Below are 49,878 nucleotides of genomic sequence, written 5' to 3' on the forward strand. Positions count from 1 at the left end.
CAGGGCAGCGACGATCCGGAGCAGGCCCTGCGTGAGGTCGCCGCCGGCATCCCGCTGCGCCGGATCGGTGAGCCGGCCGAGTTCGGGCGGGTCGCCTGCTTCCTGCTCTCCCCGGCGGCGAGTTATGTCAGCGGGACGGTGATTCCGGTCGACGGCGCCGTCCTGCCCACCCCCTGACCCGGTCGAGCTGCTGACGTGCTGGCCGAGGTCGCCGAGCTGCTGCGGTGCCCGCACTGCGAGTCGGCGTGCGAGCTCACCGACCGGGTGCTGTCCTGTGCCCGGGGGCACCGGTTCGATCTGGCCCGGCAGGGCTACGTCAACCTCCTCACCCGGGCCGCGCCGCGCCACGCGGACACCGCCGAGATGGTCGCGGAACGCGCGGATTTCCTGTCCGGCAGGCACTTCGACCCGCTGATCGACCTGCTCGGCACGCGGGCCCGGGGCAGCCGACTGCTCGAGGTGGGGGCCGGGACCGGGCACTACCTGGCCGGGGTGCGCTCCGGCCTCGGCGAGAACGCCCGGGGCCTCGCAACTGACCTGTCGGCGTACGCCTGCCGACGCGCTGCCAGGCTGCCGCGGGTGGGAGCGGTGGTGGCCGACACCTGGGCCGGGCTGCCGGTCCTGGATGGGGTGATCGACACCCTGCTCTGCGTCTTCGCCCCGCGCAATCCGGCCGAGTTCGCCCGGGTGCTGGCACCCCAGGGGCGGGTGCTGGTGCTCACCCCGACCGAGCATCACCTGGCCGAACTGCGGAGCACCCTCGGGCTGCTGGAGGTCGAGCGCGGCAAGCGGCAACGACTGCACCAGACGATGGGAGAGCAGCTGACGCTGCTGGACGAGCAGGAACTCGCATATCACCTGGACCTGACCGCGACCGATCTGCGCCGGCTGGTGGCGATGGGCCCGAACGCCTTCCACCACAGCGATCCCGCCGTTCCGGAGCGGGCCGAGGTGACCGTGTCGGTGCGGCTGTCGACCTTCGGCCACCGCTGACCCGCGCTCGGCGAGGGCCCGCCCCGGTCAGGCGAACTGGGTCCGGTGCAACTCGGCGTACACCCCGTCGGCGGCGAGCAGTTCGGTGTGTCGGCCGCGTTCGACGATTCGGCCCTTCGCCAGCACCAGGATCTGGTCGGCCTCGCGGACGGTGGAGAGGCGGTGCGCGATCACGATCGAGGTGCGCCCCACCATCGCCGTGTCCAGGGCGCGCTGCACCGCCGCCTCGGACTCGGAGTCGAGGTGGGCGGTGGCCTCGTCGAGGATCACCACCGGCGGCGCCTTGAGCAGCAGCCGGGCGATCGCCAGCCGCTGCCGCTCCCCACCGGACAGCCGATAGCCGCGCTCCCCCACCACCGTGTCCAGCCCGTCGGCCAGGCTGTGCACCAACCGGTCGATCTGCGCGGCGGCCAGCGCCTGCCACATCTGCTCCTCGCTGGCCTCCGGTTTGGCGTACGCCAGGTTGGCGCGGATCGTGTCGTGGAACATGTGGGCGTCCTGGGTGACGTAGCCGATCGCCGCCTGCAGTGAGGCCAGTTGCAGCTGACGCACATCGTCCCCGCCCACCCGGACGGCACCGCCGGTCACGTCATAGAGCCGGGCGATCAGGTGGGTCAGCGTGGTCTTTCCCCCGCCCGAGGGACCCACCAGGGCGACGGTCTGACCCTGCTCGGCGCGGAAGCTGACCTCGTTCAGCACCAGCGCGCCGTCGGCGTCCTCGCTGCGGGCCACGCTCTCCAACGACGCCAGCGAGGCCTGGCTGGCGTCGGGATAGCGGAAGTCGACCCGGTCGAACTCCACCGACCCCGACGGTCCGACCGGGCGAGCGTCCGGGGCATCGGCGATCGCCGGCTCGAGGTCGAGCACCTCGAACACCCGCTCGAAGCTGACCAGGGCGCTCATCACGTCCACCCGCAGGTTCGTCAGCTGGGTCAGCGGGCCATAGAGCCGCGCCAGCAGACCGGCCAGTGCGGTCAGGGTGCCGACGGTGAGTGATCCGCGGATGGCCAGCCAGCCGCCGACGCCATAGACCAGCGCGGTGGCCAGGGCCGCGACCAGGGTCATCGACACCATGAAGAAGCGGGTGTTCATCGCGATCCGGATCGACACCCGCCGGATCGCGTCCGCCTTGTCGGCGAAGGTCTGGTGCTCGTGCTCGGGGCGGCCGAACAGCTTCACCAGCAGGGCACCGGAGACGCTGAACCGTTCGGTCATGGTGGCCGACAGGTCGGCGTTGTGGGTCATCTGCTCCCGGGTCATCCCGGCCAGCCGCGCGCCCATGATCCGGGCCGGGATCAGGAAGATCGGCAGCAGCACCAGGGCGGCCAGGGTGAGTTGCCAGGACAGCACGATCATCGCGCCGAGGACCAGTGCCAGGGAGATGATGTTGGACACCGAGGTGGACAGGATGGAGGTGAACGCCTGCTGGGCGCCGATCACGTCGGTGTTCAACCGGGACACGAGTTTCCCGGTCTGGGTCCGGGTGAAGAAGGAGATCGGCATCGACTGCACGTGGTCGAACACCTGGGTGCGCAGGTCAAGGATCAGGCCCTCACCGATGCGGGCGGAGCACCAGCGCTGGACCAGGGAGAGCAGGGCGTCGGCCACCGCGATCCCCGCCACGATCAGGGCCAGCCGGACGACCAGCTGCAGATTGCCGGCGAGTACGCCGTCGTCGATGATCTCGCGGAACAGCAGCGGCGGCAGCACGCCGAGCACCGCCGCGAAAACGATCAACACAAGGAACAGCGCGATCAGACCGCGATAGGCCGCGGCATAACCGAGGACGCGGCGGACCACCCCTTGACCGAGCCGGTGATGCACCACCGAGCGGTCGCGGCGCATCCCGCTGAGCGGTCCCATCCCGCCGCCCCCGCCGCCGCCGGGACTGCTCATCTAGTTCTTCTTGCCCTTCTTGTCCTTCTTGGACTTGCCGGACTTCTTGGCCTTGCCCGACTTCTCGGCCTTGGCCGGTTTCACGTTCTTGGCCGGTTTCGCATCCGTCGCGGTGGCGGTGACCCTGTCGGACTTCTTGGCCTTCTTCGCCTTCTTGTCCGGGGCGGCCTTCTTGCCGGACTCATGCTTCGGTTCGGTCGCGGTGACGGGGGTGCCGTTGGAGAGTTCCGCGCGGACCTGCTGCACCGCCGCCAAGGTGGCCTCGCGCCGGGCCACGGCCTCGGCACCGCGGGTCGCTCCGCCGCGGCTGCGCAGGGTGACCCCGGCCTCCTTGAGCAGTCCCTGGACGAACCCGTAGGAGCGTCCCAGATCGTCGGCCATCGACCGGATCGATTCTCCGGCCTCATAGCGGCGGCGCAGATCTGACGCCAGATCGATACGCGCACCGCCCACGATGCGTGCGCCGCGACCGGGGGAAACCGACGAGTTGACTGCCATCCGGAAACCTCCTCGTGAACGGGTGGGTGGATCGTCCCCGGTACCCGCGCACTCTATCGGATGCGACCCCCTGCCCACGCTTATCTCCTCGCATTCACGCTCCCCCAATTGGGGACGCGTGAATGCGAGGAGATAAGCGTGGGCAGGGGGTGTCAGAACATGGTGTTGCACCAGGGGCGGCCGAAGCCGGTGAACAGCTGCCGCAGGCGGGTCAGTGCCTCCTCATCCCCCGACAATCGTCCGGCCACCGCCAGGGTGCCCGGATCGACCCCGCCGAGATAGAGCGACCCCAACTCCTCCACATCGAGGCGCACCTCACCCGGCCCCGTGGTGGGGGTGACGCTCGCCTGGCCGTCGCGTACGCCGATCCGGAAGGTCCCCGCGGCCAGGCCCATCCGGTCGCTGACCTCGAGAACCAGGTCCAGGTCCTCACAGGCGTACGCCCGACCCTCCAACGCGGCGACCGGGTCGAGGATGCGCAGCCACAGCCGGTCGTCGACCGCGTTCACCCGATAACAGCGCTGGTCGGCGAGCGCCCACTTCAACGGGTCCTCGGTGGGCGCCTCCTTCCAGTCCACCCGTTCGACCAGGTCGATCGCGCCGAGGAACTCCCACAGCGCGAGCTGGGCCGCCCCGTCGACGGCGCACAGGTCGAGCACCGTGATCGTCACCGGGCGGGTGTCGAAGCCGGAGACGCTGTAGCAGACGAACCCGTCCGGGCGTCCGTCGGCGCCGAAGTGCAGCGCGTTGCGCACCTTTCGGTTGCGCTTCTGGGCGTCCAGGTCGAACACCCCGGCCCGCTCCTCGGCGTACAGGAACTCCCGCCCGATCGAGCCGAAGATCCGCTCGTGCACCCGCTGATAGACCTGCGGGGCGACCCGACCCATGGTTTCCTGGTCGGTCAGCTCGACCCGGCCCGTGGTGGGGTGGCGCAGCTGGAAGCGGGCGTCGGTGGTGACACTGATCCGCTGGCAGAAGCTGGCCGGGCCGAACCCGAACCGGCCATAGATGGTCGCCTCGGTGGCGGTCAGCGCAGCGATCGCCAGGCCGTCGTCGCGGGCGGCGGTGAGGTCGTCGGTCATCATCCGACGCAGAATCCCCTGTCGGCGGTGGGTCGGGCGGACCGTCACCTGGGAGACCAGATGGGCGGGCAGCAGCCGGCCGGCGCCCACGTTGAGCGTCTTCTCGAAGGAGACGAAGGTGCCGATCGGGTGCACCTTAGACAGCGCCTCGGGCGGCAGATCGTTGTCGTACGCCCCGCGCAGCTGCCAGTTGTCGGCGACGCTCTGGCGCAGGGTCCACTCGATCGTCTGGTTCTCGGCCAGCCCCTCGTGGAAGCCGAGGTGCACCGCCTGCCACCACCCCTGGAACTCCGGGTTGTCCTCGATCCGGTCGGAGGTGGTGCGGAAGGTGCGGTGCTCAAGCTCCATTTCCCAGACCCTAGCGCGCTGGTCAGGCCAGCTCGATCAGCTCCGCATATTCGGCGCTCCAGTGGTCCTCCACCCCGTCGGGCAGCAGCAGCACCCGGTCGGGGTCGAGCGCCTCGGCCGCCCCGTCGTCGTGGGTGACCAGCACCACCGCGCCCTCGTAGGTGCGGATCGCCTCGAGCACCTCCGCCCGGGAGGCCGGGTCGAGGTTGTTGGTCGGCTCATCGAGCAGCAGCACGTTGGCGCCGGAGACGACCAGCATCGCCAGCGACAGCCGCGTCTTCTCTCCACCGGACAGCACCCGGGCCGGCTTCTCCACGTCGTCACCGGTGAACAGGAAGGAGCCGAGGATCTTGCGCACCTCGGTCTCGTTGAGATCCGGGGAGGAGGACACCATGTTCTGCAGCACCGTGCGGTCGGTGTCGATGGTGTCGTGCTCCTGGGCGAAATAGCCGATCCGCAGCCCGTGGCCGGGGATCACCTCTCCGGTGTCCGCCTGCTCCACCCCGGCCAGAATCCTCAGCAGGGTCGTCTTTCCGGCGCCGTTCAGTCCGATCACCACGACCTTGTTGCCACGGTCGATGGCCAGGTCGACGGCGGTGAACACCTCCAGCGAGCCATATCCCTTGGACAGGTCGGCCGCGGTCAGCGGGGTCTTGCCGCAGGCGGCGGGCTTCGGGAAACGGATCCGTGCCACGCGGTCCTGGGTACGCTCCCCCTCGACCCCGGCGAGCAGCTTCTCGGCGCGGCGGGCCATGTTGTGCGCCGCGGTCGCCTTGGTCGCCTTGGCGCCCATTTTTGCTGCCTGGGTGAGCAATTGATCGGCCTTGCGCTCGGCGTTCAACCGCTCCCGGCGGCGGCGTTTCTCGTCGGTCTCGCGCTGGCTGAGGTAGCGCTTCCAGTTCATCGAATAGATGTCCAGCTCGGAGCGGTTGGCGTCCAGGTGGAACACCTTGGTCACGGTGGCGTCGAGCAGGGCGGTGTCGTGGGAGATCATCATCACCGCACCGGGATAGCCCTGCAGGAACCCGCGCAGCCAGGTGATCGAGTCGGCATCGAGGTGGTTGGTCGGCTCGTCCAGGAGCAGGGAATCGGCGTCGGAGAAGAGAATCCGGGCCAGTTCCACCCGGCGCCGCTGTCCGCCGGAGAGGGTTTCCAGGGGTTGGCCGAGCACCCGGTCGGGCAGGCCGAGGTTGGCCGCGATCCGCGCCGCCTCGGCCTCTGCGGCGTACCCACCGGCCGCGGTCAGCTCCGCCTCGGCCCGGGCATAGGACGCCATCGCCCTGTCGTGCAGGTCGGGGTCGGCCATCTGCTCGGAATAGGTGTCCAGCCGGCGCAGGATGCCGTCGAGTCCGCGGGCGGAGAGGATCCGGTCGCGGGCCAGCACCGAGAGGTCTCCGGTCTTCGGGTCCTGCGGCAGATAGCCGATCTTGCCGGTACGCGTCACCTGGCCGCTGGCTGGTTGGGCCTCGCCGGCGAGGATCTTGGTCATCGTCGTCTTGCCGGCTCCGTTGCGCCCGACCAGCCCGATCTTGTCGCCCGGGGTCACCTGGAACGAGACCGCGGACAGCAACAGCCGCGCCCCTGCGCGTACCTCGAGATCCCTGACACTCAACACTCGCCCCATGATCCCGTACGCCGCAGCGGCGGACCAAATCAGCAGATTTGCAGTTTCCCAAGAAACTCTTTGCATTGGCAATCACGTCGGAGGTTCATGAGCACCCCCACAGACGACCCAGTCAGCACCGCGCAAGGCACCGCCACCGACGGAATCGTGACGGCCACCCTCACTGGGGCAGCGCTCACCTCGGTCGGGTTCCCGGAACCCTGGTGGAGGGCCTGCTGGAAGCCCTGGTGAGAAAGGTGATGGCCGAGGCCGTGTTCGTCGGGCCGCTCCTTCCGATCGGCATCGCGCTGGCGATCAAGGAGGCCTGGGACCTGGTCTCGCAGGCGAAGCAGCTGCTGGAGGAGTTCACGGCCCTGCTCAGCGCCATCAAGGAGGCGATCAACGCGGCCGACCGGCTGTTCCAGCAGGCGTGCGCAACCCTGCGCGGGTTGGTCGTCAGGCTGCAGGCCGGACCTCATCCGTCCGCGCCGGCGGCCGGTGCTTCGACCAGCGGTCCCGCCGGGCTGGACGAGGGGGCCCGTCGCGCGATCACCCGCAAGGAGGACGCCGAGGCGGCGGCCCGGCGTACCGCGAAGGAACGCCACCTGCCGCGCCAGGAGCTGCGCAATCCCAGCGACGTGTCGACCGCTCACGAACGCCAGCTCAACGACTCCGGCAGCCGGTTCTCGCTGGATGACCACGCGGCGACCGCCAACTACTGGACCAGACTCATCAGCGACAACTCGGGCTATCAGTACCCGATGCGGCCGGCTCCGGAACCGTTGCGGCCCGAGCTCAGCCAGGACGGACGCCCGGCCGAGCAGAAGTCGCGGCGAAGGAAGTGATCCGCTCCCCCAAACGGCGCAGTTCCTCGGCCAGCTCCGGGGATTCGACCACCTCGAGGTCGGCGTCGAGGTCGATGGCGGCCCAGGCCAGGTGCAGCGCCAGCTCGGTGAGCTCGTCGGCCCCGCAGACGGCCCGGGTCCGGTCCGGCCCGACCGCGGTGCAGGTGCCGTAGCGCTGCGGAATTCGCCTCTGCACCTGCTCCAGCGGGGCACCCAGCAGCACCGTCACGGTGTGCCGCCAGGACGAGCGCGACCACGCACGCTGTACGTGCTCGACCGGGTCGGGGGTGGGTCGCGGCCGGAACCGGAACGTGGTCACGTGCAGCCCGGACATCCGGTCCAGCCGGAAAGTGCGCCAGTCCTCCCGGTCGAGGTCGAAGCAGAACAGATACCAGATCCTTCCGGTGGTGACGAGCCGATAGGGCTCGACGTGTCGCTCGGTGGCGGTCCCGTCGCGGGCGGTGTAGTCAAAACGCACCCGTACGGTTTCCTGCGCTGCCTGGGCGAGCCGGGTGAGCAGGTCGGTGTCCATGCGTACGCCGCGGGTGCCGGGCAGCGCGGTGGTCGCGTCGTCCACCGCGTGCACCTTGGCACTGAGCCGCGCGGGCAGCACCTGATCCAGCTTGGTCAGGGCGCGCAGGGCGCTCTCCTCCACCCCGACCAGCACCCCGGCGGCCCCCAGCCGCAGGCACAGGGTGACCGCGACGGCCTCCTCGTCGTCGAGCACCAACGGCGGCAGACGCCGGCCGCGACCGAGCCGATAACCGCCTTCGCTGCCCTGCTCACCGTGCACCGGATAGCCGAGCGCCCGCAGCCGCTCGACGTCCCGGCGTACCGTCCGCGTGGTCACGCCGAGCTGCGCGGCCAGGTCCGGCCCGCTCCTGGTGGGCCGGCTCTCCAGCAGGCTGAGCAGGGTCAGCACCCGATAGGTCGTTTCCGTCATGGCACCAGCCTGTCACCCCCAGCGGACAGCTCCTGTCCTGTTGGTCCCGCAGGCTGGTGTAAACCGATGAGGAGGACCCATGCGACATCGCACCCTTGACGCGGCGCTGTTCCAGCTCGACTGGCACTGGGACAACCAGCTGCGGCCCCGGCTCGACGGGCTGACCGACGACGAATACTTCTGGCGACCCACCCCGGGGGCCTGGAGCGTACGCCCGGCCGGCACCGGAGCGACCCCGATGGCCTCCGGCACCGGCAGCCACGAGATCGACTGGACGTACCCAGAACCCGAACCGTCGAGGGTCACCACGATCGCCTGGCGGCTCGGTCACGTGATCGTCGGCGTGCTGGCGGTGCGCAACGCCGCGCACTTCGGCGGCCCACCGGCGGACTACCCGAGCTGGGCGTACGCCGGCACCGCGGCCGAGGCGCTCGGGCAGCTCGACCGGGCGTACGCCGACTGGCACGCCGGAGTGGAGGCCCTGGGCGAGGACGGTCTGGATCGGCCCTGTGGTCGGGCCGAGGGTGAGTACGCCGAACGACCGATGGTGGACCTGGTGCTGCACATCAACCGCGAGCTGATCCACCACGGCGCCGAGATCGCGCTGCTCCGCGATCTCTACGCACACCGCTGAAACCAACTGGAGAAGGAGAAATCATGTATCCCGCACTTCTTGACGAGTCCCAGGCCATCACCGGCTACATCGACGAGATGCTCGACGGCATCCGCAACTCCGCGCACGGGTTGACCGAGGAGCAGGGGCGTTCGCGACCCTGCCGCTCCGGGCTGTCCATCACCGGAATCATCAAGCACGCCACCTGGGTGATGCGCCAGCAGCTGCCCGCCGACCAGGACGAGGGCTCGGACGCCGAACCGGGTTTCGCGGCCCGGGCGGCCGAGTTCATGGGCAGCTTCACCCCGGCCGAGAACGAGACCCTGGCCCGCCTCCTCGCGGCGTTCGACCAGATACGCCCGGGCTATCTGACCGCGATCCGGGCGATGGACCCGGCCGCCGAGGTCACCGTCGGCCCGAAGCCGTGGGACGACCAGCCCGAACCGGTGCAGGCGACCCAGCGGATGCTGCTGGTGCACCATGTCGACGAGTTCGCCAGGCACGCCGGCCACGCCGACATCATCCGCGAGCAGATCGACGGGGCGCAGGCGATGCCGCTGCTGTTCGCCGTCCAGGGACGGGCGGGCAACGCGTTCATCAAGCCGTGGACGCCGGAGCAGGCCCAGGCCGACTGACCTGCGGGCGCGAACCGGCTGCCGGTCAGCCGATCAGCAGCCGTACGCCGAGCCCCAGCATCACCAGCGCGATGGCGCCGTCGAGCACCCGCCACGCCATCGGCCGGGCGAACACCCGTCCGAGCAGTCGCGCCCCGAAGCCGAGCCCGGAGAACCAGAGCACGCTGCCGATGCTGGCCCCGGTCGCGAACGCCCACTGGTGTGGCCGGTGGGTGTTCGCGACCGAGCCGAGCAGCACCACCGTGTCCAGATAGACGTGCGGGTTGAGCCACGTCAGGGCGGCCGCGGTGGCCACCGCCTGCCCCAGGCCGAGCCCGGGGCCGGTCGTTTCCGCGGTGAGGGCGTCGGGGCGCAGCGCCCGCCGGGCAGCGAGCACGGCGTACCCGATCAGGAACGCCGCCCCGCCGAAGCGGATCACCAACAGCAGAATGGGCATCCGTTGTATCGCCGCGCCCATTCCCCCGACCCCGGCCAGGATCAGCACGAGGTCGGAGAGTGCGCAGAGGGCCACGATCGGGCCGACGTGTTCCTGTCGCAATCCCTGCCTGAGCACGAAAGCGTTCTGCGCGCCGATGGCGATGATCAGCGACAGTCCGAAGCCGAGTCCGGCCAGCGCCGGCGGAAGCAGGGTGAGATCCACGCGGCCAACGCTAGGCAGTCTGTCCGGATCAGTCCAACTAAAGATTCTTCACCTGCTTTAGCATTGCTTCATGGAATCAGAGCAGCTGCGCACCCTGCTGGCGGTGGTCGACGAGGGATCGTTCGAGGACGCGGCGTACGCCCTGGGAATCAGCCCGTCGGCGGTCAGTCAGCGGATCAAGGCGCTGGAGACCCAGCTCGGCCGGACGGTGCTGATTCGGGCCCGGCCAGCGCTACCGACCGAGTCGGGGGCGGTGTTGATGCGGTTGGCCCGGCAGCAGGAGCTGCTGCGCGCCGACGCGCTGAGCGAGCTGGGCGCCAGCGACGGCCCGAACCCCTCGCTCACGCTGGTGGTGAACGCCGACTCGCTGGCCACCTGGGCGCTGCCGCCGCTGGCGCGGGTGGCGAGCGAGCACGGCGTGCGGGTCGAGGTCACCCGGGAGGACCAGGACCACTCCACCCGCGGCCTGCGCAGCGGTGCGGCGATGGCGGCGGTCACCTCGGTTGCGGATCCGGTCCCGGGCTGCAGCGTACGCCGACTCGGCGCCATGCCGTATCGGCCGATGGCGACCCGGGATTTCTGCCAGCGTTGGTTTCCCGATGGCGCGACCGTGGCCGCCCTGGCCGAGGCCCCGGTGGTGGTGTTCGACCGCGACGACGACCTGCAGCACCGGTGGCTGCGCCGGCGCAGCCGCCGGCTCGACCCGCCACGGCACTTGGTGCCGGAGTCGACCAGCTATGCGTGGGCGGTCCGGCTCGGCATGGGCTGGGGGATGATCCCCGACCTGCAGCGCACACCCGACCTGGTCGAGCTGGAACCGGGTGGCGTGGTGCGGGTCGCCCTGTATTGGCAGCAGTGGAAACTCCGCTCCCCCGTGCTCGACGCCCTGGCCGAGGCGATGATCGAGGCCGCCGCGGACAGCCTGACCGCACCCCCTGCCCGGGTGTGAACGGGGTGGGCATACTGGGGGACAACGTGCACGCCGTCAGTCAGGAGGACGCGATGACCGAACCACAGCAACCACCGGTACCCGACGAGCAGCGTGAGGTCGCGTTGACCGAGGAGGAGATCATCCTGCCCGACGACGAGTCCGGCGAAGAAGAGTACGCCGACTCGGCCGGGGTCATCGGCGATTCGGGCGAGGAATCCTCCAGCGGCAACCTCGGCAGCTGGTGAGCGATGACCACCTCGCGACGCGGCGTACTCACCGCAACCCTCGGGCTCTCCGCATTGGCCGTGGGCGGCCTGACGGCCTGCTCGAGCGGCGCCGGATCCCAGAACACGCGGACCACTGCCCCCGCCGGCGGCGCTGCAACCCCGGCAAGCCAGGCCCCCACCGGCGGCGGAACCTCCGCCACACCGACCGGCGGCGGGACGACCCCCTCGAGCCCGGTCGCCGGCGCCCTGGCCAAGACCGCCGACGTCCCGGTGGGCGGCGGCAAGATCCTCACCGCCGAGCGGATGGTCCTCACCCAGCCGAGCGCCGGTCAGTTCGTCGGCCTGTCCGGCATCTGCCCGCACCAGGGGTGCATGGTGTCCTCGTTGCGCGGGGCGAGCATCGTCTGCGGCTGCCACGGATCCCAGTTCGGCCTCGACGGAGCCGTCCAGCGGGGCCCGTCCAACAAGCCGCTGGAGAAGGTGAACGTCAAGGTCGACGGCGACAGCATCGTCAAGGCCTGACCTCCGTTCTCCTCAGCCCTCGGCGCTGGTGGTGTGATAGTCGCTGTCGCGGGTCTCGTGCGCCAACGCCAGCCCGACCATGGTGGTGATCGCCGCCGCCACCACATAGAACCCGACATAGACGATCCTGCCGCCGTTCAGCTGCCAGAGCGCGACCAGCGCGAAGGGTGCCGGTCCGGCGCCGACCACCGAGGCCAGGTTGTAGGAGACCGCCGAGCCGGTGTAGCGGACATTGGCCGGGAACAGTTCGGGCAGGTACGCCGCCATCGGGCCGTAGGTCAGCCCCATCAGGGTGAACCCGATGATCAGCCCGAGCAGTGCGCCATATCTGCCGGCGTTGAAGATGGGGTGCAGCGCGAGCCCGTACGCCGCGATCAGCACGGTGACCCCCATCAGCATCCGCTTGCGGCCCAGCCGCTCGGCCAGCGGCCCGGAGACCACGGTGAAGATGCCGAAGAACACCACCGCGATGATCAGGTAGGTCAGGAACTCGGTCCGGGCGAAACCCAGTCCCGGGGTGAAACCAGCTGCGTTGAAAGGCTTTCCTGCCTTCGCGGCGGCCGCTGCGGCCTTCTCCACGGTGTCGGCCGTGGTGCCGTAGGTCAGCGTGAACGCGGTCATCATGTAGAAGATGACGTAGGTCGCGACCATCACGATGGTGCCCAGGATCAGCGGCTTCCACGAGCTCTTCAGCACGGTCGCCAGCGGCAGGCGTACCACCTGGTTCTCGTCGAGCACCTTCTGGAAGGAGGGTGTCTCGATCAGCTGGAACCGCACGTAGAGACCGACCGCGACCAGCAGGGCCGAGACCAGGAACGGGATCCGCCAGCCCCAGGCGCTGAACGCCTCCGCACTCAGGTTCTGGTTCAGCAGCAGGAAGAGCAGGTTGGAGGTGAGGAAACCGATCGGCGCACCGAGCTGGGGAAAGGTTCCATAGATGGCGCGCTTTCCGGGCGGCGCGTTCTCGGTCGCCAGCAGCGCGGCGCCGGACCACTCACCACCGAGTCCGATGCCCTGGCAGAAGCGCAGCACCACCAGGAACAGCGGAGCCAAGATGGCCCAGCCGGGAGTGTGCGCGGTGGGCAGGCAGCCGATCAGGAAGGTGCCGATGCCCATCACCAGCAGGCTCGCCACCAGCGTCTTCTTGCGACCGACCCGGTCGCCGAAGTGCCCGAAGATCAGCGACCCGAGCGGACGGGCGAGGAAGGCGACACCGAACACGGCGAAGGAGGCCAGCAGTTCGGTGGTCGGGTTCTTCGACGGGAAGAACAGGCTGGGAAAGACCAGGGAGGCGGCCGTCCCGTAGGCATAGAAGTCGAAGAACTCGATCGTCGTTCCGACCAGGCTGGCGGTCAGCACCCGGCCGGGCCGGTTGGGGTTGTGTCCGCGGCTCAGGTGCGGGGGCAGCTCGGCGGTGTCGGTCATCGTCGTCCTTCGGTCGGGGGCGGGATGACCCTAGGCCCCACCGACCGAAACGCGGACACCCCGTCCCACCATGTGGGCCCTTCGACAGGCTCAGGGACCCTTCGACAGGCTCAGGAGCGTGGGAGGGGCTCAGACGTTGAAGCCGAGCATCCGCAGCTGGTCGCGGCCGTCGTCGGAGATCTTCTCCGGCGTCCACGGCGGCATCCAGACCCAGTTGATCGCGGTGCGCGAGGCGAGGTCCTGCAGCGCGGTGTTGGTCTGGTCCTCGATCACATCGGTCAGCGGACAGGCCGCCGAGGTCAGCGTCATGTCCACGGTGACGGCGGAATCGTCGTCCACGTGCAGCCCATAGACAAGGCCGAGGTCGACGACGTTGATCCCCAGCTCGGGGTCGACCACGTCCTTGAGCGCCTCGTAGAGGTCGTCCTCGGACGGCTTCTCCCCCACGACACCAGGCTGCTCGACCTGATCCGGCAGGGTGTCGCGGACCCGGTCGGAGGGGCGTTCGGTGGCCTGCTCGGTGCTCTGCTCACTCATCGGATTTCCTTTCGCCGTTCACTTGTCCGCGTGCTGGTCACTGGCGCCGGCCTGCAGCGCGGCGTCCCGGAAGGCCTCCCAGCCGAGCAGGGCGCACTTGATCCGGGCCGGAAACTTCGCCACCCCGACGAACGCGATCGCGTCCTCGAACCGGTCCTCGTCGGGGTCGTAGTCGCCCCGGGAGTCCATCATCACCTTGAACTCCCGGTGCAGGTCGAACGCGTCGTCGACCTTCTTGCCGATCACCAGGTCGGTCATCACCGAGGTGGACGCCTGGGAGATCGAGCAACCCTCGGCGTCATAGGAGATGTCGGCGACGGTGTCCCCGTCCAGGTGCACCCGCAGCGTCAGCTCGTCGCCGCAGCTCGGGTTCACGTGGTGCACCTCGGCCTCGTGCGGATCGCGCAGACCGCTGTGGTGCTTGGCCTTGTAGTGATCCAGGATGATCTCCTGGTACAACTCCTCGACGTTCATCTCAACCCCTGAAGAACTTGATCGTGTACGCCAGCGCGTCGACCAGGGTGTCGATCTCGGCCTGGCTCGTGTAGAGGTAGAACGACGCCCGCGTCGACGACTGCACGCCCAGCCGATCGTGCAGCGGTCGCGCACAGTGGTGCCCGCCGCGGACGGCGACCAGCCGGCTGTCCAGCAGCTGAGCGACATCGTGCGGGTGGATGTCGTCGAGGGTGAACGAGATCGCACCCCCGCGGTCCACCGGCTCGCTCGGTCCGAGGATCTTCAACCCGGGCAGGGTTTTCAGCCCTTCCAGGGCGTACGCCGTGATCTCCCGTTCGTGCCGGGAGACCGATCCCATGCCGATCCCGGACAGATAGTCCACCGCTGCGCCGAGGCCGGCCGCCTGGGCGATCGGGGGCGTACCCGCCTCGAACCGGTGCGGGGGCGGCGCGAAGGTCGACCCGGACATCCGTACGATCTCGATCATCTCTCCCCCGCCGAGGAACGGCGGCAACTCGGCGAGCAGGTCATAGCGACCCCAGAGCACGCCGATGCCGGTCGGGCCGACCATCTTGTGCCCGGTGAACGCCATCAGGTCCGCACCCAGCTCGGACACCCGCGTCTGCAACTGCGGTACGCCCTGGGAGGCGTCGACCACCATCACCGCGCCCACGGCGTGCGCCTGATCGGCGATCCGGCGGATCGGGTTGACGGTGCCGAGCACGTTGGACACCCAGGTCACCGAGACCACCTTGGTGCGCTCGTTGATCAGCCCGTCCCGTTCGGCGGCGGCCAGGTCGAGGCGACCCTCCTCGGTGATGTCGAACCAGCGCAGGGTGGCGCCGGTCCGCTCGGCCAGCAGCTGCCACGGCACGATGTTGGAGTGGTGCTCCATCACCGACACCACGATCTCGTCACCTGGGCCGAGCCGACTGCCGAGCGTGTGGGCACACAGATTCAGCGCCTCGGAGGCGTTCTTGGTGAACACCACCTCCTCGCTGCGCGCGGCCCCGATGAACGCCGCCACCTTGGCCCGGCCACCCTCGAACGCCTCGGTCGCCTCGGCACCCAGCAGGTGCATCGCCCGCGCCACGTTGGCGTTGTGGTCACGGTAGTGCTCGGCGATCGTGTCGATCACCACCTGCGGCTTCTGCGAGGTGTTCGCGGAGTCGAGGTAGGTGATCGGCCGACCGCCGGATTCCCTGCTGAGGATGGGAAAGTCGCGGCGTACCGCGTCGATGTCGATCCCGTGCGGCAGCGGCAACCTGGCTCCGCTGAGCGGGGCCGGGTCGGGGATCTCCTCGTTGGTGTGGGTCTGGGTCATCGCTCTCCTGGTGGCTTCGACAGGCTCAGCCAGCGTGGGTCAGGCGCAGCCAGCGTCGGGTCAGGCGCGGGCGGCGCGCAGGTACTTGTCGTAGCCCTCGGCCTCGAGCTGGGCGGCGAGCTCCGGGCCGCCCTGCTCCACGAAGTGGCCGTCGATGAACACGTGCACGTGATCGGGCTTGATGTAGTTGAGGATGCGCGTGTAGTGGGTGATCAGCAGCACGCCGCGATCGCCCTGTCCGGCGTACCGGTTCACGCCCTCAGAGGCGATCCGCAGCGCATCGATGTCGAGACCGGAGTCGGTCTCGTCGAGAACGGCGAACTTCGGGTTCAGCAGCTCCAACTGGGCGATCTCGTGACGCTTCTTCTCACCACCGGAGAACCCCTCGTTGACCGAGCGCTGGGCGAAACTCTTGTCCAGGTTGACCCGATCGAGCACGCCGTTGACGTCCTTGACGAACTGACGCAACTTCGGCGCCTCACCGTCGATGGCGGTCTTGGCGGTGCGCAGGAAGTTCGACACCGACACCCCGGGCACCTCGACCGGGTACTGCATGGCCAGGAACAACCCGGCCCGCGCCCGCTCGTCGACCGACAGCGCCAGCAGGTCCTCCCCGTCCAGGGTGACCGTGCCGGAGGTGACCTGATACTTCGGGTGGCCGGCGATGGCATACGCCAGGGTGGACTTGCCCGAACCGTTCGGGCCCATGATCGCGTGCACCTCACCGGAGTTCACCGTGAGATCGACCCCCTTGAGGATCTCCTTGGCACCGCTCTCGGTGTCGACGCTGACGTGCAGGTCCTTGATCTCGAGCTTCGACATTTCAGGCTTCCTCACCTTCGGTGGCGGATTCGTTGGTCAGTGTGGGCGAGCCGACGGTGCTGGCCAGCTCTGCCTCGATGGCGGTGAGCAGGTGCTGCTCCACCTCCGGTACGCCGATCCGGCGGATGATGTCGGCGAAGAAGCCGTGCACCACCAGGCGACGCGCCTCGACCTCGTCGATCCCGCGGCTGCGCAGATAGAACAGCTGCTGGTCATCGAACCGGCCGGTGGTGGAGGCGTGGCCCGCCCCCTCGATCTCGCCGGTCTCGATCTCCAGGTTGGGCACCGAGTCGGCCTTGCACCCGTCGGTCAGCAGCAGGTTCTTGTTGGACTCATAGGTTTCGATCCCCTCGGCCATCTTGCGGATCAGCACATCGCCGACCCACACGCTGTGCGCCCGCTTTCCCTGCAGGGCGCCGCGATAGTCGACGTTGGAGCGGGTACGCGGGGCGTTGTGGTCAACCAGCAGCCGGTGCTCGATGTGCTGGCCGGCATCCACGAAATAGAGCCCGTACTGGTCCGCCGACCCGCCGGGGCCGGCGTATTCCACGGTCTCGGCGAGCCGGACCAGGTCGCCGCCGAGGGACACCGCGACGCTGCGCAGCTGGGCGTCCCGGCCCACGGTGAAGGAGGTCTGGCCGGTGTGCACGGCGTCATCGGCCCAGTCGGCGATCTGGACGAAGGTGACGTCGGCGCCGTCGCCCACCAGCACCTGGGTCAGCGCGCTGTAGGTGGCCGAGCCGCGGTGGCGTACCGCGATGGTGGCGCGCGCGTGGTGGCCGACGGTGACCACCACATGCCCGTGCACCACGTCCTCGGCCGAGCCGCCGGTCAGGTCGATCACCACCGGTTCGGTGAGCTCGACGTTGGCCGGGATGTCGACCCGAGTGGCGCCGCCGGCGTACTCGGCGGCCAGCGCGGCGAGCCGGTTGCTCGGGGCGCGCCCGCCGAGCGCCCGCGCGTCGGCACTGCTGATCGCCTCGATCGTCACCTGGGCGGGGGTTGCGGTCTGCCAGTCGAGTCGCGCACCGGTACCGGTGGCCTCCATCAGCCCGCGCAGCCGACGCAGCGGGGTGAACCGCCAGATCTCCTCGCGGCCCTGGGGGACGGGGTGGTCGGCCAGGTCATAGGAGGGTCGCGCGTGCAGGTGCGAGGCGACCTTCGACTCGACCGCCCCCTGCACGTTCGGGGTGTGCTTGGTGTCCACTGACAACGTCGCGGTTCTCTTTCTGGGTTGGAATTGGCTTCGACAGGCTCAGCCGGCGTTGGGCTTCGACAGGCTCAGCCGGCGTCAGCCGACCGCGCCCTCCATCTGCAGCTCGATCAGCCGGTTGAGCTCCAGGGCATATTCCATCGGCAGCTCCTTGGCGATCGGCTCGATGAAGCCGCGCACGATCATCGCCATCGCCTCGTCCTCCTCGATGCCGCGCGACATCAGATAGAACAGCTGATCGTCCGACACCTTGGAGACCGTCGCCTCGTGCGCCATCGACACCTCGTCCTCGCGGACGTCCACATAGGGGTAGGTGTCGGAGCGGGAGATCTGGTCCACCAGCAGCGCGTCGCATTTCACGGTGGAGGCCGAGTGGTGCGCGCCGGGCTGCACCTGGACCAGGCCGCGATAGGAGGAGCGACCGCCGGCCCGGGCGACCGACTTGGAGACGATCGAGCTCGACGTGTTCGGCGCCATGTGCACCATCTTCGAGCCGGCGTCCTGGTGCTGCCCCTCGCCGGCGAACGCGATCGACAGGGTCTCACCGCGGGCGTGCTCACCCATCAGATAGACGGCCGGATATTTCATCGTCACCTTGGAGCCGAGGTTGCCGTCGATCCACTCCATGGTCGCGCCCTCGGCGCAGGTGGCCCGCTTGGTGACCAGGTTGTACACGTTGGTGGACCAGTTCTGGATGGTGGTGTAGCGGCAGCGGGCGCCCTTCTTCACGATGATCTCCACCACCGCGGAGTGCAGCGAGTCCGACTTGTAGATCGGTGCGGTGCAGCCCTCGACGTAGTGCACGTAGGCGTCCTCGTCGACGATGATCAGCGTCCGCTCGAACTGGCCCATGTTCTCGGTGTTGATCCGGAAGTAGGCCTGCAGCGGGATCTCCACGTGCACACCCTTCGGCACATAGATGAACGAGCCGCCGGACCACACCGCGGTGTTCAGTGCGGAGAACTTGTTGTCACCGGCCGGGATCACGCTGGCGAAGTGCTCGCGGAACAGCTCCGGGTGCTCCTTCAGCGCGGTGTCGGTGTCGAGGAAGATGACGCCCTGGCGCTCGAGCTCCTCGTTGATCTTGTGATAGACGACCTCGGACTCATACTGGGCCGCGACGCCGGCGACCAGCCGCGCCTTCTCCGCCTCGGGGATGCCCAGCTTGTCGTAGGTGTTCTTGATGTCGGCGGGCAGGTCGTCCCACGTCTGCGCCTGCTTCTCGGTGGAGCGGACGAAGTACTTGATGTTGTCGAAGTCGATGTCGCCGAGGTCGGCACCCCAGGTCGGCATCGGCTTCTTGTCGAACAGCCGCAGGCCCTTCAGCCGCAGCTCGGTCATCCACTCCGGCTCGTCCTTCAGCCGGGAGATGTCACGCACCACCGCCTCGTCCACGCCGCGGCGGGCGGAGGCCCCCGCGACATCGGGGTCGTGCCAGCCGTATTCGTAGCTGCCGAGCGCCTCCAGGGTGTCGTCCTGGGTCATGATCCGCTGTTCCAGGTCAGTCATGTCGATTCTCCCTCGCTCGTGGATCTGGCAGGTGCTTCTTCGGCGACGACCCGGCGGCCGTCGAGATGTGGGTGGTGCAGACCCCGTCGCCCTGGGCGATCGTGGCCAAGCGCTGCACGGGTACGCCGAGCAGCTCCCCGAACAGCTTCGTCTCCGCCTCGCACAGCTGCGGGAATTCGGCGGCCACGTGGGCGACCGGGCAGTGGTGCTGGCAGAGCTGCTCCCCGGCCCGGGCCGGGCGTGCCGAGGCGACGTAACCGTCGGCGGACAGGGCGCGGGCCATCGCGTCCACCGGGCTGGCCGTGGGGTCGCAGTCCCGGATCTCGTGGTAGTGCCGCTCCACCTGGGCGATCCGCACCCGGGCGAGCTGATCCAGCGCGTCCGGACCGGCGGCCCGGACCAGTTGGGTCAGCGCGACCCGGGCCAGCTCGTCGTACGCCTGGTGGAACCCCTGCCGACCGGCGTCGGTGAGCGCGAACACCTTGGCCGGACGCCCGCGGCCCCGCGCGCCGTAGACCCGCTGCTCGCGGGCGACCAGGTCGCCGCGGTCGATCAGCACCTGCAGGTGCCGGCGGATGGCGGCGGGGGTGAGCTCGAGCCGCTCGGCGAGCTCGGCCGCCGTGGACGGCCCGTGCTGCATGATCGAGTGCTGCACCCGCTGCCGGGTGGAGGCGTCGTGATCCGCGCCCTCCACCTCGGACGGGTGGGTGACACCCGGAGCCTCGGCGAGGGTCACGGGGTCGTCCCGGTCCACTCGCATATTTTTCACAACGCCATTCTTGCGTTATTTCTTCCCGACACAAGCAAGGGTCACCTAACTCCCCCGCCCCGGGGCTCCGTGACCCCTGACCTGCAGTCTCCTGGATCGGCTCGACCGAAACCCAGTCCCACTGGGTTTGATCATGAACGGTTTCGGAGACTGCAGGTCAGAGCTCACGGCTCCAACCGCGCAGGGGGACGTGAACGCCCCGCCGTGCCGCACACCACAGCCTCGGCGGGCACCGATCCCGATCCGCCGCCGTAGACTGTCGGGGTGCCAGCCGCCCTCGAGATCGCCGACGTGCGGCTCGCCCGTGGCGGAAACCGGATCCTGGACGGGCTCTCGCTGACCGCCCCCGAGGGGCAGATCACCGCCCTGCTCGGCCCGAACGGGGCCGGCAAGACCAGCACCATCCGCTGCTGCACCACCCTGCTCACCCCCGACTCCGGGACCGTCCAGCTGTTCGGCCAGCGACCCGATCAGGCGGTGGCCGCCGGGCTGGTCGGCGTGATGCCCCAGTCGGTCGGAGCCTGGTCGGGGATCCGGCCGCTGGAGCTGCTGTCCTATCTGGCCGGGCTCGCCGCGCACCCGCTGCCGGTGGGCGCGTTGGCCACCGAGCTCGGCATCGACCGCTTCTCCGGTACGCCCTATCGCCGGCTCTCCGGGGGGCAGCAGCAACTGGTCAACCTGGCCGGCGCGCTGATCGGCCGGCCGGCGCTGGTGCTGCTCGACGAGCCCACCGCCGGGCTCGACCCGCACGTCCGTCGTCAGGTGTGGTCGCTGCTGGAGCGGCTCAGGTCGGCCGGGGTGTCGATGCTGCTCACCACCCACGCGATGGACGAGGCGCAGGCGCTGGCCGATGGCGTACACATCATCGATGCCGGCCGCGTGGTGCTCAGCGGGCCGGTCGCCGAACTGACCGCCGAGCGATCCCTGGAAGACGTGTTCCTCACCGCCACGAGACCGGAGGGGCGATGACCACCCTCGATCTCTCCCCCGCCCCCGGGGCCGCACCGGCCGGCCGCCGGATCTGGCGGCACGGGCTGACCGAGGCCCGGCTGCTGGCCCGCAACGGCGAGCAACTGCTGCTGACGTTGGTGATTCCGGTCGGCGCCCTGATCCTCGGCCGGCTGTTCGGGGTCCGGTTCGGCCTCGGCACCGAACTGCTCGTGCCGTCGGTGCTGGCGATGGCCGTGTGGTCCTCGGCGTTCACCTCGCTGGCGATCAGCACCGGCTTCGAGCGCCGCTACGGGGTGCTCGAGCGACTCGCCGCCACCCCGCTGACCCGCACGGGCCTGCTGCTGGGCAAAGCGATCGGGCTGCTGGTGACGCTGCTCGGACAGCTGCTGGTGCTGACGCTGGTCGCGCTGCTGCTGGGCTGGCGGCTGGTGCTGGGCCCGGCGCCGGTGCTGGTCGGGGTGCTGGCGGTGCTGCTCGGCACGATCGCCTTCGCCGCCCTCGGACTGCTGCTGGCCGGGACCCTGCGCGCCGAGCTCACCCTCGGTCTGGCCAACCTGATCCATCTGGTGCTGCTGGGGGCCGGCGGCATCCTGGTGCCGCTGGCGAGCTATCCCGAACCGGTCCGTGCCGTGGTCGCGCTGCTGCCGACGGCTGCGCTCGGCGAGGCCCTGCGCGGGGCCGGTACCGGGCAGACCCACTGGTGGACGCTGCCGGCGCTGCTGGTCTGGGCCGTGGCCACGATTGTGTTGACGAGAAAGGTGTTCCGATGGATGTCGTGACCGAGGAGCCGGTGGGCGTCGACTCGGGTTGGAAGACCCTGCGGGCCTGGTCGCTCGGTTCGCTGATCGGCAACATGGGCCTGATCCTGACCGGGGCGCTGGTCCGGCTGACCAAGTCGGGGCTGGGCTGCCCGACCTGGCCCAAGTGCACCAACGAGTCGCTGATCCCGCAAGGGATGGGGCTGCACGGCGCGATCGAGTTCGGCAACCGGCTGCTCACCTTCGTGCTGGTGGCGCTGGCGATCGGCACCTTCTATGCCGCGCTGCGGGTACGCGACCGGGGCGCCCCGCGGCGCGACCTGCGCCGGCTGGCGTTCTGGTCCGCGCTCGGCATCCCGGCCCAGGCGATCATCGGCGGGATCACCGTGCTGACGAAGCTGAACCCCTACGTGGTGGCCTCGCACCTGCTGGTGTCGGTGGCGCTGATCGTGGTGCTGGTGCTGCTGGTACGCCGGGCGTACCGGGTCCCGCCCGACCCGACCGACGCGCGCGGCCAGGCGCTGGCCCGGGTCACCTTCTGGTTGGTGATGCTGTCGGTGGTGCTGGGCACCCTGGTCACCGGCTCGGCCCCGCACAGCGGTGACGCCGACGCCGCGCGCACCGGGTTCACCCTGGAGATCGTCGCCAAGGCGCATGCCTGGAGCGTGTGGGCGGTGATCATCGCGATGGTCGCCTGCTGGCTGGTCACGCGCTCGCGCAGCCTGCTCTGGCTGGGGGTGGCCGTGCTGTTCCAGGGTCTGGTCGGCTATCTGCAGTATTTCAACGGGCTGCCGATCTGGATCGTCGCCCTGCACATGGTCGGCGTGGCCGTGGTCACCGCCCTCGCCGCGAACGTCCTCTGGGGCGTACGCCGGGTCACGACGCGCTGAGGAAACCCTGGGACTGCAGCCAGTCCCAGGCGACGTCGACCGCGTCCTCGCCGTCGACGTCGATCCGGGCGTTCAGATCCAACAGGGTCTGGTTGTCCAGCTTGGCCTGGACCGGGGCGAGCAGCTGTTCCAGCTGCGGCGCCTTTTCGTTGAGCTCGGTGGTGATCACCGGGGCGACGTTGTAGTTGGGAAAGTACTTCTTGTCGTCCTCGAGCACGGTCAGGTTGAGCGCCTTGATCCGACCGTCGGTGGTGAACACCTCACCGAAGTTGCACAGTCCCTGCGCGGTCGCCTCGTAGATGGCGCCGGTGTCCAGGGTCTTGATGTTCTGCGGCGGCAGGTCGGGCAGGCCGTAGGTTTTCAACCAGGGCTGGAATCCGTCGTTTCGGTTGGCGAACTCGGATTCGAGGCAGAAGGTGAGCTGGTCGACCGGCACCTTCTGCAGCTCCGACATGGTGCGGATGTTGAGCTTCTGCTTCGTCTTGTCGGTCATCGCGAACGAGTAGGTGTTGTTCATCGGGGCCGGCTTGAGCCAGACCAGACCGTTCTTCGCGTCGGCGTCCTTGACCGCCTGCCACTGACCCTGCTCATCGGGGATCGCCTTTTCCTGCTTGAGATAGGAGACCCAGGCGGTGCCGGTGTATTCCCACTGGAAGTTGGTCTGCTTCTGCAGCATCGCCTGACGGGCGCTCTGCGAACCCGGGATATTGGTCAGGTCCTGCACGTTGGCGCCGGCGGACTGGAACAGGATCACCGCCATCTTGCCCAGCAGCAGCTGCTCGGAGAAGTTCTTCGAACCCACCTTGATGCTCACCCCGTCCAGGCGCGGGGCACCGGCCAACGCGCCAGCGAGCTTGCCGGTCGGTGCGAAGCCTCCGGCGGTGCCGAGTCCGCAGCCGGCCAGCAGCACGGTGAGCAGCAGCAGCGGGGTGAACAGTCGGATCGCGCGGCTGTACATCACAGTCCCTTCGGCTTGACGAGCATCTCGAGTACCCGCCCGATCCAGTCGACGATCAGGGCGAGCAGGGCGACCAGCAGGGCGCCGCTGACCAGCACCTTGAACCGGAACAGGGTGATCCCGGTCTGGATCAGCGCGCCGAGGCCGCCGGCGTTGATGAAGGTGGCGAAGGTGGCGGTGCCGACGACCAGCACCAGGGCGGTGCGTACGCCGGCCATGATCACCGGGATCGCCATCGGCAGTTCGAGCCGCAACAGCACGGCCAGTGCCGACATGCCCATCCCCCGACCGGCCTCGACCAGGCTCGGGTCCACCGCCTGCAGGCCGGTGATGGTGTTGCGCAGCACCGGCAGGAAGGCATACAACGACAGCGCCAGCACCGCGGTGCCGAGCCCAAAGCCGATCCAGATCGCCAGCAGCACCAGCAGGCCGATGGCCGGGGCGGCCTGTCCGGCGTTGGCGACCGCCTCCACCACGGGGGCGATCCGGCGTACGCCCGGGCGGGTCAGCGCGATCCCGATCGGGATCGCGGTGCACACCACCACCAACGTGCAGATCACGGTGATCACGATGTGCTCGCGGGTCAGCTGGCCGATCGTGGCCCAGGCCAGCTGACGCGACTCGATCGAGTCCAGCTCGGCGGTGGAACGCCAGATCAGCCAGCCGCCGAAGACCACCAGCACCATGATCGGCAGGCCGACCAACAGGCCGATCTGCTCTCTGGTGAGCCGATCCCGCATCACCGTTCCCCCGCCTCGACCGGCTGCTTGGGGTCCTGTCGCTGACGCTCGGCCGCGGCCTGGTCGATCTCGCGGATCCGTTCGGTGATCGCACGGAAGGAGACCACGCCCTGATATTCGTCGCGGACACCGGTGACAACGGCGCCGCCGTGGCCGGAAGCGAGCATCGTGTCCAGGGCGTCGGCGAGCGTGGAACGGTGGTCCACGGTGCTGAAGGCGGGGTGCTGGTGACCCTCGATGAGCTCGCCGCGGAGATTGCGCGTCCACACCCAGCCCTTGGGACGGTTGCGCTCGTCGAGCACGATCACCGCCTCGTCACCGTTGCGTTCGGCCGTCTTGATGGCGTCCTTCACCCGGCTGCCGACGCGCGCGGTGGTCGGGTGGCTGAGTTCGATCTCCGAGACGCGCTGCAGGCTGAGCTGCTTGAGCGTGGACCCGCTGCCGACGAAATCGGCCACGTAGTCGTCGGCCGGCGCACCCAGCAGCACCTCCGGCGTGTCGTACTGGGCGATGTGCGCGCCCTCGCGCAGCAGCAGGATCCGATCGCCCAGCTTGACCGCCTCGTCGATGTCGTGGGTGACGCAGACGATCGTCTTGCGCAGTTCTTCCTGGATGCTCATCAGCTCGTCCTGCAACCGGGCCCGGGTGATCGGGTCCACCGCACCGAACGGCTCGTCCATCAGCACCACCGGCGGGTCGGCGGCCAGCCCACGGGCCACTCCGACGCGCTGCTGCTGACCGCCGGAGAGTTCCCGGGGGAAGCGGTCGCGATAGCGCGCCGGGTCCAGGCCCACCATGTCCAGGAGTTCATCGACCCGGTTCCGGGTGCGTTGCTTGTCCCACTTGAGCAGGCCCGGCACCATGCCCACGTTCTGCGCCACGGTGAGGTGCGGGAACAGGCTGCCGCCCTGGATCACATAGCCGATATTGCGGCGCAGCTCGTCGGGGTCGCTGTCGTTGATGTCCTTGCCGTTGATCCGGATGGTGCCCGAGGAGGGTTCGATCAGCCGGTTGATCATCTTGAGCGAGGTGGTCTTGCCGCAGCCGGAGGGGCCGATGAACATCACGATCTCCCCGGCCGGGATGGTCAGCGACAGCGAGTCGACCGCCGGTTTGGCCTGGCCGGCGTACTTCTTGGTGACGTCGATCAGCTCGATCTCGACACCGGACTGGTTGTCGCTCATGCGCGGATTCCCTTCGAGGTGGTGAAACGACCGATCAGCAGCAGCCCCCAGTCGAGGATGACGGCGAGGATGACCACACCGACGGTGCCGACCAGCGCATAACTGAGCGCGTTCTTGCCGCCGATCTGGGTCAGTCCGGTGAAGATGTAGGTGCCCAGGCCGGGGCCGAGGGCGTACGCCGCGATCGCGGCCACCCCCATCGACATCTGGGTGGACACCCGCAGCCCGGCCATGATCACCGGCCAGGCCAGCGGCAGGCGTACCTTCCAGAAGGTGACCAGGGGGTTCATCCCCATCCCCTTGGCGGACTCCAGCAGGTTGCGGTCCACCCCGGCGAGGCCGACGATCGCGTTGCGCAGGATCGGCAGCACCCCATAGAACGCGACCGCGATCACCGCGGGGAGCGCACCGATGCCGACCAGCGGCAGCAGCAGGCCCAGCAGCGCGAAGGACGGGATGGTCAGGCCGACGGCGGAGATGCCGTTGGCCAGCGCCTCGAGGCGGGACCGCCCGACCACGAGGACGGCGAGGGCGATCGCGATGATGGTCGCCAGGATCATGGCCTGGACCACCAGGCTGACGTGCTGATAGGACCGGAAGGCGATGTCCGCCCACCGCTCAGCGATGAAATCGGCCACGGGGTTCGGCCTCTCTGTCGGCAGTAGCGTCCGACGCTAGCCAGTCACGGTGCCATGGACCACTTCGCTGACGACAACCCCGACTTCGTCACCAAATCGAGACCGTCCCGTTCCAGGGTGCGGCTCAGAACAGCAGTGGGTCGACGGCCGCGGCCAGGAAGATCAGCGCCAGATAGCTGTTCGACCAGTGGAACAGCCGCATCGGCTTCAGCTCGACGTCGTCGGCCCCGGCGTTGGCCCGGCGCAGCAGCTGCACGGACTCCCACAGGAACACGACACCGCCGACGGCGGCCACCGCCGGGTACAACCAGCCGGTCCCGGCGATCGGCCACAGCGCCAGCGAGGTGAGCACCATCAGCACCGAATAGACCAGGATCCGCTTCGCCACCCGCGGTGCCGACATCACCACCGGCAGCATCGGCACCTCCGCGGCGGCATAGTCCGCGCGATAGCGGAACGCCAGCGCCCAGGTGTGCGGCGGGGTCCAGAAGAACACGATCGCGAACAGCACGAAGGGGGCCAGGGCGACCGAGTTGGTCACCGCGGTCCAGCCGATCAGCGGCGGGAAGCAGCCGGCGATGCCGCCCCAGACGATGTTCTGCGACATCGTGCGCTTCAGCCACATCGTGTAGACGAGGACATAGAACGCGTTCGCCGCCAGCGCCAGGGCCGCCGACAGCCAGTTCACGAACAGTCCGAACAACAGCGTGGCGAGGACGCCGAGCACGATCCCGAAGACGGTCCCCTGGATCGGCTCGACCTGGTGCCGCGGCATCGGGCGGCGCCGGGTGCGGCGCATCTTCTCATCGATGTCGCGGTCGAGCACGCAGTTGAAGGTGTTCGCGCTGGCCGCGGCGAGCGCGCCGGCGACCAGGGTCCAGAACACCAGCACGAGATTGGGTACGCCGTGCGCGGCGAGGAACATCGCCGGGGCGGTGGTGACCAGCAACAACTCGACGACCCGTGGTTTGGTCAGCGCGACGTAGGCCTTGACGACATCGCGCCAGGTCTTGGCCGACACACCGGCCGTCGCCACCACGGGGTGGGCATCGGTGTGGGTCACAGAAATGTTCTCCAGCTCTCTTCGTGCGCGTCGTCGCCCGGTTCGCGGGTCCCCCGAAGTGTACGACCGAACTCGCGAGGGGCGAAAACCGAACCACCGGGAGGGGGCTGCCCCAGCGCTGGTCCCACGCAGTAGTGTCGGTCGTGACCATTCCGTGACCGTCACCGTGCCAAGATGGACGGCCGTTGGCCGAATGCCGCAGAACCTGTGAAAGGAACCCTCCGTGACGAATGCCTCCCACCACCCCGAAGGCTGGACCGAACTGGACTCCCGGGCCGTGGACACTGCGCGCGCGTTGGCCGCCGATGCGGTGCAGAAGGTGGGCAACGGGCACCCGGGGACGGCGATGAGCCTGGCCCCTGCGGCCTACCTGCTGTTCCAGAAGGTGATGCGGCACAACCCGGCCGATGTGCACTGGCCCGGCCGCGACCGGTTCGTGCTGTCCTGCGGGCACTCCTCGCTGACCCTCTATTGCCAGCTCTATCTGGGCGGCTTCGGGCTCGAGCTGGACGACCTGAAGTCGTTGCGCACGTGGGGTTCCAAGACCCCGGGCCACCCCGAGTACGGCCACACGCTCGGCGTCGAGACGACCACCGGTCCGCTCGGTCAGGGCGTCGCCAACGCGGTCGGGATGGCGATGGCGGCCCGCCGCGAGCGCGGCCTGTTCGATCCCGACGCGAAGCCGGGCGAGTCGGTGTTCGACCACCACATCTACTGCCTGGCCTCCGATGGTGACCTGCAGGAGGGCGTGTCGGCCGAGGCGTCCTCGCTGGCCGGCACCCAGCAGCTGGGCGCGCTGACGCTGATCTGGGACGACAACCGGATCTCGATCGAGGACGACACGAACATCGCGTTCTCCGAGGACGTCGCCGAGCGCTACCGGGCGTACGGCTGGCACGTGCAGACCGTCGAATGGGTACGCGACCGCGACGGCCAGGACACCCCCGACGGCGGTGGCAGCTATGTCGAGGACCTGGTCGCGCTGAAGCACGCGCTCGAGGCCGCCCGCAAGGTGACCGACAAGCCCTCGTTCATCCAGCTGCGCACCATCATCGGCTGGCCGGCGCCGAAGCTGCAGGGCACCGGCAAGGCGCACGGCGCCGCCCTCGGCGAGGAGGAGGTGGCCGCCACCAAGAAGATCCTCGGTCTCGACCCCGAGCAGGACTTCCAGGTCGCCGACGAGGTGATCGCGCACACCCGCAAGCTCGCCGAGCGCGGTGAGCAGGCCCAGGCCGAGTGGAACAAGCAGTTCGACGCCTGGAAGTCCGCCAACGCCGACAACGCGAAGCTGTTCGAGCGGCTGCAGGCGCGCGAGCTGCCCGAGGGCTGGGACGCCGACCTGCCGAGCTATGACGCCGACGAGAAGGGGGTCGCCACCCGCGCCGCCTCCGGTGAGTTTCTCAGCGCCGCCGCGCCGAAGCTGCCCGAGCTGTGGGGCGGCTCGGCCGACCTGGCCGGATCGAACAACACCACCCCCAAGGGTGAGCCGAGCTTCCTGCCCGCCGAGCGGCAGAGCAAGATGTTCTCCGGCTCCGAATATGGCCGGGTGCTGCACTTCGGCATCCGCGAGCACGCGATGGGCGCGATCATGAACGGCGTCGCCCAGCACGGCCCGACCCGCATCTATGGCGGCACGTTCATGGTGTTCTCCGACTACATGCGTCCTCCGGTACGCCTGGCCGCGCTGATGAAGCTGCCGGTCACCTACGTGTGGACCCACGACTCGATCGGCGTCGGCGAGGACGGCCCGACCCACCAGCCGGTGGAGCAGCTCACCGCGCTGCGCGCCATCCCCGGCCTGGACGTCATCCGCCCGGCCGACGGCAACGAGACGATCGCCTGCTGGAAGGCCGTGCTCGGCCACCTCGACCGGCCCTCGGCGCTGGCACTGACCCGCCAGAACGTGCCCACCTTCCCGCGCGGCACCGACGGCTTCGCCGACGGTTCCGAGGTCTCCCGCGGCGGCTATGTGCTGAAGGACTTCGGCGACGCGCAGACCCCCGAGGTGATCCTGATCGCCACCGGCTCCGAGGTGCAGTACGCCGTCGGTGCGGCCGAGCAGCTGGCCGGCGAGGGCGTGTCCGCCCGGGTCGTGTCGATGCCGTGCCGCGAGTGGTTCGACGAGCAGGACGACGCCTATCGCGAGTCGGTCATCCCGCTCGAGGTGCGGGCCCGGGTGTCGGTCGAGGCCGGTATCTCGATGAGCTGGCTCGACCTGATCGGTGACGCCGGTCGCGCCGTCAGCCTGGAGCACTTCGGCGCCTCGGCCGCCGGCACCCTGCTGTTCGAGAAGCTCGACTTCACCGCCGAGCACGTGGTCGCCGCGGCCAGGGAGAGCATCCAGGCCGCCAAGGACCCGCGCGCCGCGCTCCCCCGCCGGGCGCACGGACCGGTCGGCACCGCCGACGCGATGATCGCCCAGAAGCAGTGACCCGCACGTCCGAGAACCAAGGAGAAGACATGTCCGATCGACTGAAGAAGCTCTCCGACGCCGGCGTCTCGATCTGGCTGGACGACCTGTCCCGGCAGCGGATCAGCTCCGGTGACCTGGCCCGGCTGGTGGCCGAGTCCTCCGTCACGGGAGTGACCACCAACCCGACCATCTTCGCCGGTGCGCTGGCCGACGGGGAGTCCTATGAGTCCCAGGTGCGGATCCTGCGCGACCGCGGGGTGAGCGTCGAGGACGCGATCAAGCAGATCACCACCGACGACGTGCGCGCCGCCTGCGACGTGATGTCGGCGACCAACCGCGCCACCGACGGGGTCGACGGCCGGGTGTCGATCGAGGTCGAGCCCGGGCTGGCCCGCGACACCGCCGGCACCATCGCCCAGGCCCGTGAGCTGGCCGAGATGGTGGGCCGGGACAATGTGCTGATCAAGATCCCGGCCACCCTCGAGGGGCTGGAGGCGATCACCGAGGTGATCGGGCACGGGATCTCGGTCAACGTGACGCTGATCTTCTCCCTGGAGCGCTATCAGGGGGTGATGGACGCCTATCTGGCCGGGCTGGAGAAGGCCGCCGAACAGGGCCGTGACCTGTCCCGGCTGCACTCGGTGGCCTCCTTCTTCGTCTCCCGGGTCGACTCCGAGGTGGACAAGCGGCTGGACAAGCTGGGCGGGGAGCAGGCCAGCGGGCTGAAGGGGAAGGCGGCGGTCGCGAACGCCCGACTCGCGTACGAGTTGTACCAGCAGGTGTTCGAGTCCGGGGAGCGGTTCGCCGCGCTCAAGGCCAAGGGAGCCAACGCCCAGCGTCCGCTCTGGGCGTCCACCGGGGTCAAGGACCCGGCCTATCCCGACACCCTCTATGTCGCCGACCTGATCGTCCCCGGCACCGTGAACACCATGCCGGAGAAGACGATGGACGCGTTCGCCGACCACGGTGAGGTGGTGGCCGATGCGGTCACCCCACACCTGGACGACGCCCGCGCCACCATGAAGGCGCTGGAGGAGGCCGGGATCGACCTCGATGACGTGGTCAAGGTGCTGGAGGACGAGGGCGTCGAGAAGTTCGACAAGTCCTGGTCCGAGCTGGTGGAGACGGTCAAGACCGCCCTGCAGAAGCGCTGAGGCGTACGGCTGAGGCGTACCAAACCCTGACGAACAAGGAGTTGAGCGTGGCAGACGCGATCCGGCACAACCCGAAGGATCTCGCGGCGGCCCTGGGGCAGGTGAACCCGCTCCGCGACCCGCAGGACCGTCGGCTGCCGCAGATCGCCGGCCCCTGCGTCCTGGTCATCTTCGGTGTCACCGGCGACCTGTCCCGCAAGAAGCTGATGCCGGCCGTCTATGACCTCGCCAACCGGGGACTGCTGCCGCCCGGTTTCGGACTGGTCGGCTTCGCCCGGCGCGACTGGGCGGATCAGGACTTCGAGAAGATCGTGCACGACTCGGTACGCCAGCACGCGCGCACACCGTTTCGTGAAGAGGTGTGGAAGCAACTGGTCGAAGGGATCCGGTTCGTGCCGGGCGACCTGACCGACGACAACGCGTTCGCCTCCCTGAAGCAGACCATCACGGAGCTGGACCAGATCCGCGGCACCGGCGGCAACCACGCGTTCTATCTGTCGCTGCCACCGGGGCTGTTCGACACGGTGGTCGGCAAGCTGCGCAAGCACGGGCTGGCCGAGAGCCGCAACGGTTCCTGGAGCCGGGTGGTGATCGAGAAGCCGTTCGGGCACGACCTCGAGTCGGCGCGTGAGCTGGATCGGACCGTGTCCTCGGTGTTCCCGCCCCATTCGGTCTTCCGGATCGATCACTACCTGGGCAAGGAAACCGTGCAGAACATGCTGGCGCTGCGCTTCGCCAACCAGCTGTTCGAGCCGATCTGGAACAACAACTACATCGACCACGTGCAGATCACGATGGCCGAGGACATCGGGATCGGCGGCCGGGCTGGCTACTACGACGGCATCGGCGCGGCCCGCGACGTGATCCAGAACCACCTGCTGCAGCTGCTCGCGCTTACCGCGATGGAGGAGCCCAACTCGTTCGAGGCCAGCCAACTGCGCACCGAGAAGCAGAAGGTGCTGGCCGCGACCCGGCCGCCGCAGGACCTGGCCGCGCACACCGCGCGCGGCCGGTACGCCGCCGGCTGGCAAGGCGGTGAGAAGGTGCGCGGCTATGTCCAGGAGGAGGGCATCGACCGGTCCTCGACCACCGAGACGTTCGCCGCGATCCGGGTCGACATCGACAACCGTCGCTGGGCCGGAGTGCCGTTCTATCTGCGCACCGGCAAGCGGTTGGCGCGGCGGGTCACCGAGGTCGCGCTGGGGTTCAAGAAGGCCCCGCACCTGCCGTTCACCGACACCGACACCGAGGAACTCGGGCACAACGCGCTGGTGATGCGGATCCAGCCCGATGAGGGGATCACCCTGCAGTTCGGCGCCAAGGTGCCGGGCACCCAGATGGAGATCCGTCAGGTGAACATGGACTTCGCCTACGGCGGCTCGTTCACCGAGACCAGCCCTGAGGCGTACGAACGGTTGATCCTGGACGTGCTGCTGGGCGAACCACCGCTGTTCCCGCAGCGGGAGGAGGTCGAGCTGTCCTGGATGATCCTGGACCCGATTCTCGACCACTGGGCGAGCCTGGGTACGCCTCCGGAGGACTACCAGGCGGGTTCCTGGGGTCCCTCCAGCGCCCACGAGATGCTCGCCCGCGACGGCCGCGCCTGGCGCCGGCCCTGATCGGAGACTCCCATGATCATCGAGCTGAACGACACCACCTCCGCCAAGATCTCCTCGGCCATCGTGAAGGCGCGCCGTTCGATCGGTTCGCCGGCCTCGGGCATGGTGCTGACGCTGATCGTCCCGGTCGAGGAGCGGAACTTCGACGACGCACTCCAGGCCTGCCTGGCCGCCGGCCGGGAACACCCGTCGCGGATCCTGATCGTGGTCACCGGGCGGGGCCGCCGGCACCGACTGGATGCCGAGGTGCGGATCGGTGAACTGCCCGGGGAGATCATCGTGGTCCGGGTGGCCGGCGACATCGCGCGGCACGCCGACTCGGTGGTGCTGCCGCTGCTGCTGCCCGACACGCCGGTCGTGGTCTGGTGGCCCGGCAACTCTCCGGAGGATCCCGGACGCGACCCGCTGGGCGCGCTCGGCGACCGTCGGATCACCGACGCGATGGGGGCGGTCCGACCGCTCAAGGCGCTCGAGGTGCGGGCGCGGCACCATGCGCCGGGTGACACCGACCTGACCTGGACCCGGATCACGCCGTGGCGGGTGCTGCTGGCGGCCTCCCTGGACCAGTATCCGGCGCCGATCAGCGCGGTCAGCATCGAGGCGGCCCGCGACAACGCTCCGGCCAACCTGCTCGCCGCCTGGCTGGAGTGCCGGCTCAAGGTCGACGTGCAGCGGGTCGACTCCCGCGGTCCGGGGATCACCGCCGTGCGGATGACCACCCCGGCCGGTGACATCGCGATCACCCGCGAGGACGGCCTGCTGGCCTCCTATCTGGTGCCCGGCCAGCCGAAGCGGCTCGTGGCGCTGCGGCGCCGCGAGGTGAACCAGCTGCTCGCCGAGGAGCTGCGCCGGATGGACCACGACGACATCTTCGAGGCCGCCAGCCAGATGCTGGTGACGCGGTTGGAGCGGGCGACCCGGCGTACCGCGGCCAAGAAGGCGGCGCGGAAGTCCGCCCCTGCGAAGAAGACGGCGGCGGCGAAGAAGGCCGCACCGGCGAAGAAGTCGACCAGCGCCGCGAAGAAGACGACCAGCGCCGCGAAGAAGACGACCGCGGCCAGGAAGACGGCGCCGGCGAAGGCAGCATCCGCGAAGAAGACGCCTGCCAGGTCCACCAGGAAGGCGAGCGGAAGGACCAACGGATGACCGTCGTGAGCTGCACCGACGCCGACGATCTGGCCGCGACCGTGGCCCATCAGCTGCGCCGTTCCCTCAGCCAGCTGCAGGGCGACCAGGACCGGGTGGTCCAGGTGTGTCTCACCGGGGGCCGGATCGCCAACCGGATGTACCAGCAGTTGGCCGATGGCCAGGGCGACAACACCGTCGACTGGAAGCGGGTGGAGTTCTGGTGGGGGGACGAGCGCTTCGTGGCCACCGAGAGCCCCGACCGCAATGCCGGCCAGACGCTGGCCCTGCTCGCCGCCACCATCCCCCTCGACCCGGCCAAGGTGCACCCGATGCCGGCGGAGGGTGGTCTGGCCGATCTGAATCAGGCCGCGGTGCAGTATGCGACCGAGCTCGGCGACACCCGCTTCGACATCTGCCTGCTGGGGATGGGGCCCGACGGCCACGTGGCGTCGGTGTTCCCCGACCACCCCTCCAGCGCGGCCTCCGGCTCGGTGATCGGCGTGACCGACTCCCCCAAGCCGCCGCCGGAGCGGCTCAGCCTGACCCTGTCGGTGATCAACAAGTCCGCCGAGGTATGGCTGATCGTGGCCGGGGACGAGAAGGCGCCAGCCGCCGCCCGCGCGATCGCGGGCGACCGGGACCTCCCCGCCGGGCGCGTCAAGGGCCGCCTGCGTACCGTCTGGTTCGTCGACCAGGCCGCCGTCCCCTCCCGCTGACCCGCCCCTCCTGCCGCCCGACCGCCCACCCCCTCCGCTCACGCTTATCGGTCAATTGTCCCGCGACCCCAATTGGGGGCGCGTGAGCGGTGAGCGATAAGCGTGAGCGGAGGGGGCGAGGAGTCAGGCGGCGTCGCGGAGCGTGCGGGCGCAGCGGGCCGCGTCGCGGAAACCCTCCCGGAAGCGGTTCAGGTCACGCAATTCGGCGTCGATCCAGCGTACGCACCAGAGGCCGGCGTTCCGGATCCTGGCCTCGCGCAGCCGTTCGTCGCGGATCGCGTCGTTGGAGCTCTGTCCGGGTTTCAGCAGCCGGCCATATTTGGTGAGCCCGTCGAACTCCCCCACCAGACCCAGATCCGGCCAGGCGAAGTCGCACCGGGCGATCTCCCGCCCCCAGGTGTCGGCCACCACGAACTGGCACACCGGCCGCGGGATCCCGGCCAGGGCCATCGTCGCCCTGCACCGGGACTCACCCGGCGACTCGGAAGCCTCATCCCCCAGCTCCAGCAGCTGGCGGGCCTGCGGGTTGCCGATCGCCCGGCGCTTCAGGCGTACGCCCAATTCGGCGGCCGTCACCCCGCGGGCCAGTCCCACGTCGAGCACCGCCAGGGCGTCCCGGAACGGCAACGTGCGGATCAGGTCGGCCACCGTCCGGGCCAGTCCGGTGACCGGCAACCCCTCGATGACGGTCCGATCGTCGGTCGGCAGTGGTGCCCGCCGGTGGTGCGCGGTCGGCGTACGCCTGGCTCCGTCCACGCCGTCCCGCAGCAGGTCGACCCGACGCAGCAGCCCGGGCGGCAACGGCAACCCGTGCAGCACCGCGGCGCTGCGGTGACTGAGCACTGTGTCGTCGGAGATCACGGCCCCGGCGGCCTGGATCAGGCAGCGGTGTCGCAGCTGATAGTCCTCCGGCGTCCAGTCCTGCCGCTCGAACTCGTCGGCCGGCGTACCCGGTCGATAGAACCCGTTCCGGATCCGCACGAACTCCCCGCCGCGCACCGCGGAACGGATCTTCTCCGTGTTCCAGCCCATCTCGGTGAGCTGCTCGGTCGTGAACACCCATTCGTCCATGACCCCGATCAAACAGGCTCCGCAACCCCGATGGGCGTTCTCCACAGGAGCAGTTTCCGCCGACGAATTCTGTCCACAGATTTCCCTCTGCGGTGACAGCGCACCCCTCGGCGCCGACCTTGGTTCACGCTCACCAGACAACAGTCCCGCGCACCCAGTTGGGTGCGCGGGACAATTGACCGATAAGCGTGAGCGAGAAGGGGGTCAGTAGATGACTTCGCCGGCGGCGCGGCGGGCGCGCAGCGCGGAGAGCGCCTCGTCCAGGATCGCGGCGGCCTCGGAGTCGCTGCGACGCTCCTTCACGTAGGCCAGGTGCGTCTTGTAGGGCGTCGTCTTGGGCGGCGGCGGCGGGTTCTCCGCGTCCAGGTTGGCGGGCAGGCCGCACCGCGGACAGTCCCAGTTCTCCGGGACCTGGGCGTCGGCGGCGAAGGCCGGGCGGGTCTCATGTGAGTTGGCGCAGAAGTACGACACGTACAGCCGCGGCGCGGCGTCGCCCCGCTCCGCCTCACCCATCGGTCCGGCGCCGACCCGGCTACCCCTGATGGCACTGCCACCTACCACGTGCATGTCTCCTTCGTCATGGCTTGAGGCCTGATTGACCCGCGAACGGGGGGTTGAACATTTGTGCTGGGAGGAGGCCGCGTGCCTCAGGACAGGAACTTGTACAGGGCCAGCAGACCCAGAATGCAGGCGAACCAGATGGTGCCGATGATGATGGTGATCCGGTCCAGGTTGCGCTCGGCGATCGAGGTGCCGCCGAGCGAGGTGGACATGCCCCCGCCGAACAGGTCGGACATCCCGCCGCCGCGGCTCTTGTGCATGAGCACCATCAGCGCGAGGATCACGCTCGTCAGGCCCAGCAGGATGGTCACCACCAGGATGGGCCACTTCATGGCCAGAGGCAGCAGAATCACGGGCGCAACTCTAACTCCGACCGGCCGATTCGCCCAAACGGCGACAGCAACGGCCCCGTCGCGGGATCAACCAAGGCCCGGCAGCGTGCTGAGAAAGGCCAGATGGGCCGCGGCGGACTGGATGGACAGATGCTCGGTGGTGCGGGCCGCATCCCCCGCCAGCGGCAGGGCTTGGTTGAAGGCGTACACCTGATCGTGGGCGACCGGCCCGTACGCCGCCAGCGCCGCCTTGATGCCGAGGAGTCGTCGGCCAGCCGCATGTCCATACCACGGTCGATGCTGGAGAAGGCCGCGGCCACGCTGCGGTCGCCCAGCGACATCACGTCGGACCGGTCCATGCCGCCGCCGCGAGGGTCAGGGTTGTGCAGCGCCGCCCGGGAATCCTTCATCTCCTTGGCCTCGGCCTCGGTCAGCTCGCCACAATCGACGCGCTTCTGGACCATGTTGTCGAACCGATCCCGCATCTCGCTCTGGGCCTTGCCGGTGCGGGTGTAGCCGCGCAGGAAGTCCTCGACCGACATCGAGTGCAGACCCTTCTCCTGGAGCCTGACCTGGCGTTCGTACTCGCGGCGGAGCCAGGGGTCGGCGTCCAGCTTCTTCTGCAGTTCTGGTCCGGGCTTGGCCGTGCACCTGTTGTGCTTCAGCAGATCGCCACCGACCTGCTTGCCGAGCTTTCCCGCCAGCTCGTCATGTTTCTGGTGGCGACCCTGTCCAGCTGCCGCAGCAGATCGTCCAGGAGGTCGCGGACGAATCCCTTGAGGACGACCGTTCCCTTCGACATCGCCCGGGACTGCTCAGCCGATGCTGGGCAGGTCGTAGAACCGGGCGATCGCGGCGAACTCGTCGGCCTGCAGGCTCGCCCCGCCGACCAGGCAGCCGTCGACGTCCGGCTGGGCCATGATCTCGGCGACGTTGCCCGACTTCACCGAACCGCCGTACTGGATCCGCACCTTGTCAGCCAGCTCGATGTGCCGCTCCTCGGCCAGGAATCGCCGGATCGCGCCACACACCTCCTGCGCGTCCTCGGGGGTGGCGACCTCGCCGGTGCCGATCGCCCACACCGGTTCGTAGGCGATCACGCAGGTGGCCAGCGCGTCGTCACCGATCCCGGCGATCGAGCCGGCCACCTGCTCCAGGGTGTACGCCACCTGGTCGCCCGCCTTGCGCACGTCCAGTCCTTCGCCGACGCAGATGATCGGGATCATGTCCCGCTCCAGCACCTTGACCGCCTTGGCCGCGACCACGTCGTCGGTCTCGGCGTGATACTGCCGCCGCTCGGAGTGCCCGACCACCACATAGCGGCAGCCCAGCTTGGCCAGCATCTCGGCCGACACCTCACCGGTGTAGGCGCCCGAGTCGTGCACCGACACGTCCTGGGCCCCGTAGCCGATCTCCAGCCGATCACCCTCGATCAGGGTCTGCACGGTGCGCAGGTCGGTGAACGGCGGCAGCACGACCACCTCCGACTTCGCCGGGTCCCAGCGATGGTCCTTCAGCGTCCACGCCAGTTTCTGCACCAGCCCGTTGGCCTCGACGTGGTTCAGGTTCATCTTCCAGTTGCCCGCCATCAGCGGCGTACGCTCGCTCATCGGTCGCCCTCCTCCAGCACGGTGAGACCCGGCAATTCCTTGCCCTCAAGGTATTCCAGCGACGCCCCACCACCGGTGGAGATGTGTCCGAACTGGTCGTCGGAGAAGCCGAGGTGGCGTACGGCGGAGGCGGAGTCGCCGCCACCGACCACCGACAGCCCGTGCACCTTGGTCAACGCCTCGGCGACCTCCCTCGAGCCGGCGGCGAACGCGTCCATCTCGAACACCCCCATCGGGCCGTTCCAGAACACCGTCCTTGCCGAACGGATCACGTTGCCGAACGCCTGGGCCGACTCGGGGCCGATGTCCAGGCCGAGCTGATCGGCCGGCATCGCGTCGGCGGCGACCACCGTGGGCGGGGCGTCGGCCTTGAACTCCGGTGCGACGACGATGTCGGTCGGCAGCAGGATCTGCTTGCCCTCGGCCTCGGCGCGATCGAGGTATTCCTGGCAGGTCTGCACCTGGTCGCCCTCGAGCAGCGACTTGCCGACCTCGTAACCCTTGGCCTTCAGGAAGGTGAACACCATGCCGCCACCGATGACGAGGGTGTCGGACTTGGCGAGCAGGTTGTCGATCACCTTCAGCTTGTCGGACACCTTGGCACCGCCGAGCACCACGACGTAGGGCTCCTGGGTGTCGGTGGTGAGCCGCTGCAGCACCTCGACCTCGTTCTGCACCAGCAGACCGGCGGCGTTCGGCAGCAGCTTGGCCACGTCATAGACAGACGCCTGCTTGCGGTGCACCACGCCGAACCCGTCGGAGACGAACACTCCGTCCGGGCCGACCAGGGCGGCGTACGCCTTGGCCAGCTCTCCGCGCTCGGTCTCGTCCTTGGACTCCTCGGCCGGCTCGTAGCGAACGTTCTCGCAGAGCATGATCTCACCGTCGCCGAGGGCGTCGGCGAGCTGCTGGGCGGACTCCCCGACCACGTCGTCGGCCAGCTTCACCTCGCGGCCGAGCAGCTCACCGAGCCGTTTGGCGGCCGGGGCAAGCGAAAACTCGGGCTTGACCTGACCCTTGGGCCGGCCGAGGTGGGCGAGCACGATCACCCGGGCGCCGACATCGAGCAGCTGGGTCAGGGTGGGCAACGACGCCTTGATCCGGCCGTCGTCGGTGATCCGGTCACCGTCGAGCGGGACGTTCAGGTCGCAGCGGATCAGGACCTTCTTGCCGCGGAGGTCGCCGAGGTCGGCGATGGACTTCATGGGTGTTCCTTTCGGGTACGCGGGTGCGTGCGGTGGGTGGCTTCGACAGGCTCAGCCAACATCGGCGGGCGGGAAGCAGAACGGGGCCGCAGCGCTCGGCGTACGGCCCCGTTCGGCATCAGATTCTCTTGCTGGGCAGCAGAATCGGGTGGGTCAGAGCTTCTCGCCGACCAGCTTGACCAGGTCGACCAGACGGTTGGAGTAACCCCACTCGTTGTCGTACCAGCCGAGCACCTTCACCTGGTTGCCGATCACCTTGGTCAGGCCGGCGTCGAAGATGCAGGAGGCCGGGTCGGTCTCGATGTCCTTGGACACGATCGGGTCCTCGGTATAGACGAGATAGCCCTTCATCGGCCCCTCGGCCGCCTTCTTCACCGCGGCGTTGACCTCGTCGACGGTGACCTCGCGGGAGGCCTCGAAGGTGAGGTCGGTGGCCGAACCGGTCGGGGTCGGCACGCGCATGGCATACCCGTCCAGCTTGCCCTTCAGCTCGGGCAGCACCAGGGCGACGGCCTTGGCCGCGCCGGTGGTGGTCGGCACCATGTTCAGCGCGGCGGCGCGGGAGCGGCGCAGGTCCTTGTGCGGGCCGTCCTGCAGGTTCTGGTCCTGGGTGTAGGCGTGGATGGTGGTCATCAGACCCTTGACGATGCCGATCTCGTCGTTGAGGGCCTTGGCCATCGGCGCCAGGCAGTTGGTGGTGCAGGACGCGTTGGAGATGATGTTGTGCGCCGACGGGTCATACTTGTCGTCGTTGACGCCCATCACCACGGTGATGTCCTCGTTCTTCGCCGGGGCGGAGATGATCACCTTCTTGGCGCCGGCGTCGAGGTGCGCCTTGGCCTTGGTGGCGTCGGTGAAGAAACCGGTGGACTCGATCACGATGTCGGCACCCAGCTCGCCCCACGGCAGGTTCGCCGGGTCCTTCTCGGCGTACGCCTTGAAGGTCTGGCCGCCGGCGGTGATCGATTCGTCGTCGAAGCTCACATCGCCGGGGAACCGGCCCAGAATCGAGTCGTACTTGAGCAGGTGGGCCAGGGTCTTGTTGTCGGTCAGGTCGTTGACGCCAACGACCTCGATGTCCGCACCCGAGGCCACCAGGGCGCGGTAGAAGTTGCGGCCGATACGGCCGAAGCCGTTGATTCCAACCTTCACGGTCATGCTGGGTTGCTCCTTCGGAGGCGTGTCGCGGGCCTCTCCGGCCCGACTTGTCGGACACCAATCACCCTAGCGGTCGCCGTTCGGCCGCCTGACATGGGACCGGTTGCCAACTGGTACGCCTGAGGGTGCGTTGCCCTCGCCGCCTCAGTCCTCGAGCATGTCCGGGCTGAGGCTGGCCTCGGTGTTCGGGATGCCGAGGTCGGCGGCGCGCTTGTCGGCCATCGCCAGCAGCCGGCGGATCCGGCCGGCCACCGCGTCCTTGGTCAGCGGCGGGGTGTGCAGCTGGCCGAGTTCCTCCAGCGACGCCTGCTTGTTCTGCACGCGCAGCACGCCGGCGGCGCGCAGGTGCTCGGGCACGTCCTCGCCGAGGATCTCCAGGGCACGCTCGACCCTGGCTCCGGCGGCGACGGCGGCCCGGGCGGAGCGGCGCAGGTTGGCGTCGTCGAAGTTGGCCAGGCGGTTCGCCGAGGCCCGCACCTCGCGGCGCATCCGGCGTTCCTCCCACACCAGGAGGCACTGGTGCGCGCCCATCCGGGTCAGCATGGCGGCGATCGCGTCACCGTCGCGGATGACCACGCGGTCCACATTGCGCACCTCACGGGCCTTGCTGGAGATGTTGAGTCGTCGGGCGGCGCCGACCAGCGCCAGCGCGGTCTCCGGGCCGGGGCAGGTCACCTCGAGCGACATCGACCGGCCGGGTTCGGTGAGCGAACCGTGCGCCAGGAAGGCGCCACGCCAGGCGGCCACGCAGTCGCACGCTCCTCCGCTGACCACCTGCGGCGGCAGCCCCCGGGCCGGACGGCCACGGGAGTCGATCAGCCCGGTCTGCCGGGCCAGCGCCTCGCCGTCCCTGATCACTCGCACCACATAGCGGGTGCCCCGCCGGATCCCGGACCCGGTGACCACCACCAGATCCGATTCGTGCCCGAACACCTCGGTGATCGCGGTCCGCAGCCGCCGGGCCGCCGCCCCCGTGTCCAGTTCGGCCTCGATCACGATCCGGCCCCCGGCCAGGTGCAGTCCCCCGGCGAACCGAAGGGTTGCGGCGACCTCGGCCCGGCGGCAGCAGGGCTTGGTCACGGGCACCGTGGCCAGCTCGGCCTTCACCTGATGCGTCAGAGCCATCGCCGGTTCCGGTTCCCTTCGTTGGCGGGCAAGATGCCCATTGATATCAGACCCCCATCAGTTCAGCGAAGATCGAGGCCAACCGCAATGGGTCATGGCGGGCGGAGCCGTCCCGCATGGCCAGATCGGCCACCACCAGGTCCGCCCCCAGGGAGGCGGCGTAGTTCGCCAGGTGTCGATCGTCGCGGGCGAAACTCTCGTCGGCGATCACCGCGTCCAGCCGGAGCCGCGGTGCGTGGTCGGCCAGGATCTCCAGGTGCTGGCTGGCCGAATAGCCGTCGGTCTCTTCGGCGGGCCGCAGGTTGAGCACCAGGAAGCGTTGGGCGGAGGTCTCGGTCAGCGCCTCGGCCAGGTCGGGGACCAGCAGGTGCGGGATCACCGAGGTGAACCACGACCCGGGCCCGAGCACGACATAGTCGGTCTCCCGGACCACCTCGATCACCTCCGGCCGCGCCGGCGGATCGTGCGGCTCCAGGCGTACCGAGTGCACCTCGCCGGGGTTCTTGGCCACCTGCGCCTGCCCGCGTACCTCGGAGATCTCGTCGGGCCGCAGCGGGTCGACCCCGATCACCTCGGCCACGATCTCCAGCGGCACCGACGACATCGGCAGCACCCGGCCCTTGGCGCCGAGCAGCTCGGCCACCATGTCCAGCCCGGCCACCGGGTCCCCGAACTTCTCCCACAGGCCGAGGATCAGCAGGTTCCCGACGGCGTGGCCGCCGAGCGACCCCTCGCCGCCGAACCGGGACTGCAGCACATCGGCCCAGGTACGCCCCCAGTGGTCGTCTCCGCAGAGCGCGGCCAGCGCCATCCGCAGGTCGCCGGGCGGCAGACAGTCGAACTCGGCGCGCAATCGCCCCGACGACCCGCCGTCGTCGGCGACCGTCACCACGGCGGTCAGCCGGTCGGTGACCCGGCGCAGGGCCGACAGCGAGGCATACAGTCCGTGGCCACCGCCGAACGCGGTCACCGAGGGCAGCCGGTCGAAGGCCAGATCGAAACGACGTACGCTCATTCGCGCCCCAGGTCCCGGTGCAGCACCTTGGTCGGCATGCCGATCTCGCGCAGCCGGCTGCCGAGTTCCTCGGCCATCGCCGTGGAGCGGTGCTTGCCGCCGGTACATCCGATGCCCACTGTGGCGAACCGCTTGCCCTCGTTGAGATAGCCGGCGGCGACGGTGATCATCAGCGCCTGCAGCTGCTGCAGGAACGGGCCGGCGGCCGGCTGCCGCAGCACATATTCCGAGACGGGTCGGTTCAGCCCGCTCTGCGGCCGCAGCTCGGGCACCCAGTGCGGGTTGGGCAGGAACCGCACGTCGATCACCATGTCGGCGTCGATCGGGATGCCGTTCTTGAACCCGAACGACATCAGCGTCACCCGCAGCCGGTCGGACCCTTCGCCGTCATAGGCGTGCGCGACGCGTGAGGTGAGCTGGTGCACGTTCATCGCCGAGGTGTCGATCACCAGATCGGCCCCGGCGCGCAGGGTGGCGAGCAGTTCCCGCTCCCGGCGCACCCCGTCCAGCATCCGGCCGTCGCCCTGCAGCGGGTGCGGCCGCCGCGACGACTCCTGCCGCTTCACGATCACCTCGTCGCTGGCCTCGATGAACAGGATCTCCGGGACGGTACCTCCGGCCTCCAGCCGGGCGAACACCCCCGGCAGCTCCTCGAACAGTTCACGACCGCGCACGTCGAGCACCGTGGCGAGCTTGGTCAGCCCCTCGGAGCGGGCCAGGTCATAGAGCTGCGGCAGCATCACCGGCGGCAGGTTGTCCACGACATACCAGCCGAGGTCCTCCAGTGCGTGGGCCGCGGTCCGCCGACCGGCACCGGACATCCCGGTGACGATCACCACGCGGATGTCGGACTCGGTCGGGCCGGGATTCGCCGGGCTGGTCGAGGGGTTCACCACAGCCACATTATGGTCATCCGCCACCGGGCAGCACCTCACCGGTCGCCATGTTGATCGCTTCCCTGGTCGGCTGACCGGCCAGCGCCTCGTGCACCGCCTCGGCGGTGCGTACGCCGAACCCGGGCACGGCGGCGATCTCCTCGACGCTGGCGGCGCGCAGCTTCTTCAGCGAACCGAAGTGCCCGATCAGCGCCTTGCGGCGTACCTCGCCCAGGCCCGGCACCTCGTCCAGCACCGACTCGACCATCGACCGGCTGCGCCGCCCGCGGTGGTGACCGATGGCGAACCGGTGCGCCTCGTCGCGGAGCCGCTGCAGCAGGTACAACCCCTCGCTGGAGCGGGGCAGGATCACCGGATATTCCTCCTCGGGCAGCCACACCTCCTCCAGCCGCTTGGCCAGGCCGCACAGGGCCACGTCGGTGATGCCCAGCTCCGCCAGCGCGGCCGCCGCGGCGGCGACCTGCGGCGGGCCGCCGTCCACCACGACCAGCGCGGGGGCGTACGCGAATTTCCGCGGCACCCCGGTCTCCGGGTCGACGAGCAGGGCCTGCTCGGAACCGGAGCCGTCGTCGCGGCCGGCGGCCATCGCCGCCCGGTCGTCGAGCAGCCGCCGGAAGCGGCGGGTGATCACCTCGTGCATCGAGGCGACGTCGTTCTGCCCCTCCACCCCGCGGATCACGAACCGGCGATATTCACTCTTGCGCGGCAGCCCGTCCTCGAAGACGACCATCGAGGCGACCACCTCGGTGCCCTGCAGGTTGGAGATGTCGTAGCACTCGATCCGCAGCGGCGGCTCGGGCAGCTCGAGGGCGGTGGCGATCTCCTCCAGTGCCCGGTTGCGGGTGGTCAGGTCGGAGGCCCGCTTCGTCTTGTGCCGGACCAGCGCCTCGCGGGCGTTGCGGGTGACGGTCTCCTGCAGCGTCTTCTTGTCCCCGCGCTGTGGGACCCGCAGGCGTACGCGGGTGCCGCGGCGGTCGCTGAGCACCTCCTCCAGCGCCTGGGCCGAGGGCGGCAGGGCCGGCACCAGCACCTCGCGCGGGATGGACCGCGAGCTGTCGGCCTGGGGGTCGGCCGTTCCCCCGGCGAGCACGTCCCCGTAGAGCTGGAGCAGGAAGGTCTCGACGAGCTCGTCGGTGCCGGCGTCCTCGGTCCGGTCGGCGACCCAGCCGCGCTCCCCGCGCACCCGACCGCCGCGGACGTGGAAAATCTGCACGGCCACCTCCAGCGGGTCCTCGGCCAGCGCGACCACGTCGGCGTCGGTGCCGTCACCGAGCACGATCGCGTTCTGTTCGGTGGCCCGATTCAGTGCGGCGATGTCGTCGCGGATCCGGGCGGCCAGCTCGTATTCCAGGTCGTCCGAGGCGATCTTCATCCGGGTCTGCAGCCGGCGCAGCATGGTGGTGGACTGGCCGGCCATGAACTGGCAGAAGTCGGCCACGATCTGGCGGTGGTCCTCGGCCGAGATCCGGCCGACGCAGGGCGCGGAGCACTTGTCGATGTAGCCGAGCAGGCAGGGCCGGCCGGCGGCCGCGGCGTTGCGGAAGGTGCCGTTGGAGCAGGAGCGCATCGGGAACACGCGCAGCAGCAGGTCGACGGTCTCGCGGATCGCCCAGGCGTGCCCGTAGGGCCCGTAGTAGCGGGTGCCCCGGCGTTTGGCGCCGCGGCCGACGAACACCCGCGGGAACTCCTCGGACCAGGTCACCGCGAGCCACGGATAGGACTTGTCGTCGCGGTACTTGATGTTGAACCGCGGGTCGAACTCCTTGATCCAGGAATACTCCAGCTGCAGCGCCTCGACCTCGGTCTGCACCACCGTCCACTCGACCCGGGCCGCGGTGGTGACCATCCGCCGGGTCCGCTCCAGCAGATTGGCCGGATCGGCGAAGTAGGAGTTCAGCCGCGACCGCAGGCTCTTCGCCTTGCCGACGTAGATCACCACACCGTGCTCGTCGCTGAACCGGTACACCCCGGGCTGGGTGGGGATGGCCCCCGGTGCGGGGCGATAGCTGGACGGGTCGGCCATTTCGCCAGCGTAGTCACCGCCGCGGACAAACCGCAGGCTCGGCGTACCGGGCGACGCCCGGAGCACGCGCCTGGACGACCGAGGGTCCGGGACCGCCTAGCATGGGACATATGGCCAGCAGGGATATGCGTTCGGCCCTGCGGGAGCTGCTGCAGGGTGGGGACATCACGTCGTTCCCCACCGCACGTCAGTTGAGCATCGACGCCGACGCGCTGATGCGCGCCGCTGGCGTACGCCGAATCTCCGACCTGCGCCCCCGCCATGTCCGCGACGTCGCCCAGCTGAGCCGGCTCAGCACCGACCCGGCCGGGGTGCTGGCCGGGAACCCCGAGGGCGCCGCGATCGGGGCGCTGCTCAAGGAGGGCCTGGAGGACGGGATCCAGCTGTGGCTGTGCGAGGGCGATTCGGCGGCCCTGGACCGGCTGCGGGAGTTGTTCGGCGCCGACCAGGTGCACATCGTCGGGAAGACCCAGGACGGCCGGATGCCGCTGGCGATCAGCCCGCCCCGGCTGGCCCAGGCGCTCGCCGCTCCGGAGGCCGACGCTCGCCGCCAGGCCTGGCTGACGCGTTCCCTGCAGGGCCTGGACACCCTGCGGGTGCCGCCCGCGCTGGTTCCCTCGTTGGTACGCCTGGACGTTCCGCACGTGCCGCGCAGCCGGCTCGGCCGGTGGCTGCGCGACCCCGCCGTCTTCTTCTATGTGATCGTGCTGGTCTATTCCGCGCTGCGGGCGCTGCCGGTCACGTTCATCGACCAGTTCCACGGGCACCTGGGGATCCTCTGGGCGATCGACATGGTCACGGCCATCCCCTACACGTGGGGGGTGATCGCGATGGTGACGGCCAAGCGCGCGCTGTACCGCGCGATCGGCACCCTGGTCACGGCGGTCACCTTCGTCGCCCCCTACGTGTACTTCTGGGCCTATGGGGATGACTATCCGTGGTGGGTGGTGCTGGTGGTGGCGCTGCTGGTGCTCAGCGGGTTCCTGATCGAGGGCTGGAAGATCTACGCCGACCGACGGATCACTCACGGGCTCGCGCACACCGGCGAGGCCCCGGCCCGGCTGGCCCGCCGCTGACCCGCCGACCGCCGCCGACCCACCCTGCGCCCGCGCTCGGCCCGGGCCGCTACGCTGGCCGGGTTGACCACGACAGGAGTCCAGGCATGACCGATTGTCCGCAGACCGATCGCTGCCCCAGCCGGCGACAGCTGCTGCAGGGCACGATGGCGATCGCCGGCGCCGGTGCCGCCCTCGCCCTGGTCGGGTGCGCCGACGACGGTGTCGGGGCAGCCCCCACGCCCACCCCGGCCGGGCCGCCGGTCGAGGTGCCGAAGGCGAAGGTGCCGGTCGGCGGCGGCGTGGTGCTGGAGAAGCGTTACGTGGTCACCCAACCCAGCACCGGCGAATACCATGCGTTCACCAAGGTGTGCCCGCACGGCGGCTGCGCGGTCTCGTTCGTGAAGAACCAGCAGATCGTCTGCGCCTGCCACGGCTCGGAGTTCTCGATCACCGACGGCGCCCGGACCGCCGGCCCCGCCCGGAAGGGGTTGACAGCCGCCCCGGTGACCGAGTCGGGTGACAACCTGGTGATCGGCTGACGGTGCGCCTGCGCGGAGCACGCCCGGGGCGGTTGCCGCTGGAACAGCTGCCGGTGGCCCATCCGGGCCGGCCGACCAGGGTCGTCGGCATCGTCAATCCGGTCCGCCCGAAGGCCGCCTGGGCGACCAACGAGCTGCGGGTCGCCTGCCAGCAGGCGGACTGGCCCGACCCCGAGATCGTCACCACCACCATCGCCGAACCCGGTGCCAGCCAGGCCGAGCGGGCGGTGGCCACGGGAGCCGGCCTGGTGGTGGCCATGGGCGGCGACGGCACGGTGCGCACGGTCGCCCGCGGGCTGGCCCATTCGGGCGTACCGCTGGGGGTCGTGCCGCTCGGCACCGCGAACCTGTTCGCCCGCAACCTGCTGCTGCCGCCGGGAAACCTGCGCCGCTGCGTCCGGCTGGCCCTGCACGGGGCGACGGCAACGGTCGACCTGGGCTGGGTGAGCGTACGGGCTCGGCCGGGGTTCGGCGAGTGGTTGCCCGAGGAGACCTTCCTGGTGCTCGCCGGGATGGGCCACGACGCCGCCACGGTCCGCGGCACCACCGCCACCGGCAAGTCGCTGCTGGGGTGGCTGGCCTACCTCGGCAGCGGCGCCCGCCATCTGCACCGCAAACCGGTACGCCTGCGGGTCAGCCTGGACGGCCGCGAGTCCGAGGACACCTCAGTGTGGTCGCTGCTGGTCGGGAACTGCGGCCGGATCCCCGGCGGGATCCAGATCTTCCCGCACGCCCGGTTGGACGACGCCCGGCTGGAGGTGATGCAGGCCCGGGTCCGCAACCCGGCCCAGTGGCTGCCGGTCGCCGGGCAGGGGTTGCTGCACCGGCCGGTGCGCGGCTCGGGCCTGGTGCTGAGCAGTTGTCACGAGGTGCAGGTGGTGCCCGAGGTGCCACAGCCGGTCCAGCTCGACGGGGACCCCTTTTCGGCGGTGGGCGAGGCCCGGTTCCGGGTGGACCCAGGAGCGATCGCGGTACGCCTGGACCCACGGGTCGGCGGTGGGAAGTCCAGGGTGCCGGACGAGGGAGCCGAGGGTGGGTGAGCTGAGCGAGCGGGTCGCCGAACTGCTGCACGGTCGCACGGATCGGCGTGACGAGCGGGCGGTGCTGCGACTGCTCGCCGGCTGCCCCGCGGCGGAGCTGAACCGGCTGCTCGCCGAGGTCGACCCGGTGGCGCTGTTCGGGTCGGTGGATGATCGGCTGTTCGGCCCCGACCTGCGCTCCGAGCTGGTGCACCTGCTGGCCGTCGAGCGACGGGCCGAGCTCGACCTGCCCGGCCGGGCCCAGGTTGCGCTGGGGCTGCAGCTGCTGGGTGCCGACCCCAAGCGGGACGAGGCGCTGGCGGCGCTGCTGCTCGAGGTGCGCGGGATCGAGCTGACCCGGTTGAAGAACCTGCTGAACACCCACAGCGCCCACGACCTGGAAGACCTGGTCTATGCCCGGCTGGCCGCCGAACAGGTGCGGCAACGGGTGCTGGACCATCTGGCGACCGAGGCGGCGGGGCTCAGCATCGGCGAGCCGAAGATCCTGTCCGACATCGACGACACCGCGCTGTGCGTGCTGCACGACCGCCGCTATCCCCGCGGCATCGTCTATCCCGGGGTGCTGGCGCTGTATGGGGCGCTGGACCAGGGCCCCGACGATGCGCCCTTCGACACCGGTGACCTGACCTTCGTGACGGCCCGGCCCCGCGACGCGTTCGGGCTGATCGAGAGCCGCTCCCGTGACGCGCTGCGGCGGGCCGGGGTGTCCCGGCTGTCGCTGATGTCCGGCACCCTGCGGCACCTGCACTCCCGGGCGGCGATGGCCAGGCGCAAGCTGGACAACGTGCGGCACTACCGCCGGCTGTTCGGTGAATACCAGCTGATGTTCATCGGCGACTCCGGGCAGGGCGACGTGCGGGTCGGCGAAGGGTTGTACGCCGAGCACGGCGAGGTGGTCCGGCTGGTGCTGATCCACGACGTGGTGGGCACCGCGCCGACCGAGCGGGAGGCGTACGCCCGCCAGGGCATCTGGTTCTTCGACACCTACGTGGGGGCCGCGCTGGTGGCGCACGAACACGGGCTGATCAGCGCCGCCGGGCTGGACGCGGTCGTGGTGGAGGCGGTGCGGGAGTTCGAGCGGCTGGAATGGGACTCGGCCGCCCAACGCGCCGGGATGCGGGCGCTGTTCGAGCGCGACCTGCTCAGGCTGCCGGATCGGCCCGGCGCCGCAGCGTCCGGGCAAACCCCGCCAACAGGAACCAGCCGCCACCGATCCACATGAGCAGCTGCGCCGGCAGCTGCCGCTCTGGATAGACCAGGGTCTGACAGACGATGGCGACCAGCCACGCCAGCACGGCCACGATGTTGACGATCATCAGCCGGCGGACCCGGAACGGGTGCACGAACTGGATCGGGACCAGGGTGAGCACCGCCAGCACGAGCGTGGCGACCAGGTTGAATACCCAGCCGGTGCCGAGCAGCCACATGTGCACGGCGACCACGTTCCAGGCGGCCGGGAAGCCGACGAAGTAGTAGTCGGTCGACTTCATCTGCTTGTTGCAGTAGCAGAACAGCGAGGACGCGCAGACCACGATCAGCACCAGCCCGGGCACCGGGTCCGGGCCGAGCGGCAGGCAGCGGTACATGAACAGCGCCGGGATGAAAGTCCAGGTCAGATAGTCGACGATCAGGTCCAGCGCCGACCCGTCGAACCACGGCACCCGCTCGGTCACCTTGGCCCTGCGCGCGAGGGTCCCGTCGAGCCCGTCGACGATCAGCGCGACGCCGAGCCAGCCCCACATCTCCACCAGGTCGTTGCGCAGCAGCGCCAGCAGCGCCAGACAGGCCCAGACGATGCCGGTCATCGTCAGCGCATGGACCCCCCAGGCGGCCAGCCGCTGGGTCAGCGAGTACGCCGGGGCGGCTGATTCGGGTCTGGACACCCGCACGATTGTGCCGTACGCCCGGGCTGACACCTACTAGCGCGCGCCGGCTCGCCTGGCCGGGGCCTTCTTGGCGGCCGTCTTCTTCGCGGTCGCCTTCCGCGCCGGGGCCTTCTTGACGGCGGTCTTCCGGGTGGTCGCCTTGGTGGTCGCCGCCTTCTTCGCGGGGGCCTTCTTGGCCGTGGTCTTCTTGGCGGGGGCCTTGTTGGCCGTGGACCGGGTCACGACCTTTCGTGCCGTGCCGGCCCCGGCGGCCACCGCCGGGGTGTCGAAGAGCGGCTCGGCGGGCTCGGCGACCGGCACGTGGTGCCCTTCCACC

53 protein-coding genes (1 of these 53 running past the window's edge) are annotated in these 49,878 nt (G+C 69.6%); 20 read left to right on the forward strand and 33 right to left on the reverse strand.

Going from position 1 to position 49,878, the window contains the following annotated elements; genetic code table 11:
* Both CGZ93_RS06565 and CGZ93_RS06570 read left to right on the forward strand, forming a co-directional pair.
* Positions 1–177, forward strand: the final stretch of a protein-coding gene (locus CGZ93_RS06565; protein ID WP_094363352.1) for an SDR family oxidoreductase. The gene continues 585 nt to the left of window position 1, outside the view; the window shows 177 of its 762 coding nt (coding positions 586–762); the start codon falls outside the window, past its left edge; the stop codon is at positions 175–177.
* Between the two features lie 18 nt (positions 178–195).
* A complete protein-coding gene (locus CGZ93_RS06570) occupies positions 196–993 on the forward strand; it encodes a putative RNA methyltransferase (RefSeq protein ID WP_094363353.1) in 798 nt (265 codons plus the stop codon).
* Between the two features lie 27 nt (positions 994–1,020).
* On the opposite strand, the gene CGZ93_RS06575 is transcribed toward CGZ93_RS06570, so the two are convergent.
* The 4 genes from CGZ93_RS06575 to CGZ93_RS06590 form a co-directional block, all read right to left on the reverse strand.
* Positions 1,021–2,889 carry an ABC transporter ATP-binding protein gene (locus tag CGZ93_RS06575; RefSeq protein WP_094363354.1) on the reverse strand — a complete coding sequence of 623 codons (1,869 nt, stop codon included), beginning with the start codon at positions 2,887–2,889 and terminating at the stop codon, positions 1,021–1,023.
* The gene (locus CGZ93_RS19350) at positions 2,890–3,387 is read right to left on the reverse strand and encodes a helix-turn-helix domain-containing protein (protein WP_229117250.1); all 498 of its coding nucleotides are present in this window, start codon (positions 3,385–3,387) and stop codon (positions 2,890–2,892) included.
* A gap of 152 nt (positions 3,388–3,539) precedes the next feature.
* A complete protein-coding gene (locus CGZ93_RS06585; RefSeq protein WP_094363355.1) occupies positions 3,540–4,817 on the reverse strand; it encodes a GNAT family N-acetyltransferase in 1,278 nt (425 codons plus the stop codon).
* A 22-nt stretch (positions 4,818–4,839) separates the two neighbouring features.
* Complete coding sequence (locus tag CGZ93_RS06590) at positions 4,840–6,432, reverse strand: ABC-F family ATP-binding cassette domain-containing protein (protein ID WP_094363392.1); 1,593 nt, start codon at positions 6,430–6,432, stop codon at positions 4,840–4,842.
* Between the two features lie 236 nt (positions 6,433–6,668).
* Here CGZ93_RS06590 and CGZ93_RS06595 point away from each other — a divergent pair, with 236 nt between their 5' ends.
* Entirely contained in the window at positions 6,669–7,265 is a 597-nt protein-coding gene (locus CGZ93_RS06595) for a hypothetical protein (RefSeq protein WP_141211110.1), read from the forward strand.
* Here the strand turns inward: CGZ93_RS06595 and CGZ93_RS06600 are convergent.
* A complete protein-coding gene (locus CGZ93_RS06600) occupies positions 7,216–8,208 on the reverse strand; it encodes a helix-turn-helix transcriptional regulator (RefSeq protein ID WP_094363357.1) in 993 nt (330 codons plus the stop codon). The genes CGZ93_RS06595 and CGZ93_RS06600 overlap by 50 nt on opposite strands.
* Positions 8,209–8,287: 79 nt before the next feature.
* Here CGZ93_RS06600 and CGZ93_RS06605 point away from each other — a divergent pair, with 79 nt between their 5' ends.
* On the forward strand, positions 8,288–8,842 hold the full coding sequence (locus CGZ93_RS06605) for a DinB family protein (RefSeq protein WP_094363358.1): 555 nt from the start codon (positions 8,288–8,290) through the stop codon (positions 8,840–8,842).
* A 23-nt stretch (positions 8,843–8,865) separates the two neighbouring features.
* Complete coding sequence (locus CGZ93_RS06610; protein WP_094363359.1) at positions 8,866–9,456, forward strand: mycothiol transferase; 591 nt, start codon at positions 8,866–8,868, stop codon at positions 9,454–9,456.
* A 25-nt stretch (positions 9,457–9,481) separates the two neighbouring features.
* On the opposite strand, the gene CGZ93_RS06615 is transcribed toward CGZ93_RS06610, so the two are convergent.
* Positions 9,482–10,096 (reverse strand): LysE/ArgO family amino acid transporter, encoded by a 615-nt coding sequence (locus CGZ93_RS06615; protein WP_229117251.1) that lies wholly within the window; start codon positions 10,094–10,096, stop codon positions 9,482–9,484.
* Positions 10,097–10,166: 70 nt separating this feature from the next.
* Between CGZ93_RS06615 and CGZ93_RS06620 the strand changes: the two genes are divergently transcribed.
* Genes CGZ93_RS06620 through CGZ93_RS06625 form a run of 3 tightly spaced genes read left to right on the forward strand, consistent with a single transcriptional unit; the run spans position 10,167 to position 11,776 of the window.
* Complete coding sequence (locus CGZ93_RS06620; protein ID WP_094363360.1) at positions 10,167–11,045, forward strand: LysR family transcriptional regulator ArgP; 879 nt, start codon at positions 10,167–10,169, stop codon at positions 11,043–11,045.
* Between the two features lie 53 nt (positions 11,046–11,098).
* Positions 11,099–11,272 (forward strand): hypothetical protein, encoded by a 174-nt coding sequence (locus CGZ93_RS18830; RefSeq protein ID WP_171195379.1) that lies wholly within the window; start codon positions 11,099–11,101, stop codon positions 11,270–11,272.
* A 3-nt stretch (positions 11,273–11,275) separates the two neighbouring features.
* On the forward strand, positions 11,276–11,776 hold the full coding sequence (locus tag CGZ93_RS06625) for a QcrA and Rieske domain-containing protein (protein ID WP_094363361.1): 501 nt from the start codon (positions 11,276–11,278) through the stop codon (positions 11,774–11,776).
* A 12-nt stretch (positions 11,777–11,788) separates the two neighbouring features.
* Here CGZ93_RS06625 and CGZ93_RS06630 read toward each other — a convergent pair whose 3' ends face one another.
* The 8 genes from CGZ93_RS06630 to CGZ93_RS06665 all read right to left on the reverse strand — a co-directional run bounded on the left by CGZ93_RS06630 (position 11,789) and on the right by CGZ93_RS06665 (position 19,831).
* Entirely contained in the window at positions 11,789–13,201 is a 1,413-nt protein-coding gene (locus CGZ93_RS06630) for an MFS transporter (protein ID WP_094363362.1), read from the reverse strand.
* Positions 13,202–13,330: 129 nt separating this feature from the next.
* Entirely contained in the window at positions 13,331–13,738 is a 408-nt protein-coding gene (locus CGZ93_RS06635; protein WP_094363363.1) for a metal-sulfur cluster assembly factor, read from the reverse strand.
* 18 nt (positions 13,739–13,756) lie between these two features.
* Complete coding sequence (gene sufU / locus CGZ93_RS06640; protein WP_094363364.1) at positions 13,757–14,212, reverse strand: Fe-S cluster assembly sulfur transfer protein SufU; 456 nt, start codon at positions 14,210–14,212, stop codon at positions 13,757–13,759.
* A 1-nt stretch (position 14,213) separates the two neighbouring features.
* Positions 14,214–15,518: an aminotransferase class V-fold PLP-dependent enzyme gene (locus CGZ93_RS06645; RefSeq protein WP_094363365.1), complete on the reverse strand. Its 1,305-nt coding sequence runs from the start codon at positions 15,516–15,518 to the stop codon at positions 14,214–14,216.
* A 60-nt stretch (positions 15,519–15,578) separates the two neighbouring features.
* Positions 15,579–16,340 (reverse strand): Fe-S cluster assembly ATPase SufC, encoded by a 762-nt coding sequence (sufC, locus tag CGZ93_RS06650; RefSeq protein WP_094363366.1) that lies wholly within the window; start codon positions 16,338–16,340, stop codon positions 15,579–15,581.
* Position 16,341: 1 nt separating this feature from the next.
* Complete coding sequence (gene sufD / locus CGZ93_RS06655; RefSeq protein WP_094363367.1) at positions 16,342–17,547, reverse strand: Fe-S cluster assembly protein SufD; 1,206 nt, start codon at positions 17,545–17,547, stop codon at positions 16,342–16,344.
* Positions 17,548–17,631: 84 nt separating this feature from the next.
* Positions 17,632–19,062, reverse strand: a complete 1,431-nt coding sequence (gene sufB, locus CGZ93_RS06660; RefSeq protein WP_094363368.1) for a Fe-S cluster assembly protein SufB — start codon at positions 19,060–19,062, stop codon at positions 17,632–17,634.
* Positions 19,055–19,831 (reverse strand): helix-turn-helix transcriptional regulator, encoded by a 777-nt coding sequence (locus CGZ93_RS06665; protein WP_407643929.1) that lies wholly within the window; start codon positions 19,829–19,831, stop codon positions 19,055–19,057. Before CGZ93_RS06665 ends, sufB begins: the two co-directional genes overlap by 8 nt.
* A gap of 264 nt (positions 19,832–20,095) precedes the next feature.
* Between CGZ93_RS06665 and CGZ93_RS06670 the strand changes: the two genes are divergently transcribed.
* Genes CGZ93_RS06670 through CGZ93_RS06680 form a run of 3 tightly spaced genes read left to right on the forward strand, consistent with a single transcriptional unit; the run spans position 20,096 to position 22,430 of the window.
* Positions 20,096–20,800: an ABC transporter ATP-binding protein gene (locus tag CGZ93_RS06670; protein WP_229117252.1), complete on the forward strand. Its 705-nt coding sequence runs from the start codon at positions 20,096–20,098 to the stop codon at positions 20,798–20,800.
* Positions 20,797–21,561: an ABC transporter permease gene (locus CGZ93_RS06675; RefSeq protein ID WP_094363369.1), complete on the forward strand. Its 765-nt coding sequence runs from the start codon at positions 20,797–20,799 to the stop codon at positions 21,559–21,561. Before CGZ93_RS06670 ends, CGZ93_RS06675 begins: the two co-directional genes overlap by 4 nt.
* On the forward strand, positions 21,549–22,430 hold the full coding sequence (locus CGZ93_RS06680) for a COX15/CtaA family protein (protein ID WP_094363370.1): 882 nt from the start codon (positions 21,549–21,551) through the stop codon (positions 22,428–22,430). Before CGZ93_RS06675 ends, CGZ93_RS06680 begins: the two co-directional genes overlap by 13 nt.
* On the opposite strand, the gene CGZ93_RS06685 is transcribed toward CGZ93_RS06680, so the two are convergent.
* The 5 genes from CGZ93_RS06685 to CGZ93_RS06705 all read right to left on the reverse strand — a co-directional run bounded on the left by CGZ93_RS06685 (position 22,417) and on the right by CGZ93_RS06705 (position 27,013).
* On the reverse strand, positions 22,417–23,388 hold the full coding sequence (locus tag CGZ93_RS06685; RefSeq protein WP_094363371.1) for a glycine betaine ABC transporter substrate-binding protein: 972 nt from the start codon (positions 23,386–23,388) through the stop codon (positions 22,417–22,419). The genes CGZ93_RS06680 and CGZ93_RS06685 overlap by 14 nt on opposite strands.
* Positions 23,388–24,128 carry an ABC transporter permease gene (locus CGZ93_RS06690; protein WP_094363396.1) on the reverse strand — a complete coding sequence of 247 codons (741 nt, stop codon included), beginning with the start codon at positions 24,126–24,128 and terminating at the stop codon, positions 23,388–23,390. The genes CGZ93_RS06685 and CGZ93_RS06690 overlap by 1 nt, the downstream gene beginning before the upstream one ends.
* Positions 24,128–25,312: an ABC transporter ATP-binding protein gene (locus CGZ93_RS19865; protein WP_094363372.1), complete on the reverse strand. Its 1,185-nt coding sequence runs from the start codon at positions 25,310–25,312 to the stop codon at positions 24,128–24,130. Before CGZ93_RS19865 ends, CGZ93_RS06690 begins: the two co-directional genes overlap by 1 nt.
* Positions 25,309–25,950 (reverse strand): ABC transporter permease, encoded by a 642-nt coding sequence (locus CGZ93_RS06700; protein ID WP_094363373.1) that lies wholly within the window; start codon positions 25,948–25,950, stop codon positions 25,309–25,311. The genes CGZ93_RS19865 and CGZ93_RS06700 overlap by 4 nt, the downstream gene beginning before the upstream one ends.
* A gap of 124 nt (positions 25,951–26,074) precedes the next feature.
* Entirely contained in the window at positions 26,075–27,013 is a 939-nt protein-coding gene (locus CGZ93_RS06705; protein ID WP_407643930.1) for a heme o synthase, read from the reverse strand.
* Between the two features lie 223 nt (positions 27,014–27,236).
* On the opposite strand from CGZ93_RS06705, the gene tkt reads away from it, so the two are divergent.
* From tkt to pgl, 5 genes are read left to right on the forward strand one after another with little or no spacing between them, the layout of a single operon-like run.
* Positions 27,237–29,444 carry a transketolase gene (gene tkt, locus CGZ93_RS06710; protein ID WP_094363374.1) on the forward strand — a complete coding sequence of 736 codons (2,208 nt, stop codon included), beginning with the start codon at positions 27,237–27,239 and terminating at the stop codon, positions 29,442–29,444.
* Between the two features lie 29 nt (positions 29,445–29,473).
* On the forward strand, positions 29,474–30,580 hold the full coding sequence (tal, locus tag CGZ93_RS06715; protein ID WP_094363375.1) for a transaldolase: 1,107 nt from the start codon (positions 29,474–29,476) through the stop codon (positions 30,578–30,580).
* Between the two features lie 47 nt (positions 30,581–30,627).
* Positions 30,628–32,199, forward strand: a complete 1,572-nt coding sequence (zwf, locus tag CGZ93_RS06720; RefSeq protein WP_229117253.1) for a glucose-6-phosphate dehydrogenase — start codon at positions 30,628–30,630, stop codon at positions 32,197–32,199.
* 12 nt (positions 32,200–32,211) lie between these two features.
* Positions 32,212–33,345 carry a glucose-6-phosphate dehydrogenase assembly protein OpcA gene (locus CGZ93_RS06725; RefSeq protein ID WP_094363376.1) on the forward strand — a complete coding sequence of 378 codons (1,134 nt, stop codon included), beginning with the start codon at positions 32,212–32,214 and terminating at the stop codon, positions 33,343–33,345.
* A complete protein-coding gene (gene pgl, locus CGZ93_RS06730) occupies positions 33,342–34,043 on the forward strand; it encodes a 6-phosphogluconolactonase (protein ID WP_094363377.1) in 702 nt (233 codons plus the stop codon). The genes CGZ93_RS06725 and pgl overlap by 4 nt, the downstream gene beginning before the upstream one ends.
* A 123-nt stretch (positions 34,044–34,166) precedes the next feature.
* Here the strand turns inward: pgl and CGZ93_RS06735 are convergent, their stop codons facing one another.
* From CGZ93_RS06735 to uvrC, 12 genes are all read right to left on the reverse strand, one after another.
* Positions 34,167–35,114 (reverse strand): type IV toxin-antitoxin system AbiEi family antitoxin domain-containing protein, encoded by a 948-nt coding sequence (locus tag CGZ93_RS06735; RefSeq protein WP_141211111.1) that lies wholly within the window; start codon positions 35,112–35,114, stop codon positions 34,167–34,169.
* Positions 35,115–35,318: 204 nt separating this feature from the next.
* Entirely contained in the window at positions 35,319–35,675 is a 357-nt protein-coding gene (locus CGZ93_RS06740) for an RNA polymerase-binding protein RbpA (RefSeq protein WP_094363399.1), read from the reverse strand.
* Positions 35,676–35,761: 86 nt separating this feature from the next.
* Complete coding sequence (secG, locus tag CGZ93_RS06745; RefSeq protein ID WP_094363400.1) at positions 35,762–36,007, reverse strand: preprotein translocase subunit SecG; 246 nt, start codon at positions 36,005–36,007, stop codon at positions 35,762–35,764.
* A 17-nt stretch (positions 36,008–36,024) separates the two neighbouring features.
* Positions 36,025–36,711 carry a polymorphic toxin type 15 domain-containing protein gene (locus CGZ93_RS06750; RefSeq protein ID WP_324252437.1) on the reverse strand — a complete coding sequence of 229 codons (687 nt, stop codon included), beginning with the start codon at positions 36,709–36,711 and terminating at the stop codon, positions 36,025–36,027.
* On the reverse strand, positions 36,669–36,809 hold the full coding sequence (locus CGZ93_RS19360; RefSeq protein ID WP_229117255.1) for a hypothetical protein: 141 nt from the start codon (positions 36,807–36,809) through the stop codon (positions 36,669–36,671). The genes CGZ93_RS06750 and CGZ93_RS19360 overlap by 43 nt, the downstream gene beginning before the upstream one ends.
* 13 nt (positions 36,810–36,822) lie before the next feature.
* Positions 36,823–37,617: a triose-phosphate isomerase gene (tpiA, locus tag CGZ93_RS06755; protein ID WP_094363380.1), complete on the reverse strand. Its 795-nt coding sequence runs from the start codon at positions 37,615–37,617 to the stop codon at positions 36,823–36,825.
* On the reverse strand, positions 37,614–38,822 hold the full coding sequence (locus tag CGZ93_RS06760; protein ID WP_094363381.1) for a phosphoglycerate kinase: 1,209 nt from the start codon (positions 38,820–38,822) through the stop codon (positions 37,614–37,616). The genes tpiA and CGZ93_RS06760 overlap by 4 nt, the downstream gene beginning before the upstream one ends.
* A gap of 153 nt (positions 38,823–38,975) precedes the next feature.
* Positions 38,976–39,980, reverse strand: coding sequence for a type I glyceraldehyde-3-phosphate dehydrogenase (gene gap / locus CGZ93_RS06765; protein ID WP_094363382.1), 1,005 nt, complete (start codon positions 39,978–39,980; stop codon positions 38,976–38,978).
* 144 nt (positions 39,981–40,124) lie between these two features.
* On the reverse strand, positions 40,125–41,105 hold the full coding sequence (whiA, locus tag CGZ93_RS06770) for a DNA-binding protein WhiA (protein ID WP_094363383.1): 981 nt from the start codon (positions 41,103–41,105) through the stop codon (positions 40,125–40,127).
* A 46-nt stretch (positions 41,106–41,151) separates the two neighbouring features.
* Positions 41,152–42,120: a gluconeogenesis factor YvcK family protein gene (locus CGZ93_RS06775; protein WP_094363384.1), complete on the reverse strand. Its 969-nt coding sequence runs from the start codon at positions 42,118–42,120 to the stop codon at positions 41,152–41,154.
* Complete coding sequence (rapZ, locus tag CGZ93_RS06780) at positions 42,117–43,013, reverse strand: RNase adapter RapZ (RefSeq protein ID WP_267489718.1); 897 nt, start codon at positions 43,011–43,013, stop codon at positions 42,117–42,119. Before rapZ ends, CGZ93_RS06775 begins: the two co-directional genes overlap by 4 nt.
* Positions 43,014–43,029: 16 nt before the next feature.
* On the reverse strand, positions 43,030–45,039 hold the full coding sequence (uvrC, locus tag CGZ93_RS06785) for an excinuclease ABC subunit UvrC (RefSeq protein WP_094363385.1): 2,010 nt from the start codon (positions 45,037–45,039) through the stop codon (positions 43,030–43,032).
* 110 nt (positions 45,040–45,149) lie between these two features.
* On the opposite strand from uvrC, the gene CGZ93_RS06790 reads away from it, so the two are divergent.
* From CGZ93_RS06790 to CGZ93_RS06805, 4 genes are all read left to right on the forward strand, one after another.
* Positions 45,150–46,115 carry a hypothetical protein gene (locus tag CGZ93_RS06790; RefSeq protein ID WP_141211112.1) on the forward strand — a complete coding sequence of 322 codons (966 nt, stop codon included), beginning with the start codon at positions 45,150–45,152 and terminating at the stop codon, positions 46,113–46,115.
* 86 nt (positions 46,116–46,201) lie between these two features.
* The gene (locus tag CGZ93_RS06795) at positions 46,202–46,636 is read left to right on the forward strand and encodes a QcrA and Rieske domain-containing protein (RefSeq protein WP_229117256.1); all 435 of its coding nucleotides are present in this window, start codon (positions 46,202–46,204) and stop codon (positions 46,634–46,636) included.
* Between the two features lie 2 nt (positions 46,637–46,638).
* Positions 46,639–47,676: a diacylglycerol/lipid kinase family protein gene (locus tag CGZ93_RS06800; protein WP_094363387.1), complete on the forward strand. Its 1,038-nt coding sequence runs from the start codon at positions 46,639–46,641 to the stop codon at positions 47,674–47,676.
* Complete coding sequence (locus CGZ93_RS06805; protein WP_094363388.1) at positions 47,669–48,898, forward strand: phosphatase domain-containing protein; 1,230 nt, start codon at positions 47,669–47,671, stop codon at positions 48,896–48,898. The genes CGZ93_RS06800 and CGZ93_RS06805 overlap by 8 nt, the downstream gene beginning before the upstream one ends.
* Here the strand turns inward: CGZ93_RS06805 and CGZ93_RS06810 are convergent.
* Both CGZ93_RS06810 and CGZ93_RS18835 read right to left on the reverse strand, forming a co-directional pair.
* Positions 48,819–49,559 carry a CDP-alcohol phosphatidyltransferase family protein gene (locus CGZ93_RS06810; RefSeq protein ID WP_229117257.1) on the reverse strand — a complete coding sequence of 247 codons (741 nt, stop codon included), beginning with the start codon at positions 49,557–49,559 and terminating at the stop codon, positions 48,819–48,821. The two genes, CGZ93_RS06805 and CGZ93_RS06810, sit on opposite strands and share 80 nt — an antisense overlap.
* A gap of 36 nt (positions 49,560–49,595) precedes the next feature.
* Positions 49,596–49,878, reverse strand: a 283-nt coding sequence (locus tag CGZ93_RS18835; RefSeq protein WP_229117258.1) for a hypothetical protein, incomplete at its 5' end; no start/stop codon positions are given.

Source organism: Enemella dayhoffiae (genome assembly GCF_002250625.1).
GTDB classification, from domain to species: Bacteria; Actinomycetota; Actinomycetes; order Propionibacteriales; family Propionibacteriaceae; genus Enemella; species Enemella dayhoffiae.

Coding starts and splice junctions, on each gene's coding strand:
- CGZ93_RS06735 (WP_141211111.1), bottom strand. CDS start 35,114: ATGGACGAATGGGTGTTCACGACCGAGCAGCTCACCGAGATGGGCTGG.
- CGZ93_RS06775 (WP_094363384.1), bottom strand. CDS start 42,120: ATGAGCGTACGTCGTTTCGATCTGGCCTTCGACCGGCTGCCCTCGGTG.
- tpiA (WP_094363380.1), bottom strand. CDS start 37,617: ATGAGCGAGCGTACGCCGCTGATGGCGGGCAACTGGAAGATGAACCTG.
- gap (WP_094363382.1), bottom strand. CDS start 39,980: ATGACCGTGAAGGTTGGAATCAACGGCTTCGGCCGTATCGGCCGCAAC.
- CGZ93_RS06620 (WP_094363360.1), top strand. CDS start 10,167: ATGGAATCAGAGCAGCTGCGCACCCTGCTGGCGGTGGTCGACGAGGGA.
- CGZ93_RS06630 (WP_094363362.1), bottom strand. CDS start 13,201: ATGACCGACACCGCCGAGCTGCCCCCGCACCTGAGCCGCGGACACAAC.
- CGZ93_RS06625 (WP_094363361.1), top strand. CDS start 11,276: ATGACCACCTCGCGACGCGGCGTACTCACCGCAACCCTCGGGCTCTCC.
- CGZ93_RS06575 (WP_094363354.1), bottom strand. CDS start 2,889: ATGAGCAGTCCCGGCGGCGGCGGGGGCGGCGGGATGGGACCGCTCAGC.
- CGZ93_RS06760 (WP_094363381.1), bottom strand. CDS start 38,822: ATGAAGTCCATCGCCGACCTCGGCGACCTCCGCGGCAAGAAGGTCCTG.
- CGZ93_RS06645 (WP_094363365.1), bottom strand. CDS start 15,518: ATGACCCAGACCCACACCAACGAGGAGATCCCCGACCCGGCCCCGCTC.
- CGZ93_RS06725 (WP_094363376.1), top strand. CDS start 32,212: ATGATCATCGAGCTGAACGACACCACCTCCGCCAAGATCTCCTCGGCC.
- uvrC (WP_094363385.1), bottom strand. CDS start 45,039: ATGGCCGACCCGTCCAGCTATCGCCCCGCACCGGGGGCCATCCCCACC.
- CGZ93_RS19865 (WP_094363372.1), bottom strand. CDS start 25,312: ATGAGCGACAACCAGTCCGGTGTCGAGATCGAGCTGATCGACGTCACC.
- CGZ93_RS06610 (WP_094363359.1), top strand. CDS start 8,866: ATGTATCCCGCACTTCTTGACGAGTCCCAGGCCATCACCGGCTACATC.
- sufB (WP_094363368.1), bottom strand. CDS start 19,062: ATGACTGACCTGGAACAGCGGATCATGACCCAGGACGACACCCTGGAG.
- CGZ93_RS06680 (WP_094363370.1), top strand. CDS start 21,549: ATGGATGTCGTGACCGAGGAGCCGGTGGGCGTCGACTCGGGTTGGAAG.
- pgl (WP_094363377.1), top strand. CDS start 33,342: ATGACCGTCGTGAGCTGCACCGACGCCGACGATCTGGCCGCGACCGTG.
- CGZ93_RS06585 (WP_094363355.1), bottom strand. CDS start 4,817: ATGGAGCTTGAGCACCGCACCTTCCGCACCACCTCCGACCGGATCGAG.
- CGZ93_RS06675 (WP_094363369.1), top strand. CDS start 20,797: ATGACCACCCTCGATCTCTCCCCCGCCCCCGGGGCCGCACCGGCCGGC.
- CGZ93_RS06600 (WP_094363357.1), bottom strand. CDS start 8,208: ATGACGGAAACGACCTATCGGGTGCTGACCCTGCTCAGCCTGCTGGAG.
- tal (WP_094363375.1), top strand. CDS start 29,474: ATGTCCGATCGACTGAAGAAGCTCTCCGACGCCGGCGTCTCGATCTGG.
- CGZ93_RS19360 (WP_229117255.1), bottom strand. CDS start 36,809: ATGTCGAAGGGAACGGTCGTCCTCAAGGGATTCGTCCGCGACCTCCTG.
- CGZ93_RS06605 (WP_094363358.1), top strand. CDS start 8,288: ATGCGACATCGCACCCTTGACGCGGCGCTGTTCCAGCTCGACTGGCAC.
- sufU (WP_094363364.1), bottom strand. CDS start 14,212: ATGAACGTCGAGGAGTTGTACCAGGAGATCATCCTGGATCACTACAAG.
- CGZ93_RS19350 (WP_229117250.1), bottom strand. CDS start 3,387: ATGGCAGTCAACTCGTCGGTTTCCCCCGGTCGCGGCGCACGCATCGTG.
- whiA (WP_094363383.1), bottom strand. CDS start 41,105: ATGGCTCTGACGCATCAGGTGAAGGCCGAGCTGGCCACGGTGCCCGTG.
- CGZ93_RS06635 (WP_094363363.1), bottom strand. CDS start 13,738: ATGAGTGAGCAGAGCACCGAGCAGGCCACCGAACGCCCCTCCGACCGG.
- CGZ93_RS06685 (WP_094363371.1), bottom strand. CDS start 23,388: ATGTACAGCCGCGCGATCCGACTGTTCACCCCGCTGCTGCTGCTCACC.
- secG (WP_094363400.1), bottom strand. CDS start 36,007: ATGAAGTGGCCCATCCTGGTGGTGACCATCCTGCTGGGCCTGACGAGC.
- CGZ93_RS06795 (WP_229117256.1), top strand. CDS start 46,202: ATGACCGATTGTCCGCAGACCGATCGCTGCCCCAGCCGGCGACAGCTG.
- CGZ93_RS06790 (WP_141211112.1), top strand. CDS start 45,150: ATGGCCAGCAGGGATATGCGTTCGGCCCTGCGGGAGCTGCTGCAGGGT.
- sufC (WP_094363366.1), bottom strand. CDS start 16,340: ATGTCGAAGCTCGAGATCAAGGACCTGCACGTCAGCGTCGACACCGAG.
- CGZ93_RS06690 (WP_094363396.1), bottom strand. CDS start 24,128: ATGCGGGATCGGCTCACCAGAGAGCAGATCGGCCTGTTGGTCGGCCTG.
- CGZ93_RS18830 (WP_171195379.1), top strand. CDS start 11,099: ATGACCGAACCACAGCAACCACCGGTACCCGACGAGCAGCGTGAGGTC.